This window comes from Streptomyces sp. NPDC043685 (genome assembly GCF_056436585.1).
Window position 1 is genome coordinate 276,289 of sequence record NZ_JBWKCH010000009.1, and the last position, 55,378, is coordinate 331,666.

Below are 55,378 nucleotides of genomic sequence, written 5' to 3' on the forward strand. Positions count from 1 at the left end.
CAAGGCCGTACAGGCGGTCCGGATCCCCGACGACGTTCCGCTGACCTCGGCGGCGCTCATCGGGTGCGGGGTGCTGACCGGGGTGGGGGCCGTCCTCAACCGGGCGCGGGTGGACCGCGGTGACAGTGTCCTGGTCATCGGGACGGGCGGCGTCGGACTGAACGTGCTCCAGGGGGCCCGGCTGGCGGGGGCCGGGCGGATCGTGGCCGTCGACGCGAACCCGGCGAAGGAGGAGACGGCACGCCTCTTCGGCGCGACCGACTTCCTCACCTCGGCCGACGGCGTGCGCGACCTGCTGCCCACGGGCGCGGACCACGCCTTCGAGTGCGTCGGCCGGGTGGAGCTGATCCGGCAGGCGATCGACTGTCTGGACCGGCACGGCCAGGCGATCCTGCTCGGGGTGCCGCCCGCCACGGCCGAGGCGTCCTTCCGCGTCTCCTCGATGTACCTCGACAAGTCCGTCCTGGGCTGCCGCTACGGCTCCTCCCGCCCCCAGCGGGACATCGCCCTGTACGCCGGCCTGTACCTCCAGGGGAGGCTGCTGCTCGACGAACTGGTCACCCGGACCTACCCCGTCGAGGACTTCGACAGGGCGGCGGCCGACGCGCGGGCGGGGCGGGTGGCGCGGGCGGTGCTCACCTTCTGAGAGCGCCGGCCGCCTCGTGCTGCGCGCGGAACGTCCGCCGGTAGGCGGTGGGCGTCACGCCCAGGGCTGTCTGGAGGTGCTGGCGCATCGACTGGGCCGTGCCGAAACCCGCGTCCCGGGCGACCCGGTCGACGGAGCGGTCGGTGGACTCCAGGAGGTGGCGGGCCCGCTCGACACGCTGCTGGGTGAGCCACTGGCCGGGGCTGACGCCGGTCTCCTCGCGGAAACGGCGGGTGAAGGTGCGCACCGACATGGACTCCTGCGCGGCCATGTCGCGCAGCTGGATCGGCTCGTGGAGGCGGCCCAGGGCCCAGGCGCGGGCGGTGGTGGTGGACGCCTGCTGCGGATCGGGCACCGGCCGGGCGATGTACTGCGCCTGCCCGCCGTCGCGGTGCGGCGGCACGACCGTGCGGCGGGCCACGTCGTTGGCGATCGCCGCGCCGTGGTCGCGGCGCACCATGTGCAGGCACAGGTCGATGCCGGCCGCCACGCCCGCCGAGGTCAGGATGTCGCCGTCGTCGATGAACAGGACGCCCGGGTCGACGTCGATCTGCGGGAACAGGCGCTGGAAACGGTCGGCGTCCGCCCAGTGTGTGGTGGCGGGGCGGCCGTCGAGCAGACCGGCGGCGGCGAGGACGTAGACCCCGGTGCAGATGGAGGCGAGCCGGGTGCCGGGGCGGATGTGGGCCAGGGCGGCGGCCAGTTCGCCCGTGAGCACGCCCTGCTCGAAGACCGGACCGAGTTCGTACGACGCCGGGACGATCACCGTGTCCGCGGTGGCCAGGGCCTCGGGGCCGTGCTCGACCTGGACGGCGAAGTCCGCGTCGGTCCGCACCGGGCCGGGCGGGCGGACCGAGCAGGTGACGACGTCGTACAGCAGGCGCCCGCGGGCGTCCCTGGGGCGGCCGAAGATGCGGTGCGGGATGCCCAGTTCGAAGGGGAGCAGGCCGTCGAGGGCGAGGACGACGACGCGATGCGGGCGGAACTCCGGCTCACGGCTCATGGCCCGATCGTAGCGAATGCTGTCCTTCGGGCCACTCGATGGAGCGTCCCGCGGACCGGAAGCTCTATGGCGTGACCCAGACAACCGAAGCAGCGGCCGTCCAGCAGCCGCCGAAGCCGACACGTGCCCGGGTGCACCGCGCCTGGTTCGTCGCCGCCGTCACCTTCGTGACGATCATCGGCGCCGCCGCCTTCCGTTCCGTGCCGGGCCTGCTCATCGACCCGCTGCACGAGGAGTTCGACTGGTCGCGCGGCACGATCGGCGCCGCCGTCTCGGTGAACCTGGCGCTGTACGGGCTGACCGCCCCCTTCGCGGCGGCCCTGATGGACCGCTTCGGCATCCGCCGGGTCGTCGCGGTCGCCCTGACCGTGATCGCGGCCGGCTCCTGGCTCACCGTGTGGATGACCGCGGCCTGGCAGCTGATGCTGTGCTGGGGCCTGCTGGTCGGTCTCGGCTCCGGCTCGATGGCGCTGGCCTTCGCGGCGACCGTCACCAACCGCTGGTTCACCGAGCGGCGCGGCTTGGTCAGCGGCATCCTCACCGCCGCCTCGGCCTCCGGCCAGCTGATCTTCCTGCCCCTGCTGTCCTGGATCATCGACCGCTACGACTGGCGCCCGGCGGCCGTGACGGTCGCCCTCGCGGCGCTGGCGGTCGTGCCGTTCGTCTGGCTCCTGCTGCACGACCACCCGGCGGACGTGGGCCAAAGGCCCTACGGCGCCACCGCGTTCGTGCCGAAGCCGCCGCCCGTGCCCGGTGCCGCCCGCCGGGCCGTGACCGTCCTGCTCTCCGCTGTGCGCACCGGCCCGTTCTGGCTGCTGGCAGGCACCTTCGCCATCTGCGGCGCCTCCACCAACGGCCTGATCCAGACGCACTTCATCCCCGCGGCCCACGACGCGCACATGCCCGTCCAGGCCGCCGCCTCCCTGCTCGCGGTCATCGGGGTCTTCGACGTCATCGGCACGATCGCCTCCGGCTGGTTCACGGACCGCTTCGAGCCGCGCCGCCTGCTGGCGGTCTACTACGCGCTGCGGGGCGTGTCCCTGATGTTCCTGCCGCTCCTGCTGGGCCCCGCCGTCCATCCACCGATGATCTTCTTCATCGTCTTCTACGGCCTCGACTGGGTCGCCACCGTCCCGCCGACCCTGGCCCTGTGCCGTGAGCAGTACGGCGAGGACAGCGCGATCGTCTTCGGCTGGGTCCTCGCCTCCCACCAGGTGGGCGCCGCCGCCGTCGCCTTCCTGGGCGGCGTCGCACGCGACACCTTCGGGACGTACGACGTGATGTGGTACGCGTCGGGGGCGCTGTGCGCCGCGGCGGCGTTGATGGCGCTGGTGATCCGGCGGCGCGCGGTGGGGACGGCGGTGACGGCCTGAGGGGGCCGCGGGCCGGGCGCGCTCACGGGGCGCGCCCGAGTCCTTCGTCGATACGGGTGCGCAAGGAGCGCAGCGCCTGCCTGAGCTCCGCCGGTTCGATGTCCGTGACGTCGGCGTCGAACGTCAGGAGCAGTCCCGCGAGCCCGGCCCAGGACCACGCACCGAGCGTGAGCCGGCAACCGGAGTCGGTGTCGTGCTCGACCGTGGACCCGCCGGGGGCGAACCGGGCGACGACGGGCGCGGGCAGTGCGACGCGTGCCGACCCGCGGCAGGGCCATGGCGCCGGGGTGTCGCCGCGATCGTGTGTGCTCATGACGAATGCGACCGGATCGCCGTGCGGGACCTCGCGGCGGCCGAACGGTATCCCCGTGGGCATGCGCGGTGCGAGGCGGTCGACGCGTATCGCCCGCCATCGGTCCGCCTCCGGCTCGAACGCCACGAGGTACCACCGTGCCGCCCACACCACGAGGTCGTGCGGCTCCAGCATCAGCGTCGTCCGGCCCTCCTCGCCGGTGTGGTCCACCCGCACGAAGTGCCGGCGGTTGATCGCGCCGCCGATGACGCGGATGATCTCGGCGTCGATGGGAGCCGCGGGGAACTCCCAGTAGTTGCGCGCCGCGGTGACGGTGAACGGCTCGGTGCGGATACGGCTGCGGGCGGGCATCGCCTGCTGGAGCGTGGCGAGGGCGCGGGCCGCGTTCTCGCGGATGCCGGACAGGACCGCGGGGACGGTCTGGAGCGCCACGGCCGCGGCGATCGCCTGGTCCTCGTCGAAGACGACCGGCGGCAGGCGGGTGGCGCGGCCGAGCCGGTAGCCGCCGCCCGCCCCGCGCACGGCCTCGATCTCGTACCCGAGCTCCCTGAGCGTGTCGATGTCGCGTCGCACGGTCCGGACGGAGACGCCGAGCCTCTCCGCGAGCTCCCGCGCGGTCAGGGTCGCGCCGATGCCGAAGACCGACAGCAGTCTGAGTGCGCGCGCGGAGGTCACCGCCATGTTCCCGCCCCCTCCCGCAAAGCGGCCAATCGGTGGCAACTATAGGTGTGACCTTGGCCGCCATGACCGCTTCACAGACCCACCGAGAGGGCACACCCGCCCCCGGCGCTCCCTCCCCGCACATCTCCGGCGCGAGCGCCGGACTGGCGCTCCTCGTCGTGCTGTTCGGCTCCTTCATGGACCTCGTCGACGCGACGATCGTCACCGTCGCGGCTCCGGCCATCGCCCGCGACACGGGAGCCGGTGCCGCGCAGATCCAGTGGACGATCGCCGCCTACACCCTCACCCTGGGCGCGGGGCTGATCACCGGCGGGCGGCTCGGTGACCAGTACGGCCGCAAGCGCCTGTTCCTGATCGGCCTGGCCGCCTTCATGGTCACCTCCGCCCTCTGCGCACTCGCCGTCGATCCCGGGATGCTCATCGGGACGCGCGCCGCGCAAGGACTGGCAGCGGGGGTGATGGTCCCGCAGGTGTTCGGCGTGATCCGGGCGTCGTTCGCCCCGGCCGGGCGCGCCAAGGCGTTCGGCGCCTACGGGGCCGTCCAGGGGCTCGCCGCGGTCGCCGGCCCCCTGCTGGGCGGACTCCTCGTCGAGGCCGACCTGTTCGGACTGGGGTGGCGCACCATCTTCTGGATCAACGTGCCCCTCTCGATCGCCGCCCTCGTCGTCGGGGCGAAGGTCCTGCCGGAATCCCGCTCCGCCTCCACCGCGCGACTGGACCTCGCCGGGGCGCTGCTCGCGGCCTCGGGCATCCTGCTCGTCCTGCTGCCGGTCATCCAGACCGAGACCTGGGGCTGGACCACGGTCAGCTACGCCCTTCTCGCGGCCGGAGTCGTCCTGCTGACGCTCTTCCTCGCCTACGAGCGCAAGCTCGCCGGGAGCGGCGGAGAACCCGCCTTCGACCCGGCCCTGCTGAGGATCCGCGCGTTCACCGTCGGCCTGGGCGCGTCCGTGCTCTTCTTCGGCGGCATCGGATCGTTCTTCCTCACCCTGTCGGTCTACCTGCAGGCCGGCACCGGCCGGACCGCGTGGGAGACCGGCCTGGTGATCCTGCCCTACGCCCTCGGCTCGATCATCACCTCAGGGCTCGGCGTCGCCTTCGCCGCCCGGGCGGGCCGGGCCTTGCTGATCACCGGCTCGCTCACCATCGCGGCATCCCAGCTCGTGCTCCTGGCCGTCGTGGGGGACGGCGACGACCCCGGGTACCGGCTCCTCGCCCTGGGGCTGTTCGTCGGCGGACTCGGCCTCGGCCTGGCCGCACCCGTCCTCGTCAACGTCGTCCTCGCCGGGGTCCCCGGGCACCAGGCGGGCGCGGCAGGCGGCGTCCTGTCCACCGTCCACCAGATCGGCGGCGCCATCGGCATCGCCGTGCTCGGCACGGTCTTCTTCGCCGCCGTCACCGGTTCGCCGTCCGGCGCACCGGATCCGGCCGGCTACGCACACGCGCTCGGCATCGTCCTCGGCGTCTCCGCGGCGCTGTACGTCGTGGCGGCCCTCGTGATGGCGGCCCTTCCGAGGACCGCGGCGGAGCACGGCGCACCGGCCGGGCCATGAGGCCGTGCCCGTCCCGGGCCGGCGGTCCGAAGACGGGCCTTCGCCGTCCGTGCGAGTACGCCCCGGACCTCTACGGCGCATATTCTGTCCGGCCGGCAACTCCCCTGCTTCGAAAGGTCCGTCGATGACACTCGGCATGGTCCTCGGTGACGTGCGCCTCGTGACTTCGCGCGTTCGCTCACGTTCGACCTTCCGAGGAGTTCGCCGTGTCCACGATCCACTGGGTCGAGGCTCGACCCCGTTCCGCCCGCTGGCACTCTGAGTCCGGGCTGCCCCTGCCCCGCCGTGTCGTCGTCGCCGACGACGGCATGCGGGCCGCCGTCGCCCACCGACTGGCCTGTGAGGGCACCGCGCTGCTGTGGCGCGGGGATTTCCACAACGCGCGCCAGGTGCTGCGCGCGCTCGACCGCCGTGTCGGCCGAAGTGCGCCGGGTGCGGCCGGCACTCCGGCCGAGACCTTTCATCTGCACCGCCGGTTCCGTGCCCATCGGGCGCGCGTGCTCGGCAAGGTGCTCGTCCTGCTGGAGGAGGGCCACCGGCTCGGGTTGCGCCGGGCGCCCGACGTGCGCCGGGCGTGTGCCGAGGCCTACGGGCCGTCCGACGGTCCCGTGGCCGTCGCCCTCAGCGAGCTGCTGGGGGTGATCGGCGCCCGGCAGTGGCGCGAGAAGGGCGTGTACGTTCCGGCGCTGGAGGCGCGGATCCATCCGCACTACGGGGTGTTCGCGCCGACCAGGAGCGAGTACGTCGACCTCGTCGCGCGGGCCCCGCTGCCCCGCGGCGGTGCCGTGCGCACGGCCTTCGACCTGGGCACCGGGACCGGGGTGCTCGCCGCCGTGCTGGCCCGGCGCGGTGCCGGGCGGGTCGTGGGCACCGACGTCAGCGCCCGGGCGCGGGAGTGTGCCCGGGACACCGTGCGGCGGCTGGGGCTGGACGGGAGCGTCCGGGTCCGCGGGCCGGAGCTGTACCCCGAGGGGCGCGCCGACCTCGTCGTCTGCAACCCGCCCTGGATCCCCGCCCGGCCGGCCTCCGACCTCGACCTCGGCGTCTACGACGCCGGCGGCTGCATGCTCCACGGGTTCCTCGCCGGTCTCGCCGGCCGGCTGGAACCCGGCGGCGAGGGCTGGCTCGTGCTGTCCGACCTGGCCGAACGGCTCGGACTGCGCAGCCGGGAGGAGCTGCTGAGCGCCGTCGAGGAGGCCGGGCTCCGCGTGGCCGGCCGCCTGGACACCCGTCCACGGCACCCACGCGTGCGCGACACCGGCGATCCCCTGCACGCCGCACGGGCCGCCGAGATCACGTCACTGTGGCGGCTGACGGCGGGCTGACACGACCTGGGGCGTGTCCGCCAAGTCCCTCCTGCCCCGCGACGCCTGGCACGCTCCCCAAGCTCTTCGAGCAGGGGGTATCCCCTGCTCGCCGCACCGGGCGCACTCCCCCGTACGTCCAGTACGAGGGACTGCACCCTGCACGCCGAGAGCACGCACCAGACGCCGCAGGGCCCGCCCCCCGGGCGGACGGAGGGACTCAGCGGGCAAGACCTGGGTACCTAGGGGCGCTTCAGCCGGCTGAAGCGCCCTCGGTGGAAGAGCAGCGGGCCGTCCGGGTCGTCCTGGCCCGGGCCGAGGGCGGTGACCCGGCCGACCACGATGAGGTGGTCGCCGCCGGTGTGGACGGCGTGGACCGCGCAGTCGATCCACGCCACGGCACCCGTCAGACGCGGGGCACCCGACCGCGGCGCCGCGTCGTACGCCACGCCCGCGAACTTGTCCGCGCCGCTCACCGCGAACGCCCGGCAGAGCTCGCCCTGGCCCGCGCCCAGGACGTTGACGCAGAACACCCCGGCGCGGGCGATCCGCGGCCAGGTCGTCGACGTCCGGCCGACCATGAAGGCGACCAGGGGCGGGTCGAGCGAGAGGGAGGTGAAGGACTGGCAGGCGAAACCGGCGGGTGGCGCGCCGGGGGCGGCGGGCGGTGCCGTGATCACGGTGACGCCCGTCGCGAAATCGCCCAGGACCCGGCGGAACTCGGCGGGGTCGAGCGGAGCGCGCTCGTCGGCGCCGACGCAGCGCAGTTCGGGGCGCGGCAGCGCCTCGACCGGCTCCGGGGCGGCCGTGCCGGCGGACCTGAGGTAGCGCACGGCCGCTTCCGCCGTCCCTGCTTGTCCCATCACCCGAGCATTGAAACTGACATTTCGTCAGATGTGAAGGGTTGGGGAGCGGCGGGAAGGGTCAACGGCCCCTGAACTCCGCGTCGCGCCGCTCCACGAAGCTGCGCACGCCCTCCCGCGCGTCCGCCGTCGTCATGTTGATCTCCTGCGCGGCGGCCTCGGCGGCGAAGGCGGTGGCGCGGTCGGTGTCGAGGGAGGCGTTGACGAGCTGCTTGGTCAGGGCGAGGGCGCGGGTCGGGCCGGAGGCGAGCCGCTCGGCCCACGCGTGGGCCGTCTTCTCCAGCTCCTCGTCCTGGACGACCCGGTTGACGAGCCCGAGGCGTTCGGCGTCCGGGGCGGTGAGCGCGTCCCCGAAGAACATCAGCTCCTTGGCCCGCAGCGGGCCGACGAGGCGGGGGAGGAGGTACGCGCCGCCCGCGTCGGGCACCAGGCCCCGCCGTACGAACACCTCGACGAACCGGGCCGACGCGGCCGCCAGGACCAGGTCGCAGGCGAACGCGAGGTGCGCGCCGAGCCCGGCGGCCGTGCCGTTCACCGCGGCGATCACCGGTTTCTCGCAGTCGAGCACGGCGGCGATCAGCCGCTGGGCGCCGGTGCGCAGGGTACGGGCGACGTCGCCGGCGGCGCGTTCGCCGCTCGCGGCGGTGCCCCGCAGGTCGGCGCCGGAGCAGAAACCCCGGCCCGTCCCCGTGATCACGACCGCTCGCACCTCCGCCGTCGCGGACGCCTCCGACAGCAGCCGGATGATCTCCTCCCGCCCGCCGGGAGCGAGGGCGTTGAGGCTCTCGGGCCGGTTGAGGGTGACGGACAGGACGTGGTCGCGGGTCGTGTGCAGCACGGCGGCGCCCGTCATCAGCGGCACACCGCCAGCGCGTCCAGCGCCACGGCGCCCTGCCCCCGCGGCAGCACCAGCAGCGGGTTGATGTCCAGCTCGGCGAGCTGGTCGCCGAGTTCCAGGGCCATCCGCTGGACCCGCAGGACGACCTCGACCAGCGCGTCCCGATCCGCCGGCGGCCGTCCCCGCACCCCGTCGAGCAGGGCCCGCCCGCGCAGCCCGGCGAGCATGTCCCGCGCCTGTTCCTCCCCGAAGGGCGGCACTCCCACGGCGGTGTCGCGCAGCACCTCGACGAGCACGCCGCCGAGCCCGACGGTCACGGTCGGTCCGAACAGGTCGTCGTGGGTGACACCGACGACCATCTCGACGCCCTGCTCCACCATCTGGCAGACCAGGACGCCGTCCAGACAGACGTCCTCGTAGCGGGCGATGTCGGTCAGCTCGCGGTAGGCGTCGCGGACCTGGCTGGCCGAGGTCAGCCCGATCTTCACCAGCCCCAGCTCGGTCTTGTGGGCGATCCGGGCACCGGAGGCCTTCATCACCACCGGGTACCCCACGAGTCCGGCCGCGCGGACGGCCGCCGCCGCGCTGGTCACCAGCTGCTCGCGCGGGACGCGGATGCCGTAGGCCCGCAGCAGCTGCTTCGCCGCGTGCTCGCTGAGCTGCCGGCCGGGCTGCATCAGGGCCTGCGCCTTGCGGTAGGACGGCGAGGGGGTGCGCGGGGCCTCGTCGAAGGGGGAGCGGTAGGCGGCCGCGAAGCGGTGGTGGGCGAGGTGGGCGCGGACGGCCGTGAGGCAGTTGCCGACGGTGCGGAACGTGGCCACGCGGGAGGAGCCGAGCAGGACCTCGCGGTAGGCCGCTTCGGTACCGACCGGCGACCCCCACACCACGCAGACGAGCTTGTCGGTCCGCTCCGCCGCGTCCACCAGGTCGCGGACGAGCCGGTCGCTGAGCGGGGGGAACGGCCCGGTGATCGGGCAGATCAGCACGCCGACGCCGGGATCGTCCAGGATCGCGTCGATGATCTTCCGGCCGCGGTGGTCGCCGACCGGGTGGCCGCCGTTGTCGACCGGGTTGGCGACGGACAGGTACGCGGGGATCCACTGGTGCAGTTCGGCCTGCTTGGCCTCGGACAGGACCGGCAGGCTCAGTCCCGCCCCGGTCGCCAGGTCGGCGACGTGCGCGCCCGTGCCGCCCGAGATCGAGTAGACGACGACCCCTTCGGCGCGCGGCGGCCGGGCCCGGGCCAGCAGGGCGGCGGTGTCCTGGAGTTCGTCGAGCCCGTCGACCCGGATCACGCCGTACTGGCGCAGCGCAGCGTCCACCACCGCGTCCGCGCCGGTCAGTTTGCCGGTGTGGGAGGCGGCCGTGCGGGCGCCGGTCTCGGTGCGGCCCACCTTGACGGCCACGACCGGCACCCCGCGCCGGGCGGCCCGGTCGGCGGCGAGCAGGAAGGAACGGCCGTCCTTGAGCCCCTCCAGGTAGCAGGCGATCGCGCCGACCTCGGGCTGCTCGGCGAACCAGGAGAGGAAGTCGGCGCACTCCAGGTCGGCCTCGTTGCCGGTGGGCGCCCAGTGGGAGAGGCGGATGCCGAGCTCCTGCAAGGCGAAGACGGGGCGGCCCTGGTGGCCGGACTGGGTGATCAGCGCGATCGCCGGGCCCTGGAGGTCGTCGCGGAACCGCTCGAAGGCGTTGAGGTTGGTGTTGGGCCCCAGCAGCCGCAGCCCGGACCGCTCGACGGCGGCGGTCAGCCGCTGCTGGGCGGCCTCGCCCTCGGGGCCGGTCTCGGCGAACCCTGACGCGAAGACGACCGCGAACCGCGCCTTGGCCTCCGCCAGTTCCTCGATCACCGGGAGGGGGTCGCCGACCAGGACCACGGCCAGATCGATCTGCTCGGGCAGGTCGGACACGGCAGGGCGGCAGGGGATGCCGAAGACGGACGGCCGGGTGGGATGCACCGGGTAGAGGCGGGCGCCGACGCGCTCCGCCCAGTCGGCCAGTTGCCGCGTGATGCCGGTGTTCGGGCGGCCCTCGGCGTCCGAGGCGCCGATCACGGCGACGGACCGGGGGCGGAAGAAGCGGTCCAGGTCGGGTGCGTCGGCGTGCAGGGGCCGTCCGCTGACGTCGAGGTCGCCCGCCTGGGCCGGTCTGCCCTGCACGACGGGGCCGGACCGCTCGCCACAGGCGATGGCCCGGGTCCGGCGGGAGTCGGTGGTGAGGGTGCCGTGAGTCGATCCAAGCATCGTTTCCGCCCGCTCCTGTGAGACAGCCGCCAACTGACGCCTTGTCAGATTACTGAACTGATGCGACGTCAGGAACGGTGTGTGCGGGCGAAGTTGCCGAAGCCGTCGACCGGCCGGCCCGGGTCGCTCAACCCGGCAGCCGGGACACGCCCCCCGGGGCGTTCCGCGCGACGGCCTTGGCGATCTTCACCGCGTCGAGTGCCAGCTCGCGGAGGTTGCCGCTGATCGGGTTGGTGAAGCCGGTGAAGTACAGGCCGGGGGCGTTCTTCGGGGCGCGGGCGCCGTGGGTGACGGGCCTGCCGCGGTCGTCGAGCACATCGAGGTGACCGACCAGGTCCTCCAGGGCGCGGACGTACCCGGTGGCGGCGATCACCACGTCCGGGGAGATCCGGGTGCCGTCGGCGAGGGCGATCTTGCCACCGTCCTCGAAACCGTCCACGGCGGCCACGATCTCCACCCGGCCCTCGCGCACGGCGTCGATCAGACCGACGTCCTGCACCGGGATCGCCCCCTGCTTCACCCGTGTGTACAGCCCGGTGTCCGGGCGCGGCAGCCCGTGTGCCGTCAGATCGGGCACGGCCACCTTGGCCTGCACCCGGGAGATCCGGTCGACCAGGCCCACCGGCAGCCGGCGGACCAGCACACCGCTGTACTGGGCGGCCCACCCGGCGGTCGAACGGCGCACGATGTGGGGGACGGTGCGCACGGCGAGCCGGACCCGGGCGGCACCGCTCTCCACCAGGTCGACGGCGATCTCGGCCCCGGTGTTGCCCACGCCGACGACGAGGACGTCCCGGCCGGCGTAGGGCTTGCCGTTGCGGTACTCCCCGGCGTGCAGGAACTCGCCGGGAAAGGCGGAGCGGCCGGGCCAGTCCGGCACGCGCGGGGTGTGGTTGTAGCCGGTGGCCACGACCACCGCCGCGCCGGTCAGCTCCCGGCCGCCGGTGGCGCGCAGCAGCCAGCCCGTGCCGTCGGGGGCGCGCTCGACGCGGGACACCTCGACGCCGGTGACGATCTCCAGGCGGTGGTGCTCGGCGTACTTCTCCAGGTACCGCACCACGTCGTCCCGGGACACCCACCGCCCGAACCGGCGCGGCATCTGCAGCCCGGGCAGGGCCGAGAGGCGCCGGGTGGTGTGCAGGTGCAGCCGGTCGTAGTGGCGGCGCCAGGACGCCCCGACGCGGTCGGACTTCTCCAGGACGACGGCCCGTACGCCCCGGGCCCGCAACGCGTACGCGACGGAGAGCCCTCCGGGGCCGCCGCCGATGACGTAGACGGGGCGGTCGGCGGGGGGTTGCGCGGAGGCGGGTGTGGGGGGTGCGGAGTCGGCCATGAGCGGGAGCGTAATCCCGGGACCGCTTGATGGGTCTCGGTCAAGACCGGAATTGGTTTCGGATTGATCACGGCTGTGGGGGGAGGGAGAGGGGCTCGTGGCCGAAGGGCCTGCTTGTGACGGCTCGGTGATCGTTTCCGATGCTCGCGCCGGGGCGCGCACGGGGTCTCCCGCGTCCTCGCCGGGTCTTGCGCTTCGCCGTATCTGACGTACCGTCAGATTCCATGGACACGATCTGGCTCACCGGGGCGCAATGGCTGGCCGTGCTGCGGATCGGGCTCGGGTTGTGGTGGCTGGAGAGCTGGCGGCACAAGGACCGCAAGGCCTGGTGCGAACGGGGCACCGGCATCGCGTGGGCGGCCGGCATCGCCGCCGAGCACCGCTGGAAAGCCGTCCGCGCGGGCTTCGAGGCGGCCGTCGCGCCGCGCCCGCGCGCGATGGCGTACGTCGTCGTCCACGCCGAACTGGCCCTCGGGCTGGGCCTGATCAGTGGCTTCCTCACCCCGGTCGCCGTGGCCGGCGGGTTCCTCCTCAACGCCCTCTACTTCACGCTCATGGTCCACGACGTCGCCGAGCAGGGACAGAACTCGATGATGGCGCTCATGTCGGTGGTCGGCCTGTTCGGGATGTCCTGGCAGACGTGGTCGCTGGACAGCGCGCTGGGCCTGTTCTGATGGCAGCCCGCTTCGACCTGCCCGAGCCCGACGCCTTCACGTCGGCGTACTGGGACGCGGCCGCCGAGGGCAGGCTGCTGATCCGTCGCTGCGGGGCCTGCGGCCGGGCCCACCACTACCCGCGCGAGTTCTGTCCCCACTGCTGGAGCGAGGACGTGACCTGGGAGAGGGCGAGCGGCCGCGCCACCCTCTACACCTGGTCCGTCGTGCACCGCAACGACCTGCCGCCGTTCCCCGACCGCGTTCCGTATGTCGCCGCCGTGGTCGAACTCGCCGAGGGGCCGCGGATGATGACGGAGATCGTGGGGGCGGGCGACCGCCCGCCCGGCGAGGATCCGCCGCTGTCGGCCGGGGCACCTCTGGAGGTGGCGTTCCGGGAGGGCGTCCCGGTGTTCCGGGTGGTGCCGGGGGCCGGGCCGACGCCGTCCGCCGAGCCGCGCTGAGCGCAGGGGCGGCCGGACGGTGCGGGAGGTCACGATCTCCTCGTCCCGGCCCACCCGAACACGCCCCACGGGTTTCAATGGGACCCATGGCCCCCCTACGCGACTACTCCCTGACCGGCTCCGGCCCGGACCTGCACGGCCACGGCCTCCGTCTGCGCCCCTGGGACGCCGGGTCCGGGGCCGACGTCGACACCTGGCTGCGCGGCCTGCGGGATCCGGAGTTCCAGCGCTGGAACACCCCGCTGAGGCCGGTCACGGACCGGGCGAGCGCGCGGGAGTCGCTGCTCGCGCGGGCACAGAGCGCCATGGAGGGGACGTCGGTGTCGTTCCGCGTCGCCGACGCGCGCACCGATGCGGCGCTGGGGCACATCGGCGTCAACGAGATCAAGTACCACCTGAAGGTCGCCCGGATCGGCTACTGGGTCCTGCCGGAGGCCAGGGGCCAGGGCGTCGCCACCCGGGCCCTGCTGCTCGCCGCCCACTGGGCGCTGAGGGAACTGGGGCTGCACCGGCTGGAGTTGGATCACGCGGTCGGCCACGACGTGTCGTGCCGGATCGCCGAGCGGTGCGGGTTCCCCTACGAGGGCACCCTGCGTGGTGCGATCTTCCAAGAAGGGCGCCATGACGCGTTCCGGGACGCCCATCTGCACGCACGCCTGGCCACGGATCCCGAACCGGAACCGGATCCGGCGGGCCCGTGAGCCGGGCCGGGCCTGCGCGTGTGACACGGGTCATACGCCCCGGGCGGTGAGTCCGCCCGGCCCCGCCGGTCGTACCCGGCGCCACCACCCACCCGCGACGCCACCGCAGAAGGAGACCGGCCGAGATGACCGCACCCGTGAAGGGCCCCGCCAGTTACTTCCCCTCCATCGAGAAGAAGTACGGCCGCCCGATCTCCGACTGGCAGGACCTCATCCGCACCTCGCCGCTGACCCGGCACATGGAGCTCGTCACCTGGCTCAAGACCGAGCACGGCCTCGGGCACGGCCACGCCAACGCGCTGGTGGCGCACACGCTCGCCGAGGACAGCGGCACGTAGGCGGGCCGGGCGCCGCGGAAAAACCAGAGGTGCCCGGGAGGCCGCCGACGGCACCATGAACCATGGACACGGACACGGACACGGACGCCGAGGCCGCTTCCGCCGGCGGCGGGTGGCGCCTCACCCATGACCTCGACGACTTCCTGACCCGCGCGGGCGCCTTCCTCCGCTCCCGCCCGGCACTGCACACCGTGCCGCTGACGGTCACGGAGACCCTGCGCACGCGCGGGCGGAGCGTGTACGGCGACGGACCGCCGGAGTTCGGCGTACTGGAACGGGACGGGGCGGTCCGGGCGGCCTTCTTCCGCACCCCGCCGCACGGGCTGGACCTCACCGCCCTCGCCCCCGGGGACGCCGACGCCCTCGCCGCGCGCCTGGCCGCCTCCGGCCGCCGTCTGCCCGGTGTCCACGCGCGGTGCGACACCGCCGCCGCCTTCGCCGAGGCCTGGCAGCGGCACACGGGCACGACAGCGACCCTCCGCCGGCGCCAGCGGCTCTACCGGCTCGGCACGCTGACCCCGCCCGGCCCCGTACCGCCCGGCCGCCCCCGGGTCGCCGTCGCGGCGGACCGCGAGCTCCTCGTGCGCTGGCACGACGCGTTCGGCGAGGCCGTCGGCCAGGGCACCGTCCGCGACTCCGCGCAGTGGGCGGACGCCCGGATCGACAGCGGCGCGATCACCTTCTGGGAGACCCCCGACGGCACACCCGTCGCCATGGCCGGCACCAGCCCCCGGGTGGCCGGACAGGTCCGCGTCGCCCCGGTCTACACGCCGCCCCACCTGCGCGGCCGGGGCTACGCGGGCGCGGTGACGACCGAGGTCACCCGCGCCGCCCTGGCCGCCGGCGCGGAGGAGGTGCTCCTCTTCGCCGACCTGGCCAACCCCACCAGCAACGGCCTCTACCAGCGCATCGGTTACCGGCCGGTGGCGGACTTCGAGGTGTACGACTTCCGCTGCTCCTAGGCGGCGTCGGCCCGGGGGACCACCCTGATGTTGAACGTGTGGGAGCCCAGGCCGTGCGCGATGCCCATGAAGAGGAAGGCGAAGTGCTCCTGGCCGCGGGCCGTGGTGATGTCGCCGATGTCCAGGTGGGACGAGGGGGGCCAGCCGAGGTCGGTGAGCAGGCGCCCGACAGTCCTTTTGGCCTCGGGGTCGTTGCCGGAGAGGAAGACGGTGGACGGGCCGGCCAGACCGTCCGGGGCGATCATCGCGGTCGAGTCCATGGTGCACAGCGTCTTGACGACGGGGGTCAGCGGGAAGGCCGCCTGGATCTGTTCGGCCAGGCTGCTGTTGGGGTGCGAGAGCTCGGTGTAGTCGTCGGAGAGTCCGACCCCGACGTCGATCAGCAGCCTGCCGGCCAGGGCGGGTGCCCCGAGGGAACGGAGCAGGTCCAGGGAGACGTTCCCCGGGGTCGCGTTGACCAGCACCTCCGCGTGGGCCGCTGTCTCGCCGAGGCCTGCCACGGGCAGACCCAGGTCCGTTCGGTCCTCGGGCTTTCGTGAGCCGAGGAGTACGTCGTGTCCGGCCGCGCCCCAGCCGTGGGCCAGCGCGCGGGCGACGTTGCCGGTGCCGAGAAGTCCTATACGCATGCTGCGACGCTATGCGGCGTCGCAGTCCCGCGGATCGGGCCACGGACCCGTCCGGCCCGGTACCGAGGGCCTAGTTCCGAGGTCGCCGGTCCCCCGGCCGCATCCTCAGGGCCACAGCAGTTCCCGCGACCATCGCGCCCCGGGCGTCTCTTGAGCCGCCCGCCGGTAGCGGAGCCGGACGTGCCGGCGGCGCTCGTCGCCCTGGAAGAACTCGACCTCCTCGGCCCGCAGCCGGTACAGCGTCCAGGACGGCACGGGTGCCTCGGGCTCCCGCGACGCCCGCTCCCAGGCCGCCTCCGAGGCCCGGGCCAGCTCGTCCAGCGAGGACAGCGGCTCGCTCTGGCGCCCGGTCAGTGCCGCCGCCAGCGCACCCGTGGAGCGGGCGTGCAGGTCGCCCTGGGACTGGGCCGACGGGGCCGCCGACACCGGGCCGCGCACCCGGACCTGGCGGCCCAGCACCGGCCAGTAGAAGCCGAGCGCGGCATACGGCCGCCCGGCGAGGTGCCGGCCCTTGCGGCTGCCGGCGTGGGACGCGAAGGACCAGCCGTCGGCGTCCGCGCCGTGCAGCATCACGATCCGCACGTCGGGCAGGCCCGACTCGTCCGACGTCGCCAGCGACATGGTGTGCGGCTCGGTCTGCCCGGCCGCCACCGCCGCCGCGAACCACTCGGCGAACAGGGGCACAGGGGTGTCCGGGGCGGTGTCGGGCGTGAAGGCGGGCAGGCTGGTGACCTCCGGGTCCCAGACCCGCAGTGACCTCAGCAGCTCGTGAAGATCGGTTGCCATGCCTCGATTGTCACCGGTGCCGGCACCCGACGGGGCTGCGCCGCGTCACACCTGTCCCAGGTCCGACGACACCCACCGCTCCGGCCGCATCCACAGCACCACCTGCTCACCGTGGCCGGTCCAGGCGGAGTCCACATAGCCGTCGACCTTCTCGGCCGGCAGGTAGCGCGCCGAGATCTCCCGGAGCTGTTCGAGGGTGGCGGGGGAGGAGTCGACGACCGGCCCCTCGACCGACACGTACCGGATCGTGGGCTCCAGCCGGTCCACCATCAGCGAGAACCGGCCCGCCGCACTGATCAGCTCGTTCTTGCGGGAGTCCCGGCCGGTCATGATCCAGATGTCGCCGCCGGGCCGATACTGGTACCAGATGGGCACCGTCAGGGGCGCGCGGCCCGCCCCCGCGTCGACCGCGAGCGCCGCGATGTGCGGTTCGGCCAGGAACTGTTCACGTTCTTCACGGCTCAGGGCCATTCCGGTCTCCTTCGACGAGACGGTCGGCATGCGGAGCACTACAACGCCCCGACGCACACCGCCTGTTCCCGGACCCCGGCCCGGCACGGACCGCCCGTTCCCCGGCCCGGCAGGGACCGCCCGTTCCCCGGCCCGGCGGCGGGCGGCTCTCACCCGGCCCCCAGCACCACCGTCCCCGACGAGCAGAACCAGCCCCCCGTCCCCGACGCCACCGCCAGCCGCGGCAGCGAACCGTCACTTCGCCGCACCTGCCGCCGCCCGCACTCCCCGCGCAGCTGCCGCACCGCCTCCACCAGCAGGAACAGCCCGCGCATCCCGGGATGCTGGGCCGACAGCCCGCCCCCGTCGGTGTTGACCGGCAGCTCACCGCCCTCGACCCGCAGCCGCCCCCCTTCCACGAACGCCCCGCCCTCGCCCTTGGCGCAGAAGCCGAGGTCCTCCAGCGTCACCAGGGTCATGTAGGTGAAGGCGTCGTAGAGCTCGGCGACGTCGATCTCCGAGGGCCGTACGCCCGCCCGTTCGAACGCCAGCCGTCCGCTCACCGCCGCCGGTGACACCGTGAAGTCCGGCCACTGAGACAGCGCCGCGTGCGAGAGTGCCTCGCCCGTCCCCAGCACCCACACCGGCGCCGTACGGCAGTCCCGCACGTACTCCCGCGCCGCCAGCAGCACCGCCGCCCCGCCGTCGGAACGGACGCAGCAGTGCAGCTTGGTGAAGGGGTCGGCGATCACGGGCCCGGACAGGACGTCGTCGACGGTGATCGGGGTGCGGAACATCGCCTCCGGGTTGAGAGCCGCGTTGGCCCGGGCCTGCACCGCCACCTGCGCCAGCTGCTCGATCGTCGTGCCGTGCTCGATCATGTGGCGGCGGGCCGCCATGGCGTACTTGGCGATCAGGGTGTGGCCGTAGGGGACTTCGAACTGCGAGGGGCCGCGCGTGCCGAAGGACAGCGTCCCGGTGCGGCGGCCCGCCCTGACGTCCGCGCGGGCGGTGGAGCCGTAGACGAGCAGCACCGCGCGGGCGTGCCCGGCCTCGATCGCGTCCGCCGCGTGAGCCGCCATGACCTCCCAGGTGGAGCCGCCGACGGAGGTGGAGTCGACCCAGGTGGGACGCAGGCCCAGATAGTCGGCGACCTCGGCGGGGGCCAGCGTGCCCAGGCCCGCCGAGGCGAAGCCGTCGACCAGCGAACGGTCCAGGCCGGCGTCCGCAAGGGCGCGGCGGGCCGCCTGGGCGTGCAGCGTGTACGGGGTCGCGTCGTCCACGCGGCCGCAGTCCGAGAGGGCCACGCCGACGACGGCCGCCTTCCTCCGGGAGGTCATAAATCTGACGGTACATCAGATCAGGGCGGCGCGGGGGCGGCAGGACTCTGGGCTTCCCCGTTCCGTCGCCCTAATATGACGCACCGTCAGATACGGAGAGAGGGGTGCCCATGGACGCCCGCTTCACCGGCGAACAGGACGAGATCCGCCGCACCCTGCGCGCACTGCTCCACAAGCGGTGCGGCCCCGAAGAGCTGCGGGCCGCCGTCGACACCCCGGCCGGGCACCACCGGGCCCTGTGGGCCACCCTCGCCGAACGGCTCGGCCTGCCCGGGCTGGCCCTCCCCGAGGCCTACGGCGGTGTCGGCTGCTCGGTGACCGAACTGGCCCTGGCCTGCGAGGAGACGGGCCGGTTCCTCGCCCCCACGCCCCTGCTCGCCACGGCCGTCCTCGCCGCCCCGCTGCTGCTCGCCCTGGGCACCGGCGCCCAGCGTGCCGAGCACCTGCCGCGCATCGCCTCCGGCGAGCTCACCGCCGCCCTGGCCGTGCCGGGGCCCGCCCTCGCCACCGCCCTCGCGCTCACCGGCCACGACCGGCGCGGGGCCTGGGCGGGCGGGGGACGGGCCGGGGGCGTGCAGGCCCGGCGGGCGCAGGGAGGCTGGCGGCTGTACGGGCAGGCCGAGCAGGTTCTCGACGGACACAGCGCCCGGCTGCTGGTGGTCGCCGCGCACGCCGGGGGATTCGCCCGGTCCCGGGTGCTGCTCTTCCTCGTCCGCCCGGACACCGCCGGTCTCACCCGCCTACGGCAGACCGCCCTGGACGCGACCCGCCCGCAGGCCCGAGTGCAACTGCGCGACGTACCCGCCGAGTTGCTGGGCGCCGAGGACACCGACGTGCTCCCCGCCCTCGCCCGGCTCGGTGACACCGCCGCGGCCTGTCTCGCCGCCGAGGCCGTGGGGGCCGCCGACCGGGTGCTGGAGCGGACCGTCGAGTACGTCGGGCAGCGCGAGCAGTTCGGGCGCCCGGTCGGCTCCTTCCAGGCGGTCAAGCACCGGCTGGCCGACGTGTACGTCCAGGTGCAGGCGGCCCGCTCGGCGGCCTACTACGCGGCCTGGGCCGCCGCCGCCCCGGTCGCCGGAGAGACGGCCGGCGGCCTCGCCCTCGCCCAGGCGCTCCAAGCCCTGCGCCGCGCCGCGGCCGAGGGGATCCAGCTGCACGGCGGCATCGGATTCACCTGGGAGCACGAGGCGCACCTGTACTTCAAGCGTGCCGCGGGCGACGAGCTGCTGTTCGGGCCGGTGCACCGGCTGCGGGCACACGCGGCCGACGCGGCACACGTCGTCGAGGAGGCCGGCACATGAGAGGTGCGCGCGTGGTGCAGAAGGTGTCGTCGACCCGGGGCTTCGCCCGGGTGGCGCCGCACGTGGTGCCCGCCGTCGACCGGGCCGTCCACCGGCTCACCAGAGGAAGGGTGCTGCTCAGCGCGCACCTGCTGCCCGGTGTGGTGCTGACCTCGACCGGGGCGCGCAGCGGACTGCCCCGCCGCACCCCCCTGGCCTGCATGCCGCAGGACGGCGGGCGTACCTGGATCCTCGTCGGGTCCAACTTCGGGCGGCCGGGGCACCCCGCCTGGAGTCACAACCTGCTCGCACACCCCGACGCCGAGATCAGCTGGAAGGGGCGGGACGTCCAGGTCACGGCCGTGCTGCTGGCGGGGGAGGAGCGGGCGGCGGCGTGGCGGGCGCTGCTGGCGTTCTGGCCGCCGTACGCGGCGTACCAGGCGCGGGTGGAGCGCGAGATCCGGGTGTTCCGGCTCGTACGGAGGTAGGAAGCGCGACAGGCGGTGGTCCACCCGGGGGGACCACCGCCTGCCAGACAGGACTTGGATGGGTAAGAGGCCGCCGCGCCGCGCTACTTCGTCGGCTTCCGGCCGGTGACGCCCAGGTACACCAACAGGGCGAGGTTCGGCTTCAGTTCGGCCTGCTTCACCCCCCAGGAGGAGAAGCCCTTCTGGTGGGAGGCGACGGCCGCGAGCATCGCGACGAGGGAACCGGCGACGGCCGCCGGGTTCACGTCCTTGTCGACCCGGCCCTTGGACTGGAGCTCGGCGACGGCGTCCGCGAGGGAGTTGTTCACCGAGTTGAGGATCTTCATACGGAGCTTGTAGAACCGCTTGTCGCCCTCGGCGGCACCGAGATCGACGACGCGGAGGATCGCGTCGTTCTTGCGCCAGAACTCAAGGAAGCCGTCGACGAGTTCCTGGGCCGTCTGCCAGCCGGCCTTGCCGGCCCAGGAGCGGCCCTGAAGGAGCTCCGTCAACGCGGCGCCCTCGGTCGCCATTTGCTCGGCGATCTCCAGGACGGCGCCCTCGACGTCCGGGAAGTACTGGTAAAAGGTCGCGGGGGAAGTGCCCGCCTTCCGGGCGACATCGATAACTTTGACGTCCCGGTACGGGGAGGAGCTGAGCATCTCGCTGAGGCAGTCGAGCAGCTTCTGCCGGGTCGCCTGCCCACGCCGGCCGGCCACGCGGCCGTCGACGGTACGCACTTGTCCTGTCATGCCGTCAGCTTACCGAGGCGCGATCGGGGCGCGATTCGGCCGACTGCAAATGGGGTGTGAGGGAGTGCGGAGGCAGGTGTGCCTGGTCTGCGCGGTGCGGCCGTCGCGGTTACGTTGTCGGCATGGCCGAAAACAGGGCATCGGTGTACGCAGAGGGCGTCCCCTGCTGGGTGGACGCGCAGCTTCCCGACGTGGAGGCGGGCAAGCGGTTCTACGGTGAGCTCTTCGGATGGACCTTCGAGGACTGGTTCGGTTCCTTCGCGCAGGCGCTGAAGGACGGCGAGCCCGTGGCCGCGCTGGTCCGCAAGGTGGACGGCCGGCTGCCCACCGTCTGGACGGTGTACTTCGCGACCCCGGACGCACCGGCCCTGGCCCGGCGCGTCCGGGACGCGGGCGGGCAGGTGATCTCGGCGCCGGTCCCGGCCGGCGAGCTGGGCGTCACCGCGCTGGTCACCGACCCCGAGGGTGCCGTCTTCGCCCTGTGGCAGCCGGAGGAGCACCCCGGCTTCGGCAGGCGGCACGAGCCGGGCACCTTCGCCTGGGCGGAGCTGTACGCCCGGGACACGGAGGCGGCCAACGCCTTCTACGGCGATCTCTTCCACGAGGCCCTGTTCGGGCCCGACGCCGAGCCGGACTTCGGCCGTGCCCCGGTCTCGGACGTGTTCCCGGCCGAGATGCCGCCCCACTTCCTCGTGCATTTCGCGGTCGAGGACGTACCGGCCGCGCTGGAGGACGTCAAACGGCTCGGCGGCCGGGTGCAGGCCCCGCCTTTCTCGACCTCGTACGGCGAGGTCGCCGTCGTCACGGACGACCAGGGGGCGTCCTTCGCGCTGTTGCGCCGCTGAGCAGGCATGGGTTTGGTCATTGTTTGGTCGCCTCTGTACTGAGACATCCGAATTGTCACCGGGTTCGCAACCAGGGCTCCGGCCAGGAAGAATCAGGGTGCGTGCCGCCATGGCGGTGCGGTGGTGAGACGCTGCACGGGGTCGCGTGGAACATGTGGCTTGGCGCGGCTCGTACGGGGAGGTGGCAGGCAGAGTGGTGGATCAGCTGACGCAGCACGATCCGCGGCGGATCGGGCCGTTCGAGGTGCTGGGACGGCTGGGTGCCGGCGGCATGGGGCTGGTCTATCTCGCGCGTTCGGCGTCCGGCCGGCGCGTGGCGATCAAGACCGTCCGGACGGAGCTGGCCGAGGACCAGCTGTTCCGGGTCCGCTTCACGCGTGAGGTGGAGGCGGCCCGCGCCGTCTCCGGCTTCTACACGGCCGCGGTCGTGGACGCCGACCCGCGCGCCGCCGTGCCGTGGCTGGCCACCGCGTACGTGCCCGCGCCCTCCCTCGAGGAGATAGTGAACGACTGCGGGCCGCTGCCGGCCCAGGCGGTGCGCTGGCTGGCGGCGGGCGTGGCCGAGGCGCTCCAGTCCATCCACGGCGCGGGCCTGGTGCACCGCGACCTCAAGCCGTCGAACGTCCTCGTCGTCGAGGACGGTCCCCGGGTGATCGACTTCGGCATCGCCTCCGGGGTGTCGAACACACGTTTGACGATGACCAACGTCGCCGTCGGCACCCCCGCCTACATGTCCCCCGAGCAGGCCAAGGACTCGCGCAGCGTCACCGGCGCGAGCGACGTCTTCTCCCTGGGCTCGATGCTGGTCTTCGCCGCCACCGGACACCCGCCCTTCCATGGCGCCAACCCGGTCGAGACGGTCTTCATGCTGCTGCGCGAGGGCCCGGACCTCGAAGGGCTCCCGGACGAGCTGCGGCCGCTCATCGAGTCCTGCATGCAGATGGACCCGACGGCCCGCCCCAACCCGGCCGACCTCCAGGCCCAGCTGGCCCCCCACCTCTTCGGCTCCGGCTCCGACGACAGCGGCACGGCCTCCGCGTGGCTGCCCGAGCGGGCCGTGGGCATGATCGAGTCCCGCCGCAACGGCCGCGCCGCGGGCAAGCCCGCCCCCGGCGCCGGACGCAGCGGCGGCGGACGCCCCGCCCCCGGCCCCGCGCCCATCCCGCCCCCGCCCTCGCACGACCCCGTCGTCCCGGCGCCCGTACCGGCCCCGGCCGGCGGCCCCGACACCGGCCCGGTCCGGCTGGCCGGCGGCCAGGTGCCCATCGGCCCCGGCCCGCGCGTCGCCGACGTGCGTGCCGCCGCCGTCAAGGCGCCCCCGCCGGAGGCCGCCCTCGCCGCCTCCTGGTCCAAGCCCCGCCCCGGCGTCAACGGCACGGACCCCGCGGTGGGCCCGGCCGTCGCCGCGCCCCCGGCCCCGGCGGCACCGCCCGAGCAGGCCGGCGGCTGGCGGCCCTGGCGCTTCCGCATGTCCAACGACGTCTGGGGCACCCCCTCGGTCGCCGACGACCTGGTCTACGTCACCTCCTTCGAGGTGCACGCCCTGGACGTCGCCACCGGCCGCCGCCGCTTCAAGACCCGGGACGTCGCCTGGTCCATGGCGGTCGCGGACGGCCGTATCCACGCCTCCGACGGGCCCACCCTGTTCGCCCTGGACGCCCGGGAGGGCGGTGACCTCTGGCGCCTCCAGACGGACGCCTGGGTGTACTCGCTCAAGGCCGGCCGCGGCACCGTCGTCACCGGCACCCGCGGCGGCGGCGTCCAGGGCTGGGAGGCCTCGGGCGGCCAGAAGCTCTGGGAGATCACCGGCTGCCAGTCCGACTTCGAGTCCCCCGAGGCCGGGCCCGCCCTGCACGACGGCACGGTCTACGTCTGGCAGGACGCCCGGCTGCGCGCCCTGGACGCCCGCACCGGCGAGGAGCGCTGGTCGTACCCGATCGGCGACGCGGCCTCCTGCGGCGGCGTCCCGGTCCGGCTCACCCAGGCCACCGACGGTTACGTCTACGTCTGCGCCGGCACCCGCGTCCTCGCCCTCGACGTGGCCGCCGGGCACGTGAAGTGGCACTTCGAGGCCCCGGCCGTGTTCCTGAGCCCGCCCACCTTCGTCCCCGGCCCGGCCGTCACCGGCGGCGGCATCTACCTCGCCGACTACCTCGGCACGGTCTACGCCCTCGACGCCACCGACGGCCGCGACCGCTGGCGCATCGCCACAGAGGCCCGCTCCTGCGTCGACCCCGTCCTGGTGGCCGCCGGCCACGTCCACGTGGGCAGCGGCAAGGGCCTCTACACCCTGGACGCGGTCACCGGCACGCCCAAGTGGCGCTTCCAGGCGGGCGGCGACATCGTGGGCGCCCCCTCGGTCGCCGAGGGCCGGATCCACTTCGGCTCCACCGACCACCTGCTGTACACCCTGAAGGCCGACGACGGCCGGCTGCGCTGGAAGCTCGCCACCGGCGGCGAGATCACCGGCTCCCCGGTCGTCCGTGACGGGGTGGTCTACGCGTGCAGCAAGGACCGGTGTGTGTACGCCCTGGACGCGGAGAAGGGCACCGGTACGGCACGCACCGCCTGACCGGCCCGGGACGGCCGTCGTACCGGCGTGCGGAAGGGGATCCGGACGGCGGCCGCCGCTTCTCGGAAGCGGTCCGTCCACCGCTTCCACCCCAGACGCTACGCCGGGTGCGTGCCGGTCGCCATGCAGTGACATGGCCGTGACAGGCGATCACTAGGCTTTCCGTCATGCGGACACGGGGGAGCGGGCTCAGGTTCACGGCGGTGCTGGTGCTGGTGGTGCTGGCACTGACCGGTTTCTCGTCAGGCCGGGGCCGCGGCGGCGGTCACGGGCACGGCGGCGGAGGCGGCGGCGGGTGCAGCAGCTCCGGCCAGGACCACGACAGTTCGAGGTCGTCGACGTCGAGCGGCGGTTCGTACGGCTCGGACGGTTCGAGCGGCGGCGGTTCGAGCGGCGGTTCGTACGGCTCGGACGACGACTACGCGGGCAGCGGCGGCGGCGGTTCCACCGCCCGCAGGCCGCACTACGGCTCCACGCCGACCTCCTCCTCCGGCTCCGGCAGCGGCACGAAGCGGCTGAAGGACGGCACGGCGAGGCTGCTCGGCTGCGCGAGCCCGGCGGCCCCCTACGCGACCGTCGAGGTCGAGAACCCCAACGGCCGCAAGGCGGACTTCTCGGTCTCGGTCACCTTCGAGGACGCCCAGGGCATCACCGTCGTCAGCCGGTACGGGGACGTCACCGTCCCCGCGAACGGCACGGCCACCGTCGACGTCCGGGTGGGCGGCGGCGCGGGCCTGGTGGACTCGGTCGACCACTGCGAGGTCGACCGCCAGGCCCTCGTCGACGACTGACGGACGGCTGACGGAACCGGGGCTCAGTCCCGCAGCTCCGTCAGGAAGTCGATCAGCGCCTCGTTCACCTCGGCGGGCCGCTCCTGCTGCGTCCAGTGGCCGCAGCCCGGCAGCACGAGCGGCTTGCGGCGCAGGTTCGGCATCAACTCCGGCAGCCGCTCGATCAGTTCGGGCGTGCCCGGGAAGGCCGGCACGAGGTCCCGGTCGCCGTACACGTAGAGCGCGGGCGGGGAGACGACCGCGCCCTGCCAGGGGGCGGTCAGCTCCCAGTTGCGGTCCAGGTTGCGGTACCAGTTGAGCGCGCCGGTGAAGCCCGGCTCGAAGCTCTCGGTGAGCACGTCGAGGTCCTCCTCGGTGAGCCACTCGGGCAGCACCTCGGGGTTCGGCGCGTCCGCGAGCCAGCCGCGCTCCAGGTCGTCCACCAGGGCCTGCTCGGGACGCCCGGCGTCGGGGGCGTCCCCGGAGGCGGAGTACAGCAGCTTGCGCAGGGTCGTGCGGGTGTCGGCGGTGAACTCGGCCTCCGCGGCCCCGGGCTGGTCGAAGTAGTTCCAGTAGAAGTGCCCGCCGAACCGCTCCCGCATGGCCTCCAGCGGGGGCTGTGCGCCCCGGAACGGCGGCGGCACGCTCAGCCCCGCCACCCCGCGCACCACGTCCGGCCGCAGCAGCGCGGTGTGCCAGGCCACCGGCGCGCCCCAGTCGTGCCCGACCACGAACGCCCGCTCCTCGCCCAGCGCGTGGATCAGCCCGACCACGTCCCCCACCAGGTGGAGGATGCTGTACGCGGACACGCCCTCGGGGCGGTCGCTGCCGCCGTACCCGCGCTGGTCGGGCGCGACCACCCGGAAACCGGCCTCGGCCAGCGGACCGAACTGGTGCCGCCAGGAGTGCCAGGACTCCGGGAATCCGTGCAGCAGTACCACGAGCGGGCCCTCGCCCTGCTCCGCGATGTGCAGCCGTATGCCATTGACGTCGATCATCCGATGCTCAACCACGCTCCCGAGCATACGCATGTATGGGCCACCTGCTTCACTCGCGCAACCGGTACTGCCGCGCCCGCCCGGCGAACAGCCGGGCCTGCCGCTCGGCCCCCGCGTTCCCGAGTGCGATGAGGTGCGGCGCCTGCGCGATCCCCTGCGCGCGCCCCGCCTCGGTCGCGGCCCACAGAGCCCGCACGGTCCCCTGCACGGCCTCGGTCGGATACCCGGCGAGGACGGCCGCACACGCCGTCGCCTCGCCCACGGCCTCGCCCCGCGCCGTGAGTTGCGACACGAGCCCGGTCTCGTACGCCCGCCGGGCCGAGATACGCTCCGCCGTCCCCATCAACGCCATCCGCGCGACCTCCCCGTAGGGCATGCGCTGCGCCATCAGCACGGACTCGTAGGCGCTGACCATGCCGTAGGTGGTGTGCGGGTCGAAGAAGCAGGCGGTGGTGTCGGCGACGACGAACTCCGCCTCGCCGAGCAGGTAGAAGGCCCCTCCGCAGGCCATTCCCTGCACGGCGGCTACGACCGGCTTCCACAGGTCGTTCGCCTTCGGCCCGATGCCCAGCAGCGGATCGTCCTGCGCGTAGGGCGAGTTCGGCTGCGGCACGACGGCGTCCCGGTCGATGCCGGTGCAGAAGGCCCGCTCACCGGCCCCGGTGAGGACGATCGCCCGCACGGTGTCGTCGAACCGCAGCTCGCCCCAGGTGGAGGCGAGTTCGTCGGCCATGGCGAGGTCGACGGCGTTGAGCCGCCCGGGCCGGTTCAGCGTCACCACCGCGACTCCGCTGTCCCGGTCGACCCGCAGGAGGACACTGCTCATGACCGCTCCGGGACCCACTGCGGAAGTCCGTCGTGGAAGACGGCCCGCACCCGGGCGCCGATGCGCAGGTGCTCCCGCGGCAGGGAGCCGAGTGGCCGCCCGGCCGCGGGGACCAGATTGCCCACCAGCCGGATCCGGGGCGCCTCGTCCAGCTCGACGACGACCACGTTGTACGGCGCGTGCGCGGCGTAGTCGGGCAGCAGCGGCGGATGGGCGACGACGTAGGACCAGATCCGGCCCCGGCCGGACACCGGCCGCCACTCGCTTGCGAAGGACTGGCAGTGCGGGCAGCAGGGCCGGGGCGGGAAGCGGAGCTCTCCGCACGCCGCACAGGCCTGGACGCGCAGTTCGCCCTGGGCGGCGTACTCCCAGAAGGGGGCGCCGTCGGTGTCGGGGACGGGACGCAGCATGGGGCGCTCCTCAACTCCTCAGCAGCAGGGCGGAGGTCGGGACCCCCTCGCCCGCGGTGACCAGACAGGCGGAGGCGCCCGGCACCTGTGCGGTACTGGTCCCGCGCAGCTGTCTGACCCCCTCGTTGATGAGGTTGAAGCCGTGGACGTAGGCCTCGGACAGGCCGCCCCCGGCGGTGTTCAGCGGCAGCGGCCCGCCCGTCTCCAGCGCCCCGCCCTCGGTGAACGCCCCGCCCTCGCCGCGCCCGCAGAAGCCGTAGCCCTCCAGGGAGAGCAGGACCAGCGGCGTGAAGGCGTCGTAGATCTGGGCGACGTCGACGTCCTCGGGGGTCAGGTCGGAGTGTTTCCACAGATGCCGGGCGGCGGCCCAGGCGGGGCCGGTGAGGGGGTCGTCGTTCCAGTAGTTGACCATGCCGTGGTGCTGGGCGGGCAGTGACTGGGCGGTGGAATGGACGTACACGGGCCGGCGCCGGCAGTCGCGGGCGCGCTCGGCGGAGACCACGACACAGGCCAGCGCCCCGTCGGTCTCAAGGCAGTTGTCGAACAGGCAGAGCGGCTCGCTGATCCAGCGGGAGGTCATGTACATCTCGCGGGTCAGGGGCCGGTCGTACATGATCGCGGCGGGGTTCTGGTTGGCCCGGTTGCGGCAGGCCAGGGCGACGTTGAACAGGTGGTCGCGGGTGGCTCCGTACTCGTGCAGATAGCGGCGGGTGAGCATCGCGATCTCGTCGGCGGGCCGCAGCAGCCCGAACGGCCGGGTCCACTGGGCCGGGGTCGGGAGCTGGACGGTGGTGTCGGTCCAGGGCCGGGGGCCGCTGCCCCGCTTGCGGGAGCGCCAGGCCACCCCGACGCTCGCCTGCCCGGCGGCGATGGCGGCGGCGAGATGGGCGACGGTGGCGCACGAACCCCCGCCTCCGAAGCCGACCTTGCTGAAGAAGGTGAGGTCGCCGAAGCCGCAGGCCTTCGCCAGCTCCACCTCGTCCGTCTCCTCCATGGTGTAGGAGGCCAGCGCGTCGACCTCGCCGGGCGCGATCCCGGCGTCGTCGAGAGCGGCCAGGACGGCGCGGCAGGCGAGGGTGCGCTCGTCCTCCGGGAGCCGTTTGGCGAAGGGCGTCTGGCCTATGCCGACGATGGCGGTGGCGTCCTTGAGGCCTGTCGATCCTGCTGCCATGCTGCGCGCACCTCCGGACCCGAACCGTCGCTGACAGCCCGTCAGATTACAGATAATCTGACGGATGGTCAGCTCCTATGACGCGGGGAGGCGAGCTGTGCGGGCGGATACGGCATGGGGAAGCGTTCCGGACCTGGTCAGGACGGCGGCCGAGCGGTACGCGGACGTCGAGGCGGTCGTCGAGGGCCGGACCCGCGTCACCTACGCGGAACTTGGCGCCCGCGTGGAACAGGCGGCGGCGGCCTGCCTGGCGCTCGGAACCGAGCCCGGCGACCGGGTCGGCATCTGGGCACCGAACTCGCTCGACTGGATCGTCGCCGCCCTGGGCGCCGTCTCGGCGGGCGCGGTGCTCGTGCCGCTGAACACCCGCTTCAAGGGCGCCGAAGCGGCGGACGTGCTGCGCCGCGGCGGCGTCCGGCTGCTGTTCGTCACCGGCACGTTCCTCGGGACGTCGTACGTGGCGTCCCTGCGCAGGGCGGCGGGGGACGGCCCGGGGACCGGCCCGCTGCCCGGCCTGCCGGACCTCAAGCACGCGGTCGTCCTCTCGGAGGACGCCCCCGCGGGCTTTTCGACCTGGAAGGAGTTCCTGGCCGGCGGGCAGGGGGCGGGCCCGGCGGACGTGCGGGAACGGGCCGCTGCCGTGCGCGGGTCCTGGCCCTCGGACATCGTCTTCACCTCGGGCACCACCGGCCGCCCCAAGGGCGCGGTCATCACCCACGACCAGACGCTGCGGGCGTACGACATCTGGGGCGGCCTCGCGGGCCTCACCCGCGGCGACCGCTATCTGATCGTCAACCCCTTCTTCCACACCTTCGGTTACAAGGCCGGGGTGATCGCCTCTCTGATGCGGGGCGCGACGATGATCCCGCAGCCGGTGTTCGACGTCGACACCGTCCTGGCCAACATCGCCGCGGAACGGGTCTCGGTCCTCCCCGGCCCCCCGACCCTCCTCCAGTCCCTCCTGGACCACCCCGCCCGGGACGCCCACGACCTCTCGGCCCTGCGCCTGGTGGTGACGGGAGCGGCGGTCGTGCCGCTGCGGCTGGTGGAGCGCCTGCGCGGCGAACTCGGCGTCGAGACGGTCCTCACGGCGTACGGCCTCTCCGAGGCGAGCGGCGTCGTCACCATGTGCCGCCGCGGCGACGACCCGGACGTGATCGCGTCCACCTCCGGCCGGGCCATCCCCGGCACGGAGGTACGGGTCGTGGACGCCGAGGGCCACGCCCTGGGACCCGGGGAGCCGGGCGAGGTCCTGGTCCGCGGCTTCCACGTCATGGCCGGCTACCACGAGGACGAGCGCGCCACCGCCGAGGTGCTGTCACCGGACGGCTGGCTGCGCACCGGCGACATCGGCGTCCTGGACGCGGCGGGGAACCTGCGCATCACCGACCGCCTCAAGGACATGTTCGTCGTCGGCGGCTTCAACGCCTACCCCGCCGAGATAGAGCGGCTCCTCGGCCTGCACCCGGACGTGGCGGACGTCGCGGTGATCGGCGTGCCCGACGCGCGGCTCGGCGAGGTCGGCAGGGCGTACGTCGTACGGCGCCCCGGCGCCCTGCTGACCGCCGACGACCTGATCGCCTGGTCCCGCAGGGAGATGGCGAACTACAAGGTCCCGCGGACGGTCAGGTTCGTCGCGCGGCTGCCGCGCAACGCCGGCGGAAAGGTGCTGAAGGGCGCGCTGCGCGACGGCGTCACCGGCTGAGCGGCAGGGCCGGGGTGCCGGTGACCGACATCATCAGGGAGTACAGGGTGGTGTCGGCGGCGATGAACAGGCGGTTGCGCCGGGCCCCGCCGAACCGGATGTTGGCGACGGTGCCCGGCACCAGGATGCGGCCCAGCAGCGTGCCGTCGGGGTCGTAGCAGTGCACGCCCCCGTCCAGGGCGGCGGCCCACAGCCGTCCCTGGTCGTCGAAGCGGATGTTGTCGAAGTTGCCCCTACCGCACGCGGCGAAGACATCGCCGCCGGAGAGGGTGGTCCCGTCCTCGTCGACGTCGAAGACGCGGATGTGGTTGGCGACGCTGTCGGAGACGTACAACTGCCGTTCGTCCGGCGAGAAGACCAGCCCGTTGGGCCCCTGGAACCCGTCGGCGACCAGCCGCACCTCGCCGTCGGCGGGGTCGACGCGGTAGACGTTGCGGGCACCGATCTCGCTCTCGCCGCGATGTCCCTCGTAGTCGGTGGCGATGCCGAACTCGGGGTCGGAGAACCACACCGACCCGTCCGACCTCACGACGGCGTCGTTCGGGCTGTTGAGCCGCTTGCCCCGGAACCGGTCCGCGATCACGGTCACCGAGCCGTCGTGCTCGGTCCTGGTCACGCGCCGGTTGCCCTGCTCACAGGTGATGAGACGGCCCTGGCCGTCCAGGGTGCTGCCGTTGGGGTACCCGGCGGGGGAGCGGAACACCCCGACGGCCCCGGTGGTCTCGTCCCACCGCAGCAGCCGGTCGTTGGGGATGTCGCTCCACACGAGGTACCGCCCGGCGGGCACGTACACCGGCCCCTCGGCCCAGCGGCACCCCTCGTACAGTGTCTCCAGCCGCGAGTCCCCCGCCTGACACCTCCCCGTCCGGAACCGCTCGTCGAGGGTCTCGTACAGATGGGGCTGCTCGCCGGGCATGGGGGCCGCCTTCGGGATCGGGCCGACGGGTGATCTGCGCGGGTCCACTATCGCGCGCCGCGACCAGCGGCGCACTCCGCCGGGCGACACGGGCTGGTGGGTCACCCTGGGCGACGGCGGCTGTCACCCTGCTCCAGGACACCGGGCCGCACGGCCACACGTACGCGATCGACGCGGCCCTGGCCGTGATCGCGAGCCGGCAGCCCGCGGGCGTGGTGCTCTTCACCTCCGACGAGGACGACATGGGGAAACTGTGCGGACCGGGCGTGCGGGTCGTCGCGCTCTGACGCGACGCCGTCCGCCCGCGGACACACCTCGGCCGCGACGGCTCCCCCTCCGCGCCGCCGCGGCCGAACCCCGTGTTTCGGTGGTGGCTTACTTCGTCGGCTTGAAAGGCTCCGACGTCGCGTGCAGGTCCTTGACCTCCAGCGGCTCCTCGGTCGCGTGCAGGTCCTGCTTCTTGACGGCGCCCTCGTCCTTCGTCTCCAGCGGCTCGTCCGTGGCGTGCAGGTCCTGCGGCTTGAGCTCGTCGCCCATGATCGTCAACTCCCCTTGGCATGGATCAAGCAGTGAGGTCGGCGGGCCCGGCCGGTCACTCCCCCGAGGACGACCGGACGGGCCCACCCGGGCCGCTCGCCCCGGAACATCAGGGCGTGGCCCGTGCGGTGACCCGTCTGCCCCCCGACGCGACGGATCGACTGCGTCCATCATGGCGAGCGGCGATAAACGAATGATGAACGCCCCGACGAGGCCTCAGGCCGCGCGCACCGGGGACAGCAGCGCCCGCACCTCGGTGATCTCGGGCGAGCCCAGTTCCTCGTAGATCCCGGCCGCCTCCTGCCAGCAGACCTGCGCCCGGCCGGACTGGCCGAGGCCGTCCAGCGCGCGCCCGAGGACCGTGAGGACGTTGCCCCGCCGCCACTCCCCGCCGATCCCGCGCAGGACCGTCAGGGCCATCTCGGCGTTGGACGCGGCCCGTGCCGTGCGCCGGGCGGCGAGGTCCACCTCGGCCAGCCGGAACAGGCTCATGCCCTCCCACAGGCGCTGCCTGCTGTCGCGGAACACCTCCAGCGCCTCCTGGAGCCGGTCGGCCGCGTCGCACAACTCGCCGCTCTGGGTGAGGGCGAGCCCCAGGGCGTAACGGGCGTTCGCCCCGCGCAGGGAATTGCCCATGCCGTCGTAGATGTCGATGCCCTCCCGGGCCAGCGCGACCGCGCTCTGGGTCCGTCCGGTCGCCAGGTGGATCCGGGACAGGTTGCACAGCGCGGCGGCCTCGCCGGGCCGGTCGCCGAGCGCCCGGAAGTGCTCGATGGCCCGGGAGAGATGCTCCTCGCCGTCCGCGTGGCGGTTCTGGTAGAGCGCGATGATGCCACGCGCGTTGCTCGCCCAGCAGACGGGCAGCAGGTCGTCGGCCTCCTGCGCGAGGAGAATGGCGCGCTCGGCCTCCTCCTCGGCCCGTTCGAAACGGCCGCCGACATGATGGACGTTGACGAGCGTCATCAGCGCCCGGGCCTCCGCCCGCCCGAGGCCGTGCGACCGGGCCGCGCCGACGAGCGCCTCGGCCGTCGCCTCGTACTCCTTGGAGTTGGCCCCCGACTCCGACAGGTCGTGGGCGGCCCACAGCAGGTCGATGGCCCGGGGGAGGGTCTCCGGCAGCCCCGCGGACTGCCGTACGCACGCCAGGAGGCAGATGGCCTCCGCGTACAGCCAGTCCTGCGCCGCGTGCCGGTCGTCGAAGCGCAGCCCCGGGTACGACGTGCGCTCCAGGTGATCCACCAGCCGGTCGCCCGGGCGCTCGATCGCGTAGACCCCGGCCGCGGACGCCAGATAGAAGTCCAGCAGCCGGGAGAGCGCCGAGCCGCGTTCGCTCGGGGGCAGTTCGTCCCTTTCCGCACAGGCACGCGCGTAGAGCCTGACCAGGTCGTGGAAGCGGTAGCGGCCGGGGGCCGCCGATTCCAGCAGGGAGGTGTCCACGAGGGACTCCAGCAGGTCCTCCGTCTCCTCGGCCGGCAGGTCCAGGACCGCCGCCGCGGCGGCGAGGGAGATGTCGGGGCCGTCCGCCAGGCCGAGCAGGCGGAACGCCCGGGCCTGGGCGGGCTCCAGCTGGCCGTAGCCGAGCTCGAAGGTGGCCGCGACGGCCAGGTCACCGGCCTGGAGCTCGTCCAGGCGACGGCGTTCGTCGGCCAGTTTCGCCGCGAGGACCGACACCGTCCAGGTGCGGCGGGCGGCCAGGCGGGACGCCGCGATGCGGATCGCCAGCGGCAGGAAACCGCAGGCCGCCACCACGTCCAGGGCGGCCTTGCGCTCGGACGCCACCCGCTCCTCGCCCACGATCCTCGTGAACAGCGCCAGCGCCTCGTCCGGGGACATCACGTCGAGGTCGATCAGATGGGCCCCGGCCAGGTCCAGCATCCGCACCCGGGAGGTGACCAGCGCGGCGCAGCCGTCCGTGCCGGGCAGCAGCGGGCGCACCTGGGCGGCGTCCCGGGCGTTGTCCAGCAGGACCAGCACCCGGCGCCCGGCCAGGACCGAGCGGTACAGGGCCGCCCGCTCCTGAAGGGAGTCGGGGATCGCCGAGTCGGCCGTGCCGAGGGCGCGCAGGAAGGAGCCCAGGACCGTCTCCGGCTCCGCCGCCCGGGCGCCCGCGCCCTGGAGGTCGACGTAGAGCTGCCCGTCCGGGAACGCCGCGCGCGCCTGGTGGGCGACGTGCACCGCGAGGGTCGTCTTGCCGACGCCGCCGATGCCGGCCAGCGCCGAGACCGCCATGACCCGGCCCTCGGCGGAGGCGAGGATGTCGCCCAGTTCGCGCACGAAGGCGGATCGGCCGGTGAAGTCCGGGACGGTGGCGGGAAGTTGCGCGGGGCGTACCGGGACCGTGGCCTGTTCGGGGGCCGGGGAGGAGGGCTCCGCGAGCCCGGGGTCCGCCTGGAGGATCCGCTGTTGCAGCTCGCTCAGGCCGGGGCGCGGGTCCACGCCGAGTTCGTCGGCGAGCAGGCGGCGGGTGTCGGCGTACACGGCCAGGGCCTCGGCCTGGCGGCCGCTGCGGTAGAGCGCCAGCATCAGCAGTTCGCGCAGCCGCTCCCGCAGCGGATGGGCCGCGGTGAGGGCCGTGAGCTCGGAGACGGCCTCGGCGTGGCAGCCCTGCTCCAGGTCCATGTCCAGGCGTGATTCGAGGAGCTGGAGCCGCCACTCCTCCAGCCGGACGCGCTGGGCCTCCGCGTAGGGGCCGGGCACCGCGGCCAGGGTCTCCCCGTCCCACAGGGCGAGGGCGCGGCGCAGGGTGGCGCGGGCGTGGCGCAGGTCGCCGGCCGAGCGGGCCTTCTCCGCCTCGGTGGCCAGGTCCTCGGCGACGGTGAGGTCCAGGGCGTCCTCGGCGAGGCCGCGCACCGCGTAGCCGCCGGCCTCGCTGACCAGGACGGCCGGGGCGGCGGTGCCGGTGCCGCCCGGGTCCAGCACCTTGCGCAGCCGGGAGGCATAGGTCCGCACGGCCGCCAGGGCCTGCGAGGGCGGTTCCTCACCCCACAGGGCGTCGATCAGCTCCGCCGCCGTGGCCGTACGGCCCCCGCGCAGCAACAGGGCGGCCAGCAGCGCGCGTTGCTGAGGTGAACCGGTGGCCACCGGGTCGTCACCGCGCCAGGCGCGCACGGGGCCGAGCACGCTGAAGCGCAGGGCCGCGGACCGTGCCGGTCCGTTCGGTCCGGCCGTCATCGCCGGCTCCGACGTGGAATCGGGACGCCGCTGCTCCGGTACGAGCGGCACACCGTCCGGTACACCGTCCATGCAGTCCCCCTAGACATCCTGAGCAACCAGGCCAGTTTGCCTTGTTGGCGGTGGATACGTCAGCCGTGGGAGACGCCGATCACAGGGTGACGCGCGGGAGTCCACAGAGTCTGCACACTCACCGCGCACGCTTCCGGCCGGACCGCACGGATCGCGCCATCGAGGCCGGACCGGCTCGCGCCCGCGTAGCTGACGCCCCGTCAGATCGGCGCTACGGTGAGCGCCATGGACACCCACGACAGCACGTTCCCGCTGATCATCTCCGTGGACGACCACACCGTGGAGCCCGCGAACGTCTGGCAGGACCGGCTTCCGGAGCGGTACCGGGGCGTCGGGCCGCGGGTCGTCCGGGCCCCCGTGAAGGAGATGACCTTCCTCGGAGGGCGCTTCAAGCCGGTCATGGGGCGACCCGGGGACGACGGCCCCGTCGGCGACTGGTGGGTCTACGAGGATCTGCGCCGGCCCCTGACCCGGCTCGACACCGCGGTCGGCTGCGACCGGGACGAGATCCGGCTCGAGGTCATCACGTACGAGCAGATGCGGCCCGGTTCCTACGACGTCACCGCGCGCCTCGCCGACATGGACGTCAACCACGTCCAGTCCGCCCTGTGCTTCCCGACCTTCCCGCGCTTTTGCGGACAGACCTTCACCGAGGCCGAGGACCACGAGCTGGGCCTGCTCTGCGTGCGGGCCTACAACGACTGGATGGTGGAGGAGTGGTGCGGCCCCGACGCGCACGGACGGCTCATCCCCCTGCCCCTGATCCCCCTGTGGGACGCCGGACTGGCGGCGGCCGAGGTGCGGCGCAACGCCGCCCGCGGGGTCCGTGCCGTCGCCTTCTCCGAGATACCGCCGTTCCTCGGACTGCCCTCCATCCACACCGACGACTGGGACCCGTTCCTGGCCGCCTGCGACGAGACCGGCACGGTCGTCGCCATGCACATCGGCTCCAGCAGCCGCATGCCCTCCACCTCCGCGGACGCCCCGCCCGCCGTCGGCTCCACCATCACCTACGCCAACTGCTGCTTCTCCATGGTCGACTGGCTGATGAGCGGCAAGTTCGAGCAGTTCCCGAACCTCAAGGTCATGTACGCCGAGGGGCAGATCGGCTGGATCCCCTACATCCTGGAGCGGGCCGACGTGGTGTGGGAGGAGAACCGCGGCTGGGGCGGCGTCGCCGACAAGGTGCACCGGCCGCCGTCCGAACTGTTCGCCGAGCACGTCTACGGCTGCTTCTTCGACGACGCCTTCGGCCTGCGCAACCTCGACTCCATCGGCGTCGGCAACGTCCTCTACGAGACCGACTACCCGCACTCCGACTCCACCTGGCCCAAGTCCCGCGAGGTCGGCGAGGCGCAGATGGGGCACCTGGAGCCCGACGTGGTCGAGCGGATCGTGCGGGGGAACGCCATCGAGCTGCTCGGGCTGACGGACGAAGGGCTGTGGCCGGGCGGCGGCGGAGGCGCGCGGTGAACCTGCGGTACGGGATGCAGCTGCCCGTCCAGTCGCAGAGCACCCTCTACGCGGAGGACTGGGAGGCCGCCGCCGGGCCCGCCGACCTGCTGGAGGTCGCCCGCGCCGCCGACCGGGCCGGGTTCCACTACCTGGCGGCCTGCGATCACGTCGGCGTCCCCCGCCGGCTCGCCGCCGCCATGAGCACCGTCTGGTACGACCCCGTCGCCACCCTCGCGCACCTCGCCGCCGCGACCGAGCGCGTCCGGCTGCTCAGCCATGTCGCGATCGTCGGCCTGCGCCACCCCCTCCTGACCGCCAAGCAGTACGCCACGCTCGACCACCTCAGCGCGGGCCGGCTCATCCTCGGCGTCGGCGCCGGGCACGTCCGGGAGGAGTTCGAGGCCCTGGGCGTCGACTTCCACCGGCGCGGTGCCGTGCTCGACGAGTGTGTCGACGCCCTGCGCGCCGCCCTCGGGCCGGAGGAGTTCCCCGAGCATCACGGCAAGCTGTACGCCTTCGAAGGGCTCGGTCAGCGGCCCCGGCCCGTGCAGGACCCCGTCCCCCTGTGGGTCGGCGGCTCCTCGCCGGCCGCCCTGCGACGGGCCGCCCTCAAGGGCGACGGCTGGCTGCCCCAGGGAGATCCGCGGGACCGGCTGCCCGCGCAGATCGCCCGGATCGGGGAACTGCGCGAACAGGCGGGGCGGCGGGACCCGTTCACCGTGGGGGCCATCGCTGAGCCGCTGTACGTCGGCACGCCCCGGTGGGACGTGGGGCGCCGGACCCTCACCGGGGACCCGCGGCGGCTCGCCGAGTCGCTGCGGGCGTATCGCGCCATGGGCGTGCACCAGCTCCAGGTGCGGTTCCGCAGCCGGAGCCGCGCCGAACTCATCGACCAGATCGCGGCGTTCGGCGCCGAGGTCGCCCCCGAGCTGTGAGGAGAGCCCATGGGCAAGCTCGACGGACGGGTCGTCATCGTCACCGGTGCCGCACGCGGCCAGGGCGAACAGGAGGCCCGGCTCTTCGCGGCCGAGGGGGCCCGGGTGGTCCTCGCCGACGTCCTCGACGACCGGGGCGAGGCGCTCGCGAAGGAGATCGGCGCGCTGTACGTCCATCTGGACGTGGGACGGGAGGACGACTGGAGGTCCGCCGTCGCCGCCGCCAAGGACGCGTACGGCCGCGTCGACGGGCTGGTCAACAACGCCGGCATCCTCCGCTTCAACTCCCTTCTCGACACACCCCTCGACGAGTTCATGCAGGTCGTCCAGGTCAACCAGGTGGGCTGCTTCCTCGGCATCAGGGCGGTCGCCCCGGAGATGCCCGAGGGGGGCACGATCGTCAACACCGCCTCGTACACCGGCCTGACCGGGATGGCCGCCGTGGGTGCCTACGCGGCCACCAAGCACGCCGTGGTCGGTCTGACCCGGGTCGCCGCCCTGGAGCTGGCCGGGCGGGGGATACGGGTCAACGCCGTGTGCCCGGGGGCCATCGACACCGCGATGTCCAACCCGGCCCGGCTCGACCCGGACGCCGACCCGGCGCAGACGGCCGAGGGCCTCGACCGGCTGTACCGCAGGCTGGTGCCGCTGGGCCGGGCCGGGCGGCCGGAGGAGGTGGCCCGGCTCGCGCTCTTCCTGACCTCGGAGGACTCCTCGTACATCACGGGGCAGCCGTTCGTGATCGACGGCGGGTGGCTGGCCGGGGTCAGCGTCATCTGACGGACCGTCAGCTATTGACGCTCCCGGAAGCCGGTGGAACAGTCGGAGCCATAAATCTGACGCATCGTCAGAATCAGACCTCGGGGCGGTGAACCTCCTTGGAATTCGGCATCTTCGTTCAGGGATACGTCGGCAAGCGGGCCGAGACCGACCCGCTCGCCGAGCACAAGGCGCTGATGGAGGAGACCGAGTACGTCATCGAGGCGGACAAGTGCGGCTTCAAGTACGCCTGGGCCTCCGAGCACCACTTCCTGGACGAGTACTCGCACCTGTCCGCCAACGACGTCTTCCTCGGGTACCTGGCCCACGCGACGGAGCGGATCCACCTGGGCTCGGGGATCTTCAACCCGCTCGCCCCGGTCAACCACCCGGTGAAGGTCGCCGAGAAGGTCGCGATGCTCGACCACCTCAGCGGCAACCGCTTCGAGTTCGGCAGCGGGCGGGGCGCCGGGTCGCACGAGATCCTCGGGTTCATGCCGGGCGTGACCGACATGAACCACACCAAGGAACTCTGGGAGGAGACCATCGCCGAGTTCCCCCGGATGTGGCTCCAGGACGAGTACCAGGGCTTCCAGGGCAAGCACTGGTCGCTGCCGCCGCGGAAGGTCCTGCCGAAGCCGTACGGCCCGGCGCACCCGGCGATGTGGTACGCCGCCGGGTCGCCCCCCTCGTACGCGATGGCGGCGAGGAAGGGGCTCGGCGTGCTCGGCTTCAGCGTCCAGAAGGTCTCCGACATGGAGTGGGTGCTGGAGCAGTACAAGACGGCGATCGTGGACGCCGAGCCGGTCGGGGCCTTCGTGAACGACAACGTGATGGTGACGACCACGGCGATCTGCGCGCCGACCCACGCGGAGGCGGTGCGGATCGCCGCGAGCGGGGGGCTGCACTATCTGCCCTCGCTCGTCTTCCGGTACCACGACACCTTCCCCCGGCCCGAGGGCTTCCCGGTGTGGCCGGAGACGCTGCCCGAGTACACCGAGGAGTTCGTGGAGGTGCTGATCGAGGAGGAGTTGCTGATCTGCGGGGATCCGGACGAGGTGCTGCGGCAGTGCCGGCGGTGGGAGCGGGCCGGGGCCGATCAGCTGAGTTTCGGGTTGCCGGTGGGGGTGCCCAAGGAGGAGACGCTGCAGACGATCCGGCTGGTCGGGGAGCACGTGATCCCCCAGATCGATACGGATCCCGTGCATCGGACTTCGCGGTTCCGTCAGGGGGCCTGAGCGTTCGTCGGCGGGTGCGGCGTTCGTGGTGGCTTGTCGCGCAGTTCCCCGCGCCCCCAGGGCGCCCTACTCGAGGGAGTTGAGTGGTCATGCTCGATCACGTGATCAGGGGGGCGACCGTCGTCGACGGGTCCGGCGCGCCCGGCTTCACCGCGGACGTCGGCATCAGGGACGGCCGTATCTCCGTGGTGGGGACGGTCACCGAGGCATCACGGTCGGTCGAGGACGCCACCGGCCTCGTCCTCACCCCCGGCTTCGTCGATCCCCACACCCACTACGACGCCCAGCTCTTCTGGGACCCGTACGCCACACCGTCCCTCAACCACGGGGTCACCACCGTCGCCGGCGGGAACTGCGGGTTCACGCTCGCACCCCTGCATCCCGACCGGCCCGAGGACGCCGACTACACCCGGCGGATGATGTCCCGGGTCGAGGGCATGGCGCTGGTGGCGCTGGAGGAGGGGGCGCCCTGGACCTGGCATTCGTTCGGGGAGTACCTGGACGCCCTGGAGGGGCGGATCGCCGTCAACGCCGGGTTCATGGTGGGGCACTGCGCGCTGCGGCGGTACGTCATGGGGCCCCGGGCCGTGGGCGGGCAGCCGAGCGGGGAAGAGCTCGCCGCGATGGTGCGGCTGCTGCGGGACGCCATGGACGCCGGGGCCTGGGGGCTATCCACCACCCAGTCGAGCAGTCACTCCGACGGCGACGGACAGCCCGTCGCCTCACGGCACGCCCAGCCGGCCGAGCTGCTGGCGCTGGCGCGGGCTGTCGGGGAGTGCGAGGGCACCCAGATCGAGGCGATCGTCGCGGGCTGTCTTGATCAGTTCAGCGACGCGGAGATCGACCTTTTCGTGGAGATGAGCGCGGTGGCGGGACGGCCGCTGAACTGGAACGTGCTGACGATCGACGCGGCCGTTCCCGAGCGCGTGCCCCGGCAGTTGCTCGCGAGCGAGCAGGCGAGGAAGGCCGGCGGCCGGGTCGTGGCGCTGACCATGCCGATCCTCACGCCCATGAACATGTCGCTGGGCACCTTCTGCGCGCTCAACCTCATCCCCGGGTGGGGGCCGGTGCTCGGGCTGCCCGTACCCGAGCGGATCGAGAAGCTGCGGGACCCTGACGTCCGGGCCGAGCTGCTGCGGCGCGCGAATTCGAAGGAGGCGGGGGTCTTCCGGCGGCTCGCCGACTTCGGGCGGTACGTCATCGGCGACACCTACAGCGAGGCGAACGCCGGGCTGAGCGGGCGCGTGGTCAAGGACATCGCCGAGGAGCGCGGGCAGGAACCCTTCCAGTGCCTGGTGGAGATCTGCGCCAACGACGGGCTGCGCACGGTGCTGTGGCCGATGCCGACCGACAACGACCCGGCGTCCTGGGCGCTGCGGGCCCGGACCTGGCAGCACGAGGACGTGGTGCTGGGCGGGTCCGACGCGGGCGCGCATCTGGACCGGATGTGCGGGGCGCCGTACACCACCCGGTTCCTCGGGGACTGCCTGCGCGGGCGGCGGCTGGTCGCTCTGGAGCAGGCCGTGAAGATGCTGACCGACGACCCCGCCCGGCTCTTCGGGCTGCGCGAGCGCGGGCGGATCGAGGAGGGCTGGCACGCGGACCTGGTGCTGTTCGACCCGGAGCGGATCGACGCGGGCCCGGCCACCCTGGTGCACGATCTGCCGGGCGGCAGCCCGCGGCTGGACTCCCGGGCGCTGGGGGTGCGGGCCGTGTGGGTCAACGGGGCCGAGGCGATCCGGGACGACGTGGTGACCGGGGCCGTACCGGGCCGGGTGCTCCGCTCGGGGCGGGACACGGAGACGGTGAGCACGAGGTGACGGCACGGCAGCCGCTGTTCGTCGGCGGCTCCTGGGTGGAGCCGGACGGCGGGCACTACGCGGTGATCGACCCGGCGAGCGAGCGGACCGTCGGGTGGGCGCCCGAGGCCTCGCGGGATCAGGTGCTCACGGCCTGCGCCGCGGCCCGCGAGGCCTTCGGACCGTGGTCGCGCACCTCGCCGCAGGAGCGGGCGGCCGTGCTCGGACGGGCGGCGGGGATCATCGCCGCCCGGCTGCGGGAGTACGCCTCGCTGGCCCGGGCCGAGACCGGAGCGACCCTCGCCACCGCACGCGGCATGCAGGTCGGCGTCGCCGCCGCCCGCTTCCGGCGCTACGCGCGTGTGGAGCCCGCCGAGTGGGCGATCCCGCCGCAGATCAACGAGGCGGGGCCGATGGGGAGGGCCGCTGTCCTGGGCGCCCTGGCCGTCCGGCAGCCCGTCGGGGTCGTCACCTGCGTCACCTCGTACAACAATCCCTGGGCGAACGCGGCCGGCAAGATCGCGCCCGCCCTGGCCATGGGCAACACGGTGGTGGTGAAACCGGCCCCGCAGGACCCGCTGTCGGTCTACCGCATGGCGCGGGCCCTGGAGGAGGCCGGTGTGCCGCCGGGCGTGGTGAACGTGGTCGGCGGCGCCCGCACGGAGGTCGGCGAGGCGGCCGTGGCGTCGCCGGACGTCGACATGGTCAGCTTCACCGGCTCCACGGCGGTCGGGCGGCGCATCGCCGAGGTGTGCGGGCGGGACATGAAACGGCAGTTGATGGAGCTGGGCGGGAAGGGCGCGGCGGTCGTCTTCGACGACGCCGACCTCGCCTCGGCGGTGGCCGGGATCGGGACGACCTTCTCCTTCTACAGCGGGCAGATCTGCACCGCCCCGACCCGGGTCCTGGCGCAGCGCGGGATCCACGACCGGCTGGTGGAACAACTGGCCGGGTACGCCGCCCGGTTGAAGGTCGGCGACCCGGACGAGCCGGACACCGTGGTCGGCCCGGTCATCTCGGCGGCGCACCGGGACCGGGTGGAGTCGTACGTCGGACTGGGCCGCGAGGAGGGCGCGGTGGTGGTGGCGGGCGGCGAACGCCCCGGCCTGCCCAGCGGCTTCTACGTCGCCCCCACCCTCCTGGCCGGCTGCACCAACGGCATGCGGGTGGCCCGCGAGGAGATCTTCGGCCCGGTGGTGACCGTGATCCCCTTCGACGACGAGGAGGAGGCCGTCACGCTCGCCAACGACACCGACTACGGGCTCATCGACTACGTCTGGTCCGGGGACGTGGCCCGCGCCTTCCGGGTGGCACGGCGGCTGCGGGCCGGCGGGGTGGGCGTGAACACCGTCGGGCGGAACATGGAGGCACCCTTCGGCGGCTTCAAGCACAGCGGCGTGGGCCGGGACGTCGGCAGCTACGCGCTGCACGCCTACAGCGAGATCCAGGCGATCGTCTGGCCGGGCTGACGCGGCTCAGGCGTCCAGATCCACCCGCACGGTCAGCAGGTCCGTCCCCAGGGCCCGTACCCCCAGGCTGTTGACCCGGGGGAGCGTCCGCAGCCGGGCCAGCGGGTCGTCCTGCGGCATCAGGTGAGCGGTGCCCTCGTGCCACCGCCCGCGGATGCGGACCCGTACCCGCGGATCGGCGGTGATGTTGCGCACGTACTGCGACCGTTGGCCGAACTCCGACACCAGCCAGAAGGAGTCGCCGACGCGGCGCCCGCCCACCGGCGTCCGGCGGGGCAGCCCGGAGACGCGGCCCGTCGTCTCCAGGACCGTCTGGAGGGGGAGGCGCCGCAGGAGGGGGTTGAGACGGCGCTGGACGGCCGTGGTCGCGCGGAACCTCAGGTCGGGGCGGCGGGACATCGTCGGCGGGTCTCCTTCACACGAAGCTCTCACAGAACGCGCGATGGTTCCTGCTTCAATGATCCCTGACGCGGCATCGAGGAGAGCGGGTGGCTGCGGATGCGGATCGTGACCTGGAACCTATGGTGGCGCTTCGGGCCGTGGCAGACGCGGCAGAAGGCGATCCTCACGGCGCTGCGGGAGCTGCGGCCCGACGTCGTGGGGCTCCAGGAGGTGTGGGCGGCCGACGGCGAGAACCTCGCCGAGTGGCTGGCCGGTGAGCTGGGCCTGCACTGGGCCTGGGGCGCCTCGCCCGCCCCGGAGCGCTGGCAGCGGCGGATCGGGGACCCCACGGTCGGCATCGGCAACGCCGTGCTCAGCAGATGGCCGGTCGTCGACCAGGACGTGCTGCCGCTGCCCGCCCCGGCCGACACGGACGACGGCCGCCTGGCCCTGTACGCCCGGCTGGCCGGACCGGCCTACGAGGTCCCCTTCTTCACCGCTCACTTCAGCTCCGCCCTGCACGCCTCGGCGGTGCGCTGCCGGCAGGTCGCCGCGCTCGCCGAGTTCGTCGCCCGGCACGGCGGCGACTCCCCGTTCCCGCCCGTCGTCACCGGCGACCTCAACGCCTGGCCCGACTCCGACGAGATCCGCCTCCTCGGCGGCTACAAGACGGCCCCGACGGTGCCCGGGCAGGTCCTCGTCGACGCCTGGGAGTACGCCGACCCGGCCGCGCCCTGCGCCACCTGGGACGCGGCCAACCCGCACGTGGTGGCCGGCCGCAAACCCGGCGCCCGCATCGACTACATCCACGTGGGCCCGCCCGGCCCCGGCGGACTCGGCCGGGTCCGCGACGTACGGCGGGCCTGCGACGGCCCGGTCGACGGGGTGTGGCCCTCCGACCACGCGGCCGTGGTCGCCGACCTGGCGGACACGCCCTAGCGGCGCCCCAGGAACACCGGGTTCGTGAACGCCGCCAGCGGCCCGGGCAGCGGGCCCGCCGCCGCCTCGTGGCGCAGTTCGGCCCGCACGTACGCCGCGTAGGACGGCGTCGTGCGCCACTCCACCGTGCCCGAGCCGGACACCGGCAGCGGGGCGCTGGTGTGGACGACGCCCTGGTCGGTGACGAAGCGGACCGTGCAGCGCGGGGCGCCGGTGACCTCCAGGCGGACCGTGACCGGGGTGCCGGGGTCCACGTTGAGCCGCTCCCCGATGCCCGCGTGCTCGCCGCGTCCGCCGGACACCCGCAGCGACAGCGCGACCCGCGCGGACTCGGCGACGTAGGACCGCCCCGCCCGGATGCCCTCCTGGATCGCCTCCCGGGTCAGGTCGTCGGCCAGGACGACCGTCTGGGGGCTGCCCACGGCGTCCGGGGAGCGGTGGGCGTCGCTGCTGCCCATCGCCGGGATCCAGCCGCGCTCGTCCCGCACGGACGCCACGAGCATGCTGTCCCAGTCGGCCAGCGCCACCTCGTCGTCGGGTGTGTAGGGGCCGTTCCACACCTCGACGGCGTCCGCCTCGGCGAAGCCGAACTTCCAGTTGCAGCCGATGCAGGTGGCGTGCGGATGGGCCGGGACGACCAGGCCGCCGGCGCGGCGGATCTGCCGGGCGAACCGGCCGAAGCGGTTGTCGCGGGCCCGGTAGCGCCAGTCGACGAAGGTGCCCGGGTCGGTGCCGAGCGCGACCACGTGCCCGTTGCGGGTGGTGACCTCCTCGCCCAGCATCACCAGCAGGTCGTCCCCGGCCACGTCGGCCCAGTGGGCGTGCGCGGAGTGCGTGTTGTGCTCGGAGGAGTTGATGAAGTCCAGGCCGGCGGACCGGGCCAGTTCCCCGATCTCGGCGGGGGTGCGGCGGCCGTCGGAGTGCCAGGAGTGCAGATGGCAGTCGCCCCGGTACCAGGCCCGCCCCCGTCCCTTCGCCCGCTCCGGCGGATACACCGGCCGCGCTGTCTCGCCCGGCTCCCCGTACGTCAGCGTGAGGGTGATCTCGTACGACAGGCCCTGCGGGGCGACCGTGTACGGGCCGAGCGCGATGTGCCAGGTGCCCTCGCGGACCGGGCCGGGGAGGTAGCCGGGCGTCGCGTCGTCCGCCCGGACGAAGAACTCCGTGCGCGCCCCGCCCGACCAGCCGCGGAAGCCCCGGCCGCCCAGGTCGGTGCCGCGCTCGTCGAAGAGGCCGATGTCCAGGGCGTTGCCCAGGGTGCCGGCCGGGACGGACGGCCGGTCGTAGGTGTAGGCGACCTTGAGCTCCCGCACACCGGCCGGGATCTCGACGGGCACGTACACGAAGTCGGGGGAGCCGGGCGGCAGCGTGCCCCGCACGGTCCTGCTCTCCCGGCCCCCGTCGGCCGCTGAAGCAAAGCTCACGCTTCCCAAGGTAAGCGCGGCCGCCGCCCCGGTGGCGAACAGAGCGCGCCGTCCCAACCCGCCGTGGCTGTCCTCGCACATGCTGCTCCCCAGGTGTCGTCGGTGACGTGGCACGGGTGGTGCGGGGTGGTGCGTGTGCACCCTTGTAGTCAGCCGTGAACGGGCGTGCAAGGGAGGGGAATCGGACGGCGGGCGGCAGGGAAACGGGCCGCGGGCCCTGGCGGCCGCGGCATCCGAAAGTCCGACCGGTCGGTATGGACACCCGGCCCGCCCTCGGGTAGAGATGGGTCATGCGCATCGCCGTGACGATCTTCCTCACCGACGAGACGATCACCCCGACCCGGCTCGCCCGGGAACTGGAGGATCGCGGTTTCGCCGGGCTGTACCTGCCCGAGCACACCCACATCCCGGTCGAGCGGACCACCCCCTACCCGGCGGGCGGTGAGCTGCCGCCCGAGTACGGCCGCACCCTCGACCCGTTCGTGGCCCCTCGGCCAGGCCGCCGCCGTCACCGAGCGGCTCGGGCTCGGCACGGGCATCACGCTCGTCGCCCAGCACGACCCGATCGACCTGGCCAAGCAAATCGCCACCCTCGACCATCTCTCCGGCGGCCGGTTCACACTCGGGCTCGGCTTCGGCTGGAACGTCGAGGAGGCCGCCGACCACGGCGTGCGGTGGAGCACCCGGCGCGAGCTGGTCCGGGACCGGATGGCGCTGATGCGCGCCCTGTGGTCCAGCCGGCCGCTCGCCTACGAAGGGGAGTTCGGCAGCGTCCGGGCCAGCCACGCCCACCCGAAGCCCGTGCAGCAGCCGCGCGGTCCGGTCGTCGGCCCGCGCACGCTCGTCGGCGGGGCCGCCGGGCCCAAGCTGTTCGCGCACATCAGCGAGTACGCCGACGGCTGGCTGCCGATCGGCGGCCGGGGCCTCGGTGAGGCGCTGCCCGTCCTGCGCGGCGCCTGGGCCGACGCCGGCCGCGACCCCCAGGCCCTCCAGGTCGTCCCCTACGCCGTCCACCCGAGCCCGGGCAAGCTGGCCCACTACGCCGACCTCGGCATCGAGGAGGTCGTGGCGCAGCTGCCCCCGGCGGGGGACGCGGAGGTGCTGAAGACGCTGGACGGCCTGGCCGGATACCTCTGACCAACTGCCCTGCCGCGCAGGGCACTTGAATCCCCCTACTAAACTGCGGATCAGTTCGCCACGGGGGGAGAGCGTCATGAGGCTTGCCTGGTTTTTCTGGCTCCTGCGTCATTTCACCGAGTACGGCTACAGCCAGGGGCTGCTGCGCGCCGCGATCGGCACGGCGGCCGTACTGGTGACGTCCGCGCTGGTCTGGTTCACCCTGCACCGCAACCGGCCGGCCGCCGTCGCCGCCGCGGGCCTCACCTCGGCCCTGGGCATCGGGTGGCTGGCCTTCCACTGACGGGGCTCCCCCGAGCCTGATCAGCGCACTCGTATGCTCGAAGGATGACGACTCCCGCGACCTCCGGAACCGGCCCCACCGAGAACTCCATGCGTCGCGCCCTGAAACGGGCCAGGGACGGCGTCTCCCTCGACGTCGCCGAGGCGGCGGTGCTGCTCCAGGCCCGCGGTGAGCACCTGGAGGACCTCTCGGCCTCGGCCGCCCGGGTGCGGGACGCGGGGCTGGAGGCGGCCGGCCGGCCCGGCGTCATCACGTACTCCAAGAGCGTCTTCATCCCGCTGACCCGGCTGTGCCGGGACAAGTGCCACTACTGCACCTTCGTCACCGTCCCGGGCAAGCTCCGCCGGGAGGGTCACGGGATGTTCATGTCCCCGGACGAGGTGCTGGACATCGCCCGCAAGGGTGCCGCGCTCGGCTGCAAGGAAGCCCTGATCACCCTCGGCGACAAGCCCGAGGACCGCTGGCCCGAGGCGCGCGAGTGGCTCGACGCGCACGGCTACGACGACACCCTCGCCTACGTCCGGGCCGTCTCCATCCGCATCCTGGAGGAGACGGGCCTGCTGCCGCACCTGAACCCGGGCGTCCTGTCCTGGAGCGACTTCCAGCGCCTCAAGCCCGTCGCGCCCAGCATGGGCATGATGCTGGAGACCACCGCGACCCGCCTCTGGTCGGAGCCGGGCGGCCCCCACCACGGCTCGCCCGACAAGGAGCCCGCCGTCCGCCTGCGCGTCCTTGAGGACGCGGGCCGCTCCTCCGTGCCCTTCACCTCCGGGGTCCTCATAGGCATCGGCGAGACCCACGAGGAGCGCGCCGAGTCGCTGTTCGCGCTGCGCAAGGTCTCCCGCGCCTACCACGGCGTCCAGGAGCTGATCATCCAGAACTTCCGCGCCAAGCCGGACACCGCGATGCGCGGCATGCCCGACGCGGAACTCGACGAACTGGTCGCCACGGTCGCCGTCGCCCGCCTCCTCATGGGCCCGAGCGGCAACATCCAGGCCCCGCCCAACCTCGTCGACGACGAGTACGAGCGGCTGATCCGCGCCGGCATCGACGACTGGGGCGGCGTCTCCCCGCTCACCATCGACCACGTCAACCCCGAGCGGCCCTGGCCGCAGATCGAGCGGCTCGCCGAGAAGTCCCGCGCCGCAGGGTTCGAGCTGCGCGAACGCCTCTGCGTCTACCCCGAGTTCGTCCGGCGCGGCGAGCCCTGGCTGGACCCGCGACTGCGCCCGCACGTGGCCGCGCTGGCCGACCCGGAGACCGGACTCGCCCGGCCCGAGGCCCTTCCGCAGGGGCTGCCCTGGCAGGAACCCGAGGAGGTCTTCACGGCCTCCGGCCGCACGGACCTGCACTCCTCCATCGACACCGAGGGCCGCACCTCGGACCGCCGGGACGACTTCGACGAGGTGTACGGCGACTGGGGCGCCCTGCGCGAGGCCGCCGCCCCGGGCATGGCACCCGAGCGCATCGACACCGACGTACGGCAGGCCCTGCGCACGGCGGCCGACGATCCGACGAAGCTCACCGACGACGAGGCCCTCGCCCTGCTGCACGCGGACGGCCCGGCGCTGGACGCCCTCGCCCGGGTCGCCGACGACGTGCGCAAGTCGGCGGTGGGCGACGACGTCACCTACATCGTCACGCGGAACATCAACTTCACCAACGTCTGCTACACCGGCTGCCGTTTCTGCGCCTTCGCCCAGCGCCGCACCGACGCCGACGCCTACACCCTCTCCCTGGACCAGGTCGCCGACCGGGCCCAGCAGGCCTGGGACGTGGGCGCGGTGGAGGTGTGCATGCAGGGCGGCATCCACCCGGACCTGCCCGGCACGGCGTACTTCGACATCGCGCGGGCCGTGAAGGAGCGCGTGCCCGGCATGCATGTGCACGCCTTCTCGCCCATGGAGGTCGTCAACGGCGCGACCCGCACCGGCCTGTCCGTGCGCGAATGGCTGACGGCGGCCAAGGAGGCGGGCCTGGACACCATCCCGGGCACGGCCGCCGAGATCCTCGACGACGAGGTCCGCTGGATCCTCACCAAGGGCAAGCTGCCCGCCGCCGACTGGATCGACGTCGTGACGACCGCCCACGAGCTGGGCATCCGCTCGTCCTCGACGATGATGTACGGCCATGTCGACCAGCCCCGGCACTGGCTCGGCCACCTGCGCACCCTCGCGGGCATCCAGCAACGCACCGGCGGCTTCACCGAGTTCGTGACCCTGCCGTTCGTGCACACCAACGCGCCGGTCTACCTGGCGGGGATCGCCCGTCCGGGCCCGACCATGCGGGACAACCGCGCGGTCACGGCCATGGCCCGGCTGCTGCTGCACCCGTACATCCCCAACATCCAGACCAGCTGGGTCAAGCTCGGCACGGAGGGCGCGGCCGAGATGCTCCGCTCGGGCGCGAACGACCTCGGTGGCACGCTCATGGAGGAGACCATCTCCCGCATGGCGGGCTCCTCGTACGGCTCGTACAAGTCGGTCAAGGACCTCATCGCGGTGGCCCACGCCGCGGGTCGTCCGGCCAGGGCCCGGAACACCCTGTACGGGGAGGTGCCCGAGGAGCGGCAGCGGGCGGCGGCGGCCTCGGACGGGCATCTGCCCCAGCTGCTGCCGGTGCTGGACTGACGGGTCCTACTGGCCCCCGGCGTCCGCCGGCTGATGCTCCGTCAGGGGCCGGCCTGTCGTGACGCCGGGGCCCGGCGGCCGCGCGGGAGGCGTGCCCCGGCCCAGCCACAGCAGCAGCAGACCGAGGGCGCCGGCGATCGCCGGCCAGTAGACGTAGCGGAAGTCCGTCGCGGGCATGATCGGCAGATAACCGAGGATGTAGGCCGCCGAACTGACGCCCAGCGCCCGGACCGGCATCGCGAAGGCGCCCCGGCCCGGCCGGACGGCGAGCACCAGCGCGACGGCCAGCCAGAACCACCCGCGGAACAGCCAGGGCAGGTCGGCGGCCATCCCCTCGACGTACGAACCGAGCATGTCCTCGAGGCGGGGGTGCGCCACCTCGATGCCCAGGTCGTTGCGGGTGACGCCCGCCTTGTAGGGGTAGCCGGTCTCGAACAGCAGTGACGCGAACAGGCGCAGCCGGTACTGGAGGTACTGCGGCACGTGCCCGCCCATCTCCCGCAGCCACAGGGAGGTGATCTCGCCCGAGTCGCCGCGCAGTCCGTCGGCCGGCCGTTCGTAACAGGCCCAGTAGGCGTCCGACAGGGCGCCGATGCGCCGGCACTCGCGCGCCGAGGCCACGAGCCGGTTCCTGAGGGCGGGCGGGACGTCCGCCGAGCGCAGCTCGTCCACCCGCAGCACGTGCACCAGGTCGTCCAGCATGATCTGCGCGCCCTGCTCGGTCTGCAACGGCTCTGCGAACAGCGCGATGGCGGCCGCGGGCACGACCAGCGCGGCGGCGAGCGCGGCCGTGCACCGCACCCAGGTGCCGCGCCCGGGGGCGCGCCACAGCGCGAGGACGAGCAGGACGAAGACGGGGATCGCGGCGAGGAAGGCGTTCTTGCGCACCAGCATGGCGTAGGCGAGGAACAGCACACCCAGCCAGAGCAGGCCCCACCGCACGGCGGGGCGGACGCGCCGGTCCCGGATCCGCAGCCCCGTGCACGCGACGGCGCACGCGGCGAGCAGCGCCTGCGCCGCGTGGACGTCCTTCCAGACCACTCCGGCGAACGTCAGCACCCACGGGGCCAGGCCGAGTCCGAGCACGGCGAGCGATCCGCCGCGCCTGCCGGTCAGGTCCCACACGCACCGGGCCAGCACCCACAGCGCCCCCCAGAACACCAGCGACTGCAGGACCAGCAGGGACGTGATCGAGCCGGTCACCGCGATGAGCGCCCGCCAGACCAGACTGAGCACGGGCGGGTGCCAGTCGGTCAGGGGCCTCTTCCCCTCGGCCTGCCGGAGCTGGTCGAGGCTGTCGGGACTCAGGTAGCCGGGCGCGAAGACGAGGATCGTGGCCAGACAGCACACGGCGGCGAGGGCGGCCAGGACCCAGCCCCAGTGCCGCGCCCGAGGCATCCATCCCATTTGTCCCATGTGCCGGATGCTAACGGCTCAGGGTGCGACGAAGACGTAGCGCCGGTAGGCGTAGAAGCGGAACAGGGTCGCGAGCGCCCAGCCGAGGATGCGGGCGGTGTTGTCGCTGAGCGGCGAGTCGAGTCCGAGCAGGTGCCGGGAGGCGTAGACGGTGCCGGCGGTGATGGCGAGCCCCACGGCGTTGGCGACGAGGAACAGGACCAGTTCACGCGTCACCTTCTCGCGGTGGCGGTCGCGGTAGGTCCAGTAGCGGTTACCGGCCCAGCTGAACAGCGCGGCGGCGCAGGTCGCGACGACGGACGCCTGGACCGGAGAGGCGCTCATCGGCCCGCCCCGCGCCCCGCCGGGCAGCCCGAAGACCAGCAGGTTGTACCCGCCGTTGTCGACGACGAACGCCAGAGCCCCGACGACGCCGAACTTGGCGGCCTCGCGCCAGATGCCCCGCACGGCGTTGCGCACGGAGGTGGCCACGGAAGAGATCACGGAAGGGATCGCGGAGGGAGGAACCGGCACAAAAGGGAGAGTAGCCACCCGGCGTGCCCCCGCTCGGCGGGCTCGCTCATATCGCATCATTTCCTACTATCCGACAGCGCCTCGGGCGAGGAGTGGGAGTGGCAGTGGAACCGACGATCGCGTGTGTCGTGCCGTGTCACAACGAGGAGGCGGCCGTCGGCAAGGTGGTCCGCGACCTGCGCGCGGCCCTGCCCGAGGCCGTGGTCTACGTCTACGACAACGCCTCCACCGACCGCACGGTCGAGGTCGCCCGGGCGGCGGGCGCGATCGTGCGGGAGGAGCCCCGCAAGGGCAAGGGAAACGTCATCCGCCGCGCCTTCGCCGACGTCGACGCGGACGCGCTGCTCATCATCGACGGCGACGACACCTACGACGCCTCCCGCGCCCGGGACCTGGTGGACCTGCTCTTCGAGGGGCCGTACGACCAGGTCGTCGGAGCCCGCCGGGTGACCGACGACGGGGCCTACCGGGCCGGACACGCGGTCGGCAACAAGGTGCTCACCGGGGCCGTGCGGTCCCTGTTCGGCAACGACGTGACCGACATGCTCAGCGGCTACCGGGTCTTCTCACGGCGGTTCGTGAAGTCCTTCCCGGCACTCGCCCGGGAGTTCGAGACCGAGACCGAGATGACCATCCACGCGCTGCACCTGCGGCTCCCCACGGCGGAGGTGGTCGTCGACTACCGGGTCCGGCCCGCGGGCGGCGAGAGCAAGCTGCGCACCTACCGCGACGGCTGGCGCATCCTGCGGGTCATCCTCGACCTGGCCCGGCGCGAGCGCCCCTCGCTGGTGCACACCGTCCTCGCCGGAGTGCTGGCCCTCGTCTCGGTCGTGCTCGGCATCCCCGTCATCGCCGACTTCATCGAGACGGGCACCGTGCCCCGCGTCCCCACGGCGATCCTGGCCGCCGCGATCATGACGATCGCCGCGCTGGTGCTGCTCTCGGGCTACATCCTCGAATCGCTCACGCACATGCGCCAGGAGCAGACCCGGCTGGTGCACCTCTCCTACCCGGCCCCCGTGCGCACCCCGCGCTACACCGCCCGCGGCGCCGGCACGGGCCCGGTCCCGGTCCGCAAGACCGCCGACGGCCCCTGAGACGGCCGAGGGTCACAGAGACGGGCCGGGAGCCCCCTGAGGCACCGGGGGAGCGGCGGGTGCGCAGTACGATGATCGGAACCCCGTGTCGGTGCGGGGTCCCGTGACTGAGGAGATGCGTGCCGGTGCCTGCCCGACTGCCTTCGTGGGCCTGGGTGACCGGGCTGACCGTGGGAGCGATAGCCGCGGTGACGGTCCTGGGCCTTCAGGCCGACAAGGGCCCGCACCCCACCGCCACGTCGGTCAAGCCGAGCAGCACGGCCTCGGCGCAGCCCACCCCCACCCCCTCGGCCCCGGCGAGGGTCCCCGACGCCTCCGGCACCGGCCGGCGCATCGTCTACTCCCTCGGCGAGAAGCGGGTGTGGCTGGTCGACGCCAGCGAGGCCACGCGCCGCACCTTCACCGTCTGGCCGGGCTCGGTCAGCCCCGACCCGGGCAGCTACACGGTGTCCTCGCGCAACCCGGCCACGACCGGCTCGGACGGCGTCCAGATCGAGCACATCCTGTACTTCGCCGCGAAATCCGGCGTCTCCGTCGCCTTCTCCAACGCCGTCGACGGGGCCTCGCCGCCGCCCGCCGCCTCCGGCTCCAAGACGGGCGGAGTCAGGATGCGGAAGGCGGACGGCTCGGCACTGTGGGCGTTCGGCACGGTCGGCACGACCGTGACCGTGGTCAAGTAGCGGCGGCGCTCAGGAGGCGGAGGTCTCCGTCCGCGGCGCCGACAACTGGTTGACGATCAGCACGACACCGCTGAACAGGAAGATCCGCGTCGCGGCGTCCAGCCCGTTCCAGCTCTTCGACTGCCACATCGAGAACCACTCACCGCCGATCGCGATGAACCCGGCCCCGAACAGCAGCATCACCATCAGCAGCCCGTACGTGGACATCCGACGGGCGCGCAGGTCATCGCGTCTGGCCCACAGCCAGCTCCCGTATATGAGGACCAGCGCGGCCGCGGTCTCCCAGACGATGATCCCGACGTAGGCGGCGTCCTGGAGCCCCTGGCTCGTGATCGCCCGCCACATCAGGTCCTCGTCCTTGAACGTGGTGTCCATGGCCAGCACGTGCCGGACGAACTGCTGGTTGGTCCCGAAGTCGGTGATGTTCCCGAAGGCGACGAGCGCCATGTAGAGGGCGATGGTCGCGGTCAGCAGGGTGGCGGCGAGCGACAGCGCGCCGCGTGATGTGGAGGTGGCCATGCCGATCATTCTCCCCGCGGGCGGACCCGCGGTGTACCCCGCGGCCGTTGGGCGAGAATGACGACGGAGACCGGCCGGGCGAGTCGAGGGGACGTACGGATGCCGCAGGCGAGACCGTCCATGCAGGAGCTGATCCGGCAGCGCGGCCGGGCCGGGTTCGTCGGCCGGAGCGCCGAACGGGCCGCGTTCCGGGCCAACTTCACCGTAGCGCCCCATGACGAACGCCATCGCTTCCGCTTCCACGCGCACGGCAACGCGGGCGTCGGAAAGACCTTCCTGCTCCGCGAGTGGGAGCACCTCGCCCGCGAACAGGGCGCCCTGACCGCGTACGTCGACGACAGCGCGGCCGGTGTGCCGGAGGTGATGGAGCAGATTGCCCGTCAGTTCGCTTCGCAGGGAGCGCGGTTGAAGGAGCTGGAGCGCCTGCTCGCCGCGCACCGCGAGCGCCGGCACGAGGCGGAACTGGCCGCGCTGGCGGTCCTGGACACGCGAGCGGAGGAGTCCGCCCCGTCGACGGGCGGCCGGATGGTGGCACGGGCCGGAGTGGTCGCCGCCGGCATGGTGCCGATGGTCGGACCGCTCGCCGGGATGCTGGACGCGGACCAACTCGCCCAGGTCGCCGACCGGTTGCGCGCCAGCCTGATCGCCCGCTTCCGCAACCACGAGGACCTCCAGCTGGTCCTCGCCCCCGAACAGGTGCTCACCCCCGTGCTGCTGCGCGAACTGTCGGACACCTCCGCCCCCTGGATCGCCCTCTTCCTGGACACCTACGAGCGGACGGGCCCGCGCCTGGACGCCTGGCTGCACGAGATCATGACGACGGACCGCCACGGCCCCCTGCCCGCCACCACGGTGGTGGCCACCGCGGGCCGCACCCCGCTGGACCCGGCCCGCTGGGGCGGGCTGGCGGACTTCGTCACCGAGGTGCCGCTCGCCCCCTTCACGGAGACGGAGGCCCGCGGCCTGCTGGCGGCCAAGGGCGTGACCGCCGAACCGGTCGTCGAGGAGGTGCTGCGCCTCACCGGCGGCCTCCCCGTCCTGGTCTCCACCCTCGCCGAGTCCCGCCCCACCGACCCGGACGACGTGGGCGACCCGAGCGCCACGGCCGTGGACCGCTTCCTGGAGTGGGAGGATCCGGTGCGGCGGACCGCCGCCCTGTCCTGCGCCCTGCCCAGACGGCTGGACGGGGACGTGTTCCGGGCGGTGGCCCAGTGCCCGGAGGAGGACCTGGAGCGCGTCTGGTCGTGGCTGCGGGGCATGCCGTTCGTCACCGACCGCGCCGGCGGACGCCTGCGCTACCACGACGTCGTACGGGCCCCCATGCTGCGCGCGGAGCGCCACCGGTCCCCGCGCGACTGGGTGCAGCGGCAGCGGCGCCTGGCGGAGCTGTTCGGAGGCTGGCGCGAGGAGACCGGGGCGGGCCGCGGCACCGAGGAGCTGTGGGCCGACGACACCTGGCGGGAACTGCGGCTGGAGGAGACCTACCACCTGCTGTGCGCGGGGGAACGGGACGCGCTGCCCCAGGCGTTGCGCGACTTCGTCCAGGCGTGCGACGCGGGCGTGGCCGGGCGGTGGGCGCGTGCGCTGGTGGACGCCGGAGGGGACGCGGACGCGGAGGCGACGTCCCGGTGGGGCGCCGAACTGACCACGGCCCTCGACACCGAGGGGGTCGTCGCCGCCCTCGGGCTGCTCCTGCGCCGTGCCGGACTCGACCCGCGGACCCAGGCCAGGGCCCGGGTCGTGCG

Annotated in this window: 51 protein-coding genes and 1 pseudogene (2 of these 52 running past the window's edge); 29 read left to right on the forward strand and 23 right to left on the reverse strand. The window is 73.5% G+C overall.

What is annotated here, in order from left to right:
* Window positions 1-646, forward strand: the 3' portion of a protein-coding gene (locus AC0665_RS28950) for an alcohol dehydrogenase catalytic domain-containing protein (protein ID WP_478607773.1). Its footprint begins 404 nt before the window's first position; 646 of the gene's 1,050 nt are visible here — the last part of the coding sequence; the start codon falls outside the window, past its left edge; it ends in the stop codon at window positions 644-646.
* Here AC0665_RS28950 and AC0665_RS28955 read toward each other — a convergent pair.
* The gene (locus AC0665_RS28955; RefSeq protein WP_478706077.1) at window positions 636-1,649 is read right to left on the reverse strand and encodes a GlxA family transcriptional regulator; all 1,014 of its coding nucleotides are present in this window, start codon (window positions 1,647-1,649) and stop codon (window positions 636-638) included. The two genes, AC0665_RS28950 and AC0665_RS28955, sit on opposite strands and share 11 nt — an antisense overlap.
* Window positions 1,650-1,720: 71 nt before the next feature.
* On the opposite strand from AC0665_RS28955, the gene AC0665_RS28960 reads away from it, so the two are divergent.
* A complete protein-coding gene (locus AC0665_RS28960; RefSeq protein ID WP_478509546.1) occupies window positions 1,721-3,022 on the forward strand; it encodes an MFS transporter in 1,302 nt (433 codons plus the stop codon).
* Window positions 3,023-3,044: 22 nt separating this feature from the next.
* Here the strand turns inward: AC0665_RS28960 and AC0665_RS28965 are convergent, their stop codons facing one another.
* Window positions 3,045-4,016, reverse strand: coding sequence for a helix-turn-helix transcriptional regulator (locus tag AC0665_RS28965; RefSeq protein WP_478509545.1), 972 nt, complete (start codon window positions 4,014-4,016; stop codon window positions 3,045-3,047).
* 62 nt (window positions 4,017-4,078) lie between these two features.
* On the opposite strand from AC0665_RS28965, the gene AC0665_RS28970 reads away from it, so the two are divergent.
* Both AC0665_RS28970 and AC0665_RS28975 read left to right on the forward strand, forming a co-directional pair.
* On the forward strand, window positions 4,079-5,569 hold the full coding sequence (locus AC0665_RS28970; protein WP_478706078.1) for an MFS transporter: 1,491 nt from the start codon (window positions 4,079-4,081) through the stop codon (window positions 5,567-5,569).
* Between the two features lie 206 nt (window positions 5,570-5,775).
* The gene (locus tag AC0665_RS28975) at window positions 5,776-6,894 is read left to right on the forward strand and encodes a methyltransferase (protein WP_478706079.1); all 1,119 of its coding nucleotides are present in this window, start codon (window positions 5,776-5,778) and stop codon (window positions 6,892-6,894) included.
* A 221-nt stretch (window positions 6,895-7,115) separates the two neighbouring features.
* On the opposite strand, the gene AC0665_RS28980 is transcribed toward AC0665_RS28975, so the two are convergent.
* The 4 genes from AC0665_RS28980 to AC0665_RS28995 all read right to left on the reverse strand — a co-directional run bounded on the left by AC0665_RS28980 (window position 7,116) and on the right by AC0665_RS28995 (window position 12,147).
* Window positions 7,116-7,736, reverse strand: coding sequence for a flavin reductase family protein (locus AC0665_RS28980; RefSeq protein WP_478706080.1), 621 nt, complete (start codon window positions 7,734-7,736; stop codon window positions 7,116-7,118).
* A gap of 61 nt (window positions 7,737-7,797) precedes the next feature.
* Entirely contained in the window at window positions 7,798-8,589 is a 792-nt protein-coding gene (locus tag AC0665_RS28985) for an enoyl-CoA hydratase/isomerase family protein (protein WP_478706081.1), read from the reverse strand.
* Complete coding sequence (locus AC0665_RS28990) at window positions 8,589-10,814, reverse strand: acetate--CoA ligase family protein (protein ID WP_478706082.1); 2,226 nt, start codon at window positions 10,812-10,814, stop codon at window positions 8,589-8,591. Before AC0665_RS28990 ends, AC0665_RS28985 begins: the two co-directional genes overlap by 1 nt.
* Before the next feature lie 127 nt (window positions 10,815-10,941).
* Window positions 10,942-12,147 (reverse strand): flavin-containing monooxygenase, encoded by a 1,206-nt coding sequence (locus AC0665_RS28995; RefSeq protein WP_478706083.1) that lies wholly within the window; start codon window positions 12,145-12,147, stop codon window positions 10,942-10,944.
* A gap of 224 nt (window positions 12,148-12,371) precedes the next feature.
* Between AC0665_RS28995 and AC0665_RS29000 the strand changes: the two genes are divergently transcribed.
* The 5 genes from AC0665_RS29000 (at window position 12,372) to AC0665_RS29020 (ending at window position 15,265) form a co-directional block, all read left to right on the forward strand.
* Window positions 12,372-12,821: a DoxX family protein gene (locus tag AC0665_RS29000; protein WP_478706084.1), complete on the forward strand. Its 450-nt coding sequence runs from the start codon at window positions 12,372-12,374 to the stop codon at window positions 12,819-12,821.
* Complete coding sequence (locus tag AC0665_RS29005) at window positions 12,821-13,264, forward strand: Zn-ribbon domain-containing OB-fold protein (protein WP_468411648.1); 444 nt, start codon at window positions 12,821-12,823, stop codon at window positions 13,262-13,264. Before AC0665_RS29000 ends, AC0665_RS29005 begins: the two co-directional genes overlap by 1 nt.
* Window positions 13,265-13,350: 86 nt before the next feature.
* Window positions 13,351-13,965, forward strand: a complete 615-nt coding sequence (locus AC0665_RS29010) for a GNAT family N-acetyltransferase (RefSeq protein WP_478706085.1) — start codon at window positions 13,351-13,353, stop codon at window positions 13,963-13,965.
* A 125-nt stretch (window positions 13,966-14,090) separates the two neighbouring features.
* Window positions 14,091-14,303, forward strand: coding sequence for a DUF4287 domain-containing protein (locus tag AC0665_RS29015; RefSeq protein ID WP_468411644.1), 213 nt, complete (start codon window positions 14,091-14,093; stop codon window positions 14,301-14,303).
* Between the two features lie 62 nt (window positions 14,304-14,365).
* The gene (locus AC0665_RS29020) at window positions 14,366-15,265 is read left to right on the forward strand and encodes a GNAT family N-acetyltransferase (RefSeq protein WP_478706086.1); all 900 of its coding nucleotides are present in this window, start codon (window positions 14,366-14,368) and stop codon (window positions 15,263-15,265) included.
* On the opposite strand, the gene AC0665_RS29025 is transcribed toward AC0665_RS29020, so the two are convergent.
* The 4 genes from AC0665_RS29025 to AC0665_RS29040 all read right to left on the reverse strand — a co-directional run bounded on the left by AC0665_RS29025 (window position 15,262) and on the right by AC0665_RS29040 (window position 18,467).
* Window positions 15,262-15,891 carry an NADPH-dependent F420 reductase gene (locus AC0665_RS29025; protein ID WP_478509533.1) on the reverse strand — a complete coding sequence of 210 codons (630 nt, stop codon included), beginning with the start codon at window positions 15,889-15,891 and terminating at the stop codon, window positions 15,262-15,264. The genes AC0665_RS29020 and AC0665_RS29025 overlap by 4 nt on opposite strands.
* A 105-nt stretch (window positions 15,892-15,996) precedes the next feature.
* A complete protein-coding gene (locus tag AC0665_RS29030; protein ID WP_478706087.1) occupies window positions 15,997-16,677 on the reverse strand; it encodes a pyridoxine/pyridoxamine 5'-phosphate oxidase in 681 nt (226 codons plus the stop codon).
* Window positions 16,678-16,722: 45 nt separating this feature from the next.
* Window positions 16,723-17,148, reverse strand: coding sequence for a pyridoxamine 5'-phosphate oxidase family protein (locus AC0665_RS29035; protein ID WP_468411636.1), 426 nt, complete (start codon window positions 17,146-17,148; stop codon window positions 16,723-16,725).
* A gap of 149 nt (window positions 17,149-17,297) precedes the next feature.
* Window positions 17,298-18,467 (reverse strand): thiolase C-terminal domain-containing protein, encoded by a 1,170-nt coding sequence (locus tag AC0665_RS29040; protein WP_478706088.1) that lies wholly within the window; start codon window positions 18,465-18,467, stop codon window positions 17,298-17,300.
* Window positions 18,468-18,577: 110 nt separating this feature from the next.
* Between AC0665_RS29040 and AC0665_RS29045 the strand changes: the two genes are divergently transcribed.
* On the forward strand, window positions 18,578-19,768 hold the full coding sequence (locus AC0665_RS29045) for an acyl-CoA dehydrogenase family protein (RefSeq protein ID WP_478706089.1): 1,191 nt from the start codon (window positions 18,578-18,580) through the stop codon (window positions 19,766-19,768).
* Window positions 19,765-20,235, forward strand: a complete 471-nt coding sequence (locus AC0665_RS29050) for a nitroreductase/quinone reductase family protein (RefSeq protein ID WP_478509529.1) — start codon at window positions 19,765-19,767, stop codon at window positions 20,233-20,235. The genes AC0665_RS29045 and AC0665_RS29050 overlap by 4 nt, the downstream gene beginning before the upstream one ends.
* An 83-nt stretch (window positions 20,236-20,318) precedes the next feature.
* Here AC0665_RS29050 and AC0665_RS29055 read toward each other — a convergent pair whose 3' ends face one another.
* Complete coding sequence (locus tag AC0665_RS29055; RefSeq protein WP_363119230.1) at window positions 20,319-20,966, reverse strand: TetR family transcriptional regulator; 648 nt, start codon at window positions 20,964-20,966, stop codon at window positions 20,319-20,321.
* A 122-nt stretch (window positions 20,967-21,088) separates the two neighbouring features.
* Here AC0665_RS29055 and kbpA point away from each other — a divergent pair, with 122 nt between their 5' ends.
* The 3 genes from kbpA to AC0665_RS29070 all read left to right on the forward strand — a co-directional run bounded on the left by kbpA (window position 21,089) and on the right by AC0665_RS29070 (window position 25,174).
* A complete protein-coding gene (gene kbpA / locus AC0665_RS29060) occupies window positions 21,089-21,811 on the forward strand; it encodes an AfsK-binding protein KbpA (protein WP_468411628.1) in 723 nt (240 codons plus the stop codon).
* Window positions 21,812-22,004: 193 nt separating this feature from the next.
* Entirely contained in the window at window positions 22,005-24,383 is a 2,379-nt protein-coding gene (gene afsK / locus AC0665_RS29065) for a protein serine/threonine kinase AfsK (protein ID WP_468411626.1), read from the forward strand.
* Between the two features lie 167 nt (window positions 24,384-24,550).
* Window positions 24,551-25,174 (forward strand): hypothetical protein, encoded by a 624-nt coding sequence (locus AC0665_RS29070; protein ID WP_478706090.1) that lies wholly within the window; start codon window positions 24,551-24,553, stop codon window positions 25,172-25,174.
* Between the two features lie 23 nt (window positions 25,175-25,197).
* On the opposite strand, the gene AC0665_RS29075 is transcribed toward AC0665_RS29070, so the two are convergent.
* From AC0665_RS29075 to AC0665_RS29090, 4 genes are read right to left on the reverse strand one after another with little or no spacing between them, the layout of a single operon-like run.
* A complete protein-coding gene (locus tag AC0665_RS29075) occupies window positions 25,198-26,151 on the reverse strand; it encodes an alpha/beta fold hydrolase (RefSeq protein ID WP_478706119.1) in 954 nt (317 codons plus the stop codon).
* A gap of 49 nt (window positions 26,152-26,200) precedes the next feature.
* A complete protein-coding gene (locus AC0665_RS29080; protein WP_478607808.1) occupies window positions 26,201-26,977 on the reverse strand; it encodes an enoyl-CoA hydratase/isomerase family protein in 777 nt (258 codons plus the stop codon).
* Window positions 26,974-27,387, reverse strand: coding sequence for a Zn-ribbon domain-containing OB-fold protein (locus AC0665_RS29085; protein ID WP_468411620.1), 414 nt, complete (start codon window positions 27,385-27,387; stop codon window positions 26,974-26,976). The genes AC0665_RS29080 and AC0665_RS29085 overlap by 4 nt, the downstream gene beginning before the upstream one ends.
* A 10-nt stretch (window positions 27,388-27,397) precedes the next feature.
* Window positions 27,398-28,558: a lipid-transfer protein gene (locus tag AC0665_RS29090; protein WP_478706091.1), complete on the reverse strand. Its 1,161-nt coding sequence runs from the start codon at window positions 28,556-28,558 to the stop codon at window positions 27,398-27,400.
* Window positions 28,559-28,622: 64 nt separating this feature from the next.
* Here AC0665_RS29090 and AC0665_RS29095 point away from each other — a divergent pair, with 64 nt between their 5' ends.
* Window positions 28,623-30,263, forward strand: a complete 1,641-nt coding sequence (locus tag AC0665_RS29095) for a FadD3 family acyl-CoA ligase (protein ID WP_478706092.1) — start codon at window positions 28,623-28,625, stop codon at window positions 30,261-30,263.
* On the opposite strand, the gene AC0665_RS29100 is transcribed toward AC0665_RS29095, so the two are convergent.
* Complete coding sequence (locus AC0665_RS29100; protein WP_478706093.1) at window positions 30,253-31,179, reverse strand: SMP-30/gluconolactonase/LRE family protein; 927 nt, start codon at window positions 31,177-31,179, stop codon at window positions 30,253-30,255. The genes AC0665_RS29095 and AC0665_RS29100 overlap by 11 nt on opposite strands.
* A 29-nt stretch (window positions 31,180-31,208) precedes the next feature.
* Between AC0665_RS29100 and AC0665_RS29105 the strand changes: the two genes are divergently transcribed.
* A complete protein-coding gene (locus tag AC0665_RS29105) occupies window positions 31,209-31,466 on the forward strand; it encodes a hypothetical protein (protein WP_468636331.1) in 258 nt (85 codons plus the stop codon).
* Between the two features lie 88 nt (window positions 31,467-31,554).
* On the opposite strand, the gene AC0665_RS29110 is transcribed toward AC0665_RS29105, so the two are convergent.
* The gene (locus tag AC0665_RS29110; RefSeq protein ID WP_468411608.1) at window positions 31,555-31,716 is read right to left on the reverse strand and encodes a hypothetical protein; all 162 of its coding nucleotides are present in this window, start codon (window positions 31,714-31,716) and stop codon (window positions 31,555-31,557) included.
* 216 nt (window positions 31,717-31,932) lie between these two features.
* Window positions 31,933-34,959, reverse strand: coding sequence for an SARP-family global regulator AfsR (afsR, locus tag AC0665_RS29115; protein WP_478706094.1), 3,027 nt, complete (start codon window positions 34,957-34,959; stop codon window positions 31,933-31,935).
* Between the two features lie 225 nt (window positions 34,960-35,184).
* Between afsR and AC0665_RS29120 the strand changes: the two genes are divergently transcribed.
* The 6 genes from AC0665_RS29120 to AC0665_RS29145 all read left to right on the forward strand — a co-directional run bounded on the left by AC0665_RS29120 (window position 35,185) and on the right by AC0665_RS29145 (window position 42,614).
* Complete coding sequence (locus AC0665_RS29120; protein ID WP_468411604.1) at window positions 35,185-36,432, forward strand: amidohydrolase family protein; 1,248 nt, start codon at window positions 35,185-35,187, stop codon at window positions 36,430-36,432.
* Between the two features lie 14 nt (window positions 36,433-36,446).
* On the forward strand, window positions 36,447-37,349 hold the full coding sequence (locus AC0665_RS29125; RefSeq protein ID WP_478706120.1) for a TIGR03619 family F420-dependent LLM class oxidoreductase: 903 nt from the start codon (window positions 36,447-36,449) through the stop codon (window positions 37,347-37,349).
* A 9-nt stretch (window positions 37,350-37,358) separates the two neighbouring features.
* Window positions 37,359-38,129 (forward strand): SDR family NAD(P)-dependent oxidoreductase, encoded by a 771-nt coding sequence (locus AC0665_RS29130; RefSeq protein ID WP_478706095.1) that lies wholly within the window; start codon window positions 37,359-37,361, stop codon window positions 38,127-38,129.
* 98 nt (window positions 38,130-38,227) lie between these two features.
* The gene (locus AC0665_RS29135) at window positions 38,228-39,346 is read left to right on the forward strand and encodes an LLM class flavin-dependent oxidoreductase (protein ID WP_468411599.1); all 1,119 of its coding nucleotides are present in this window, start codon (window positions 38,228-38,230) and stop codon (window positions 39,344-39,346) included.
* An 89-nt stretch (window positions 39,347-39,435) separates the two neighbouring features.
* Window positions 39,436-41,166, forward strand: a complete 1,731-nt coding sequence (locus tag AC0665_RS29140; protein WP_478607820.1) for an N-acyl-D-amino-acid deacylase family protein — start codon at window positions 39,436-39,438, stop codon at window positions 41,164-41,166.
* The gene (locus AC0665_RS29145) at window positions 41,163-42,614 is read left to right on the forward strand and encodes an aldehyde dehydrogenase family protein (protein WP_478607822.1); all 1,452 of its coding nucleotides are present in this window, start codon (window positions 41,163-41,165) and stop codon (window positions 42,612-42,614) included. The genes AC0665_RS29140 and AC0665_RS29145 overlap by 4 nt, the downstream gene beginning before the upstream one ends.
* Window positions 42,615-42,620: 6 nt before the next feature.
* On the opposite strand, the gene AC0665_RS29150 is transcribed toward AC0665_RS29145, so the two are convergent.
* Window positions 42,621-43,013 carry a nitroreductase/quinone reductase family protein gene (locus AC0665_RS29150; RefSeq protein WP_468411593.1) on the reverse strand — a complete coding sequence of 131 codons (393 nt, stop codon included), beginning with the start codon at window positions 43,011-43,013 and terminating at the stop codon, window positions 42,621-42,623.
* A gap of 99 nt (window positions 43,014-43,112) precedes the next feature.
* Here AC0665_RS29150 and AC0665_RS29155 point away from each other — a divergent pair, with 99 nt between their 5' ends.
* Window positions 43,113-43,934 (forward strand): endonuclease/exonuclease/phosphatase family protein, encoded by an 822-nt coding sequence (locus tag AC0665_RS29155; RefSeq protein ID WP_468411591.1) that lies wholly within the window; start codon window positions 43,113-43,115, stop codon window positions 43,932-43,934.
* Here AC0665_RS29155 and AC0665_RS29160 read toward each other — a convergent pair.
* Window positions 43,931-45,439, reverse strand: coding sequence for a CehA/McbA family metallohydrolase (locus tag AC0665_RS29160; protein ID WP_478607824.1), 1,509 nt, complete (start codon window positions 45,437-45,439; stop codon window positions 43,931-43,933). The genes AC0665_RS29155 and AC0665_RS29160 overlap by 4 nt on opposite strands.
* 209 nt (window positions 45,440-45,648) lie before the next feature.
* Between AC0665_RS29160 and AC0665_RS29165 the strand changes: the two are divergent.
* The 3 genes and pseudogenes from AC0665_RS29165 (at window position 45,649) to AC0665_RS29175 (ending at window position 49,408) form a co-directional block, all read left to right on the forward strand.
* Window positions 45,649-46,495 (forward strand): annotated as a pseudogene (locus tag AC0665_RS29165) (LLM class F420-dependent oxidoreductase).
* A 76-nt stretch (window positions 46,496-46,571) separates the two neighbouring features.
* A complete protein-coding gene (locus AC0665_RS29170) occupies window positions 46,572-46,778 on the forward strand; it encodes a hypothetical protein (RefSeq protein ID WP_478607827.1) in 207 nt (68 codons plus the stop codon).
* Between the two features lie 44 nt (window positions 46,779-46,822).
* Window positions 46,823-49,408, forward strand: coding sequence for a bifunctional FO biosynthesis protein CofGH (locus tag AC0665_RS29175; protein ID WP_478706096.1), 2,586 nt, complete (start codon window positions 46,823-46,825; stop codon window positions 49,406-49,408).
* A 6-nt stretch (window positions 49,409-49,414) separates the two neighbouring features.
* Here the strand turns inward: AC0665_RS29175 and AC0665_RS29180 are convergent, their stop codons facing one another.
* Window positions 49,415-50,824, reverse strand: coding sequence for a hypothetical protein (locus AC0665_RS29180; protein WP_478706097.1), 1,410 nt, complete (start codon window positions 50,822-50,824; stop codon window positions 49,415-49,417).
* 18 nt (window positions 50,825-50,842) lie between these two features.
* Window positions 50,843-51,307 (reverse strand): GtrA family protein, encoded by a 465-nt coding sequence (locus tag AC0665_RS29185; protein ID WP_478607832.1) that lies wholly within the window; start codon window positions 51,305-51,307, stop codon window positions 50,843-50,845.
* Between the two features lie 128 nt (window positions 51,308-51,435).
* Here AC0665_RS29185 and AC0665_RS29190 point away from each other — a divergent pair, with 128 nt between their 5' ends.
* Both AC0665_RS29190 and AC0665_RS29195 read left to right on the forward strand, forming a co-directional pair.
* Window positions 51,436-52,434, forward strand: a complete 999-nt coding sequence (locus tag AC0665_RS29190; RefSeq protein WP_468636352.1) for a glycosyltransferase family 2 protein — start codon at window positions 51,436-51,438, stop codon at window positions 52,432-52,434.
* 125 nt (window positions 52,435-52,559) lie between these two features.
* Complete coding sequence (locus tag AC0665_RS29195) at window positions 52,560-53,114, forward strand: hypothetical protein (RefSeq protein WP_468411575.1); 555 nt, start codon at window positions 52,560-52,562, stop codon at window positions 53,112-53,114.
* Window positions 53,115-53,123: 9 nt separating this feature from the next.
* On the opposite strand, the gene AC0665_RS29200 is transcribed toward AC0665_RS29195, so the two are convergent.
* Window positions 53,124-53,633 (reverse strand): DUF2165 domain-containing protein, encoded by a 510-nt coding sequence (locus AC0665_RS29200; protein WP_366050074.1) that lies wholly within the window; start codon window positions 53,631-53,633, stop codon window positions 53,124-53,126.
* A 99-nt stretch (window positions 53,634-53,732) separates the two neighbouring features.
* On the opposite strand from AC0665_RS29200, the gene AC0665_RS29205 reads away from it, so the two are divergent.
* Window positions 53,733-55,378 carry the 5' portion of a tetratricopeptide repeat protein gene (locus AC0665_RS29205; RefSeq protein WP_478706098.1) on the forward strand. Its footprint extends 826 nt past the window's final position, so 1,646 of the gene's 2,472 nt are visible here — the first part of the coding sequence; it begins with the start codon at window positions 53,733-53,735; its stop codon lies off the right edge, out of view.

What these genes read in the sequence shown, in the direction of transcription:
- AC0665_RS28955 (WP_478706077.1), bottom strand. Translation starts at nt 1,649, where the DNA reads ATGAGCCGTGAGCCGGAGTTCCGCCCGCATCGCGTCGTCGTCCTCGCC.
- AC0665_RS28965 (WP_478509545.1), bottom strand. Translation starts at nt 4,016, where the DNA reads ATGGCGGTGACCTCCGCGCGCGCACTCAGACTGCTGTCGGTCTTCGGC.
- AC0665_RS28970 (WP_478706078.1), top strand. Translation starts at nt 4,079, where the DNA reads ATGACCGCTTCACAGACCCACCGAGAGGGCACACCCGCCCCCGGCGCT.
- AC0665_RS28980 (WP_478706080.1), bottom strand. Translation starts at nt 7,736, where the DNA reads ATGGGACAAGCAGGGACGGCGGAAGCGGCCGTGCGCTACCTCAGGTCC.
- AC0665_RS28985 (WP_478706081.1), bottom strand. Translation starts at nt 8,589, where the DNA reads ATGACGGGCGCCGCCGTGCTGCACACGACCCGCGACCACGTCCTGTCC.
- AC0665_RS28990 (WP_478706082.1), bottom strand. Translation starts at nt 10,814, where the DNA reads ATGCTTGGATCGACTCACGGCACCCTCACCACCGACTCCCGCCGGACC.
- AC0665_RS28995 (WP_478706083.1), bottom strand. Translation starts at nt 12,147, where the DNA reads ATGGCCGACTCCGCACCCCCCACACCCGCCTCCGCGCAACCCCCCGCC.
- AC0665_RS29000 (WP_478706084.1), top strand. Translation starts at nt 12,372, where the DNA reads ATGGACACGATCTGGCTCACCGGGGCGCAATGGCTGGCCGTGCTGCGG.
- AC0665_RS29005 (WP_468411648.1), top strand. Translation starts at nt 12,821, where the DNA reads ATGGCAGCCCGCTTCGACCTGCCCGAGCCCGACGCCTTCACGTCGGCG.
- AC0665_RS29010 (WP_478706085.1), top strand. Translation starts at nt 13,351, where the DNA reads ATGGCCCCCCTACGCGACTACTCCCTGACCGGCTCCGGCCCGGACCTG.
- AC0665_RS29015 (WP_468411644.1), top strand. Translation starts at nt 14,091, where the DNA reads ATGACCGCACCCGTGAAGGGCCCCGCCAGTTACTTCCCCTCCATCGAG.
- AC0665_RS29020 (WP_478706086.1), top strand. Translation starts at nt 14,366, where the DNA reads ATGGACACGGACACGGACACGGACGCCGAGGCCGCTTCCGCCGGCGGC.
- AC0665_RS29025 (WP_478509533.1), bottom strand. Translation starts at nt 15,891, where the DNA reads ATGCGTATAGGACTTCTCGGCACCGGCAACGTCGCCCGCGCGCTGGCC.
- AC0665_RS29030 (WP_478706087.1), bottom strand. Translation starts at nt 16,677, where the DNA reads ATGGCAACCGATCTTCACGAGCTGCTGAGGTCACTGCGGGTCTGGGAC.
- AC0665_RS29035 (WP_468411636.1), bottom strand. Translation starts at nt 17,148, where the DNA reads ATGGCCCTGAGCCGTGAAGAACGTGAACAGTTCCTGGCCGAACCGCAC.
- AC0665_RS29040 (WP_478706088.1), bottom strand. Translation starts at nt 18,467, where the DNA reads ATGACCTCCCGGAGGAAGGCGGCCGTCGTCGGCGTGGCCCTCTCGGAC.
- AC0665_RS29045 (WP_478706089.1), top strand. Translation starts at nt 18,578, where the DNA reads ATGGACGCCCGCTTCACCGGCGAACAGGACGAGATCCGCCGCACCCTG.
- AC0665_RS29050 (WP_478509529.1), top strand. Translation starts at nt 19,765, where the DNA reads ATGAGAGGTGCGCGCGTGGTGCAGAAGGTGTCGTCGACCCGGGGCTTC.
- AC0665_RS29055 (WP_363119230.1), bottom strand. Translation starts at nt 20,966, where the DNA reads ATGACAGGACAAGTGCGTACCGTCGACGGCCGCGTGGCCGGCCGGCGT.
- kbpA (WP_468411628.1), top strand. Translation starts at nt 21,089, where the DNA reads ATGGCCGAAAACAGGGCATCGGTGTACGCAGAGGGCGTCCCCTGCTGG.
- AC0665_RS29070 (WP_478706090.1), top strand. Translation starts at nt 24,551, where the DNA reads ATGCGGACACGGGGGAGCGGGCTCAGGTTCACGGCGGTGCTGGTGCTG.
- AC0665_RS29075 (WP_478706119.1), bottom strand. Translation starts at nt 26,151, where the DNA reads ATGATCGACGTCAATGGCATACGGCTGCACATCGCGGAGCAGGGCGAG.
- AC0665_RS29080 (WP_478607808.1), bottom strand. Translation starts at nt 26,977, where the DNA reads ATGAGCAGTGTCCTCCTGCGGGTCGACCGGGACAGCGGAGTCGCGGTG.
- AC0665_RS29085 (WP_468411620.1), bottom strand. Translation starts at nt 27,387, where the DNA reads ATGCTGCGTCCCGTCCCCGACACCGACGGCGCCCCCTTCTGGGAGTAC.
- AC0665_RS29090 (WP_478706091.1), bottom strand. Translation starts at nt 28,558, where the DNA reads ATGGCAGCAGGATCGACAGGCCTCAAGGACGCCACCGCCATCGTCGGC.
- AC0665_RS29095 (WP_478706092.1), top strand. Translation starts at nt 28,623, where the DNA reads ATGGTCAGCTCCTATGACGCGGGGAGGCGAGCTGTGCGGGCGGATACG.
- AC0665_RS29100 (WP_478706093.1), bottom strand. Translation starts at nt 31,179, where the DNA reads ATGCCCGGCGAGCAGCCCCATCTGTACGAGACCCTCGACGAGCGGTTC.
- AC0665_RS29110 (WP_468411608.1), bottom strand. Translation starts at nt 31,716, where the DNA reads ATGGGCGACGAGCTCAAGCCGCAGGACCTGCACGCCACGGACGAGCCG.
- afsR (WP_478706094.1), bottom strand. Translation starts at nt 34,959, where the DNA reads ATGGACGGTGTACCGGACGGTGTGCCGCTCGTACCGGAGCAGCGGCGT.
- AC0665_RS29120 (WP_468411604.1), top strand. Translation starts at nt 35,185, where the DNA reads ATGGACACCCACGACAGCACGTTCCCGCTGATCATCTCCGTGGACGAC.
- AC0665_RS29125 (WP_478706120.1), top strand. Translation starts at nt 36,447, where the DNA reads ATGCAGCTGCCCGTCCAGTCGCAGAGCACCCTCTACGCGGAGGACTGG.
- AC0665_RS29130 (WP_478706095.1), top strand. Translation starts at nt 37,359, where the DNA reads ATGGGCAAGCTCGACGGACGGGTCGTCATCGTCACCGGTGCCGCACGC.
- AC0665_RS29140 (WP_478607820.1), top strand. Translation starts at nt 39,436, where the DNA reads ATGCTCGATCACGTGATCAGGGGGGCGACCGTCGTCGACGGGTCCGGC.
- AC0665_RS29150 (WP_468411593.1), bottom strand. Translation starts at nt 43,013, where the DNA reads ATGTCCCGCCGCCCCGACCTGAGGTTCCGCGCGACCACGGCCGTCCAG.
- AC0665_RS29155 (WP_468411591.1), top strand. Translation starts at nt 43,113, where the DNA reads ATGCGGATCGTGACCTGGAACCTATGGTGGCGCTTCGGGCCGTGGCAG.
- AC0665_RS29160 (WP_478607824.1), bottom strand. Translation starts at nt 45,439, where the DNA reads ATGTGCGAGGACAGCCACGGCGGGTTGGGACGGCGCGCTCTGTTCGCC.
- AC0665_RS29170 (WP_478607827.1), top strand. Translation starts at nt 46,572, where the DNA reads ATGAGGCTTGCCTGGTTTTTCTGGCTCCTGCGTCATTTCACCGAGTAC.
- AC0665_RS29175 (WP_478706096.1), top strand. Translation starts at nt 46,823, where the DNA reads ATGACGACTCCCGCGACCTCCGGAACCGGCCCCACCGAGAACTCCATG.
- AC0665_RS29180 (WP_478706097.1), bottom strand. Translation starts at nt 50,824, where the DNA reads ATGGGACAAATGGGATGGATGCCTCGGGCGCGGCACTGGGGCTGGGTC.
- AC0665_RS29200 (WP_366050074.1), bottom strand. Translation starts at nt 53,633, where the DNA reads ATGGCCACCTCCACATCACGCGGCGCGCTGTCGCTCGCCGCCACCCTG.